Below are 57671 nucleotides of genomic sequence, written 5' to 3' on the forward strand. Positions count from 1 at the left end.
ATTTGCCCGAACCGTTCTTGTAATTGCCGGCGTACCAGTTGCTGCCCAACGTCGAATTGAGGATCGGATCGGCCGGATAGTCGGCCGAATTGGGGCTGATCGCCGACACGCCCGCGCCATAGGGATCGGCGTTCACGCGATACGCCTCGCGCCGGTATTCGACGCCCATCGCGACCGCGAGCGGACCCGCCCACAGGTCGATCGGCGTGCCCGAGATGCTGGCGGCGGCGGCATCCTGCGTCTGGCGGGTATGCTGGAACGGGCCGTTCTCGGGCACGATATAGGCGAGCGCCGCGGCGGAGGGTGCCGCGCCTCCGAAGATGTTGATCGGCTGGCAGCCGTTGGCCCGCGCGGTCGCATTGGCGCAGACGATCTGGCCGTTGAGCGTCGTCGCGTTGATCGCCTGATTGTACCGGCCGTTCAGGCTGATGTTGTCGACATTGATGTCGGTGATGTTGATGCCGTGCTCGTAATAGATGTCATAGGTCCAGTTGGACCCGAGCACATCGGCCTTGCCCTTCAGGCCGCCGACGAAGCGATACTGGCGGCGATCGGTATTGACCTTGATGTTCGGCAGGATGGCGTTGCTGAGGCCATAGCCGAAGGTGGTGACGCCGTTGGCGGCGCAGGCGGCGCTGACCGACGCGGGCAGATAGGGGTTCGAACACTGGATGGTCAGGCCGGTCTTCGAGGCACCGGGATTGGGCTGGTTGTTGGTCTTGACCTGCGCGATATTGGCGGTGACGTACAGCTCGGTATCCGGCGCGATGTCGTAGCCGACGCGGGTGTAGCCGTTGATCCGCTCCAGCGCCGATTGCAGCGACGTGCCCGAACCGACATGGCCCGACTGATCGCCGCCGACGCAGAAGCCGACGTAGCAGCCGATGACGTTGCCGCCCGCGGTCTTCGACGGCACGCCGTTCGATCCGTACTGGAACGGGAAGGGGTTGCCGTTGACGTCGAATGCCGTGCCCTGCAGCGGGCCGCTGCTGATCAGGCCGTACTTCGTATATTGATAGGCTTGCGCATGGTCACGGTAGAGGAATTGCGGCGTGCCGCCGGCGCGGTTGCCGGTGTCGACCAGCGTCGAGGCGCGATACCAGTCGCGGCTGCCGGCGAGGTCCTCACCATAGTTGCCGGGGCCGACGCCCTGATCCTTCGCATATTCGCCGCTGAGGATGACGTGCAGCTTGTCGCCCGCGAACGCCTTGCCGACCGCGAGCTGCGCCAGCACCTGACCGTCGTCGCCGTAAGTGGTGATGCCGGTTTGAAGGTTGCCCTTGACGCCGGTGAAGCGGGTATCGGTGATGAAGTTGACGACGCCGCCGACCGCATCCGAGCCGTAGGAGGCGGAGGCGCCGCCGGTGACGATGTCGACGCGCTTGATGAGCAATTGCGGGAACTGGCTGATGTCGGTCACGCCGGTGACGTTGGCGCCGATCACGCGCTGTCCGTCGAGCAAGGTCAGGGTGCGGATCGTCCCCAGACCGCGCAGCGACAGCGAGCTCAGCCCCTGCTGGCCGCTCGACGTGCTGAACGTGCCCGTCGTCGCACCGGTCGATCCTTGCAGCGAGGGCAATTGCACGACGGTGTTGAAGATGTTCGCCTGGGCATTCTGCTGGATCTGCTGTTCGCCGATCACCGTCGTCGGGGTCGGCGCGTTGAAGCCGTTGGCGGTGATGCGGGTGCCGGTGACGACGATGTCGCTCGCCGGGGCCTCCGCCTGCGGCGCATCGGCGGTGCCGTCGGTGGTGGTGGTCGGTTTGACGAGCTGGTCGGGCGCGGCGGGGTCTGCCGAGCGGGTCGAATCGGGCACCGCCGACTGATCCTGCTGCGGCAGCGGCCGCGCGAACGCCGGCACCGACACCAGCATCGCCGCAAGTGCCATCACGCTGGTAGCGCTACCCGAAATACCCGCAAGGCGTCGCCGATCGCGCAAGACCATCTTCATCATCCATCCCCTTGTCCGCAGGGTCCGCGCCGGGCTCGCCGGTCTGATCCCTGATCCTGCGGCCAGTCTACGCAAAGACGGTCGCCGCGGCATCTACGACCAAAGTCGATTCGTGCCGCAGCGGCAGGAGTTCAGGGGCGCGCGGTGTAGAGCGCGTGATGGGTCAGGATGAACAGCGTACCACCGTCTGCACCGCCGAACAGCAGTTGCAGCGGCCGGTCGGGCACGTCGATCCGGCCCTGTTCGCGGCCGTCGGCGGCGTAGACGAACACCTGCCCGTTGGCGACGTAGACGCGCCCGTCGGGACCCGCGACGACGCTCTCGCCGCCGCGTGGTGCGAACGGCTTGAGATCGGTCACCGCGCCGCCGGCGCCGACCAGACCGCTATAGGTGCGGTTCTCCGAGCCGTTGGCGAGATAGACGCGCCCGCCCGGTTTGGCGGTGATCAGGCCATACGTGTCGAGCGTATCCGAGAAGCGCCAGCCGCGGTGATCCGCCGGCCCCTGCTGCCAGACGCGGAAGGCGGGCAAGGCGAGGCTGCCGTCGGGCGAGACGTATTCGCGGGGCTTGGCGATCGCCATGTCGCGCGCGAACATCTCGGCAAGCGTGGTGAAGCGATCGGTTGCCGGATCATATTGGTCGCGGAATTCGCCGTTGTTCCACAGACTGCCGGGCAGGACGATCCGCGGATGCGCGGCGGCCGGCCTGGCCGCCAGCACGTCGACGGCGGCGGGACGCTTGGGATCGAGGCTGTAGACGGTCGCCGCGGCGCCGGCGGACGACAGCACCATCAGCCGGTCCGACGCATCGACCGCGAGATTGACCGCGTCGAGCGGCGCGTCGGACACCACCGACAGGCCCTCGCCGGCGCTCCAGCCGTGGATGCGCTGCATCGGGCGGTCGACGAAATAGAGCTTGCCGGCACGGTCGACCGCACCGCCGCCGAGCGCGTGGAAGCCGCCGGCGACGCGCGTCACCGGGATCGCGGTGGATGGCGCCGCGACCGGCGCGTCGGTGACGTCGAGTACCGCGAACTCGCGCTCGCGCACCTCGGCGCCGCGGGTGATGTCGCGGATCGCATTCTCGTACGGATATTTGCTCGCGCGCAGATAGGTGCCGCAGCCGGCGGCGTCGCAGGTCGAGAAGCCGCTCTCGGCATTCACATGCACGTTGCGAAAACGGATGCCGGTCGAGCCGGTCAGCGTGATCGCCGCCGGGGCGCCCTGCAGCGAGCGGGTGACGCGATAGGCGTGGAGGTTGGCGAACAGGATGTCGCGCGAGTTGCGGATCTCGAACGCCACCGTGTCGCGGCTCTCGCCGGCCTCCTCCTCGGTCTGCGGCGCGAGGAATTCCCAGTTGCGCACGCGGTCGAGCACGATTTCGGCGCGGCGATGATGCTCCGCGGACATTTGATAGACGTGCCCCGGCGTGTCGGTGTCGGAGACGAGCAGCCCGGCCGCGGCATAGGTGCTGGGCGTCCACAGGCCGTTGAACGTGCCGCCGCCGCCGTCGGTCACCCACAGGCTGGCATTTTGGCCGTCCCAGCGCTGCTTGGGATCGGCATCGCCGCTGTGGTCGGCGTTGTAGGGATCGAAGCGGCTGCCGTCGGCGCGGAAGGTGCCGTGGCCGCCCTGGAACTTGACGTCGTCGACCAGCGAGCGCTCGCCGGCGCGCCATAGCAAGGCGGTCGCGCGCGGGTTGCGGCCGCCGGTGGCGAGGCCGAGGCCGGAGACGATCGCGTCGCCGCCCCTGGCGCTGGCAAGCAGCGCGCGCGGGCCGCCGACGCCGCGGAAGGCGGAACTGTCGTCGGCGAGGACGATCTGGGTCAGGCTGGGGTGGAGGCCGATCAGCACGCTGTCGGGGCGCAATGTCAGCGTGTCGCTGACTCGGTAGAAGCCGGCGGGGAAATACAGCACGCGCCGGCTGGCGATCGCGCGTTGCAGCGCCGCGGTATCGTCGGTGGTGCCGTCGCCGGTGACGCCGAGGTCGCGGACGTTGGTCCAGGCGGCGACCGGCGGCAGCAGGCGGATCGCCGGGTCGCGGCGCTTGGGCGTGCCGGAGAGCGGCACCGCATCCATCCGGGTGGCATAGCTGCCCATTGCGCCGAGCGCGGGCACCGTGAGGCCATAGGTGAAGGCGCGGACGCGGTAGCGTGCGCCCGACCCGGCGACCGTCTTGCCGCTGTCGCGGAAGTGCGCGAACACCGGCGTGCCGACCGCGGTCGCATCCTCGAAGCCGATCTGCGTATAGGCATTGCCTTCGTTGCTGATGATGACGCCGGCCTTCGAGACATTCTCGAACCGCACCTGCTTGCCCCACAGCCAGTCGCCATAGCCGCGATCGATTTCGATCCCGACCGGCACGTTCCGGAACACGGTGTTGACCAGGGTCAGCCCCGCCTCATGCTCGCGGATCGCGGCGTCGCGCTGCCCTTCGAAGGTCGCATCGAGCAGCGTATACTGCCACGCGGGCGAGGGCTTTTCGGTCAGGATGCCATAGCGGCCGCCGAAGAAGCGCAGGTCCTGCCCGATATTGCCGACCTGATAGATGCCCGCGAGGCCCGAGCCGAGATGAAAGTCGATATGGCTGAGATAGGCGTGCTGCGCGGCGTGGAAGCGTACCGCGGTCGCCGCCGGATTGCCGTCGCCGATCTCGAAATCGACATTGGCCATCGCCGAATAGAAGGTGCCCGAATTGGCGTCGGCGATGCCGGGATCGAACGGGACGCTGGTCGGCGGCGGCACCGGCACCGGCGGGCGCGGCGGCTCGCCTGGGCGGACGGGCAAGGTGCCGGTGAAGAATACCATGCTGCCGACGCCGCGCTGGAAGCCGGGCGTCTGCGGGGCGAGCAGGATGACGGGGCGGCGCTTGCCGACACCGAACAGGCGCACGCCGGGCCGCATGAACAGCGTGCGGGTGATGCGGTAGCGGCCGGTCGGCAGGAAGACGAGCCCGCCGCCGCCTTGCGCCGCGACCGAATCGATCGCGCGCTGGATCGCAACGCTGTCGTCGGCCGCGCCGTCGCCCTTGCCCGCGACGGTGACCGCGCGCGGATCGGCCGGCGCGGTCGCGAAGGTGGAGACTGAAGGCATCGCCGCGAGCAGCGGCGTGGCGGTGCCGGCGAGCAGCAGCGCGGCAAGGGGGGGCAGGCGGTGCGCCGCCCGGAACGTGGCTGTCATCTCGGCGTTTTCCTTGCAGTGGGCGTGGGAGCGTCCCGTGATCGCTTCGGAGTAGGATCGCACGCGCGGGGCGACGATTGCGACAAAGGTCGTAATGGTCAGCCGGGCGCGGACGCGGGATAGCAAGAATATCGTCACGCCGGCAGCTCGGCCGGCCTCGAACGCAAGGGTAGCGCGTGCAGGGACAAGCAGGGACCGATCGCGCTTATGCCGTCGTCGTCATGGGCGTGAGCGGCAGCGGCAAGTCGACGCTGTCGACGCGGCTCGGCGCGGCGCTCGCCTGCCCGGTGCTGGAAGGCGACGCGTTCCATTCCCGCGCCAATGTCGCCAAGATGCAGGCGGGCCATCCGCTCACCGACGAGGATCGCTGGCCGTGGCTCGACCGGCTCGGTGCGGCGCTCGGCGAGGCGGCGCTGGCGGCGCCCGGCCATGTCGCGGTCGCCGCCTGTTCGGCGCTCAAGCGCAGCTATCGCGAGCGGCTGTCCGCCGCCTCGGCGGTGCCGCTGCTGTTCGTGCTGCTCGACACCGGCGCGGCCGAGATCGCGCGGCGGATGGAGACGCGCTCGGGCCATTACATGCCGCCCAGCCTGCTCGGCAGCCAGCTCGCCACCCTTGAGCGGCCCGCGCCCGACGAACCCGCGGTGACGCTCGACGCCGCGCGGCCGGTGGAGGTGTTGATCGCGGAGGCGCTGGCGTGGATCGACGCGCGGCAAGGCGCGGTCGCGGGTTCGGACCACCGGATAGCCCATCCTTCGCCCTGAGTCCGTCGCAGGGCGGTGAGGCTCGGGCCCTTCGACGGGCTGAGGGCGAACGGCGCAGATCGGGAAACGCTCGGCGATCGGGGGAGCCCGGCCCGACTCACGGCATCAGCCGCTTGCGCCCCTGCGACAGATGCCAGCGCATCGCCAGCGCCGCGCCGTCGGCATCGCGGGTGCGGATCGCATCGACGATCGCGTCATGCTCCGCCATCATCGCGCCGATCACCTCGGGCGGGCGGGAGCGCGAGATGTCGACGCCGGCGCGCAGGATGCGCATCACCTCGTCCTGCAGATGGTCGAACACCGGCACGAAGGCGGAATTGCCCGTCGCCTCGACGATCGCGCGGTGGAGCAGCCAGTCCTCGTCATGCGCCGGCGCGTTCGACAGCAAGGCGCTGCGCAACGCCGCGAGCGTATGTTCGATCTCGTCGAGCTGCTGCGGCGAGCGGCGCTGCGCCGCCAGCCGCGCCGCCTCCGATTCGAGCACGAAACGCACCTCGTAGGTGCCGAGCGTCTTGGCGAGCGCATCCATCGGCATGTGCGTGCTGAGCCGTTCGGACGGCCGCCGCTGCACGTAGGAGCCGGCGCCGCGCCGCGCCGCGGTGATCCCGTCCGAGGCGAGCCGCGCCAGCGCCTCGCGGACGATCGTCCGCGACACGCCGAACGAGGCGGCGAGCCGCGATTCGGAGGGCAAACGATCGCCGATCGCGAGCCCTTCGTCGTTGATGATGGCGACGATCGCGGTGTACGCGCGATCGACCAGCCGGACTTCACTCATGGCTGCCTCCCCCGCGTGTGTCAGACGACATAACTGAGCGCGACCACCAGCGCGAGCCCGACCACCGAAATCGTCGTCTCGAGCAGCGACCAGGTCTTGAACGTGTCCGCGGTGCTGGTGCCGACATAGCTTTTCACCAGCCAGAAGCCGGGATCGTTGACGTGGCTGAAGAACACCGAGCCCGCGCCGATCGCCAGCACCACCAGTTCGGGCGAGACGCCGGAGCCGGCGACGACGCCGGGCATGATGCCGACCGCGGTGATCGTCGCCACCGTCGCCGATCCTGCGGCGAGGCGGATGCCGACCGCGACCAGCCAGCCGAGCAGCAACGGCGACACCGCATACATCAACACGAGCCGCGCGAGCAGATCGGAGAGGCCGGCGCTGACCAGCACCTGTTTCAACGCACCGCCGGCGCCGATCGCGAGCAGGATCGCGCCGGCGGCGGCCATCGTCTCGTGCCACACCGCGTCCTGGATCTTCGCTTCGCGCAGCCGGCGACCGAACAGCAGCGGCAGAGCGAGCAAATTGGTGACGAGCAGCGCGATCACCGGGTTGCTCGCCGCGACGAGCCAGCCGGTGCCCTTCAGCCCCGGCGCCATCTGGCCGAGCTCGCCGGTGGCGATCAGCAGCACCGGCAGCAGCACGATCGCCAGCGACGCGAGCCGCCCCGGCGTGGCGAGATCGAGCCGGTGGTCGTGCAGCAGCGGCGGCGCGAGGCGGATGCCGGGGGTGACGAAGCGGGCGAGCACCGGCCCGGCGAGGATCGCGGTCGGAATCGCGATCAGGATGCCGTACAGCATCGTCTTGCCGAGATTGGCGCCGAGCGCCTCGACCGCGAGCAGCGGGCCGGGATGCGGCGGCACCAGCGCGTGGACCACGCCGAGCCCGGCGAGCGCGGGCATGATCAGCCGCAGCTTGGCAGCGTCGCGATCCGCGTCGTCCGCGCCGGCCATCGCCTCGGCGGCGGCGACGACGATCGGCAGCAGCAGGACGAGCCCGGTTTCGAAGAACAGCGGCAGGCCGATGACGATCGCGATGCCCAAGGTCGCCCAGGGTGCGGCGCGCGCGCCGGTCAGCCGCAACGCGCTCTGCGCCAGCGCCGCGGCGGCGCCCGACAGATGCAGCATCGCGCCTAGCGACAGGCCGAGCGCGACGACCAGTCCGGTGCCGCCGATGATGTCGCCGACGCCCTTCTGCACCGCTTTGGCGATATCGGGCAGCGGCAGGCCGGCGAACAGCCCGACCGCGAACGCGCCGCACAGCAGCCCGATGAAGGGATGCAGCCGGCCGCGCACGATCATCAGCACCGCGAGCAGGATGCCGGCCAGCGCCGCGACGACGAGGCGGATGTCCGCGCCGGTCATCGCGACACCGCCGGGGCAGGGGGGAGGTTCGGCTCAAGGCATGTCCCTATCCACCCCGTCACCGCGGACCGGTTGGAGACCTCCGCCAATCTCCAGTGCTCCTGCGAAAGCAGAAGCCCAGGGGTCCCGGACACCGCAAGGCGTTGTTCTGCTTGGCCCTGCGTTCCTGCGTTCGCAGGAACACTGCACAGCGGCAGTGGCCGGGTGGACTTTCGCAGCGGTCTCCAACACGCCCGACGTGACGACCCGCGCGGGGAGAGCGTCTGCGTACCATCAACCTGCTTCGGCGACATACGCGCCGCGGCGCCCGCCTGTCTGTGCCGCATCGACACCCTCCCTCCGCTTCGGCGACGCCTTCGTCTGCCGTTCCTTGCGGTATCTGTAGGACAGGTTTTTGCCTGTCGCCAAGAAAAAAGGCTTGATCCCCACAGGTTGTACGGATCATACAAGAAACCTGTCTAACCGAATCCGCCTTTTTGCCGGATCGGTCGACCAAGATGGAGCGCCCGACACGGGCGACCGCCGGCTTATGGCCACCAGAGGAGGATGACGATGGAAGGGACTTCCCAGATCGCCCGCCAGCCCGCGATCAACGCCGCTGCGGCGCCGGTCGCGGCCTGTGCGCTCGACCAATTGACGCCGACGCAGATGAAGGTGCTGCGCGGTGTCCACTCCGGCTTGCTCAACAAGCAGATTGCCTACGACCTCGGCATCGCCGAGGCGACGGTGAAGGCGCATATGACCGCGCTGATGCGCAAGCTCAACGTGCGCAACCGCACGCAGGTCGCGCTCGCCGCGCAGACGCTGGGCCGGCGCGCCTCCTGAGCCTTTCCCCGCCGGTCCGGTGGGCCGTGCGGCACGACCGATCCCCGGGAGACCTGTCTTGAAGCATATCTGGCTGCTCGCCTCCGCGGCGCTGCTCGCGCCTGCGCCCGCTCTGGCGGCGACGACCTCCGTCTACCTCACCGCGCCCAAGGACGCACGGGCGATCACCGTCCGCGGCGTCGGCGATGGCCGCGCCGACGACAGCGTCGCGATCCAGCAGGCGATCGACGCCGCGGCGCAGGGCGGCAAGGGCGGGATCGTGTTCCTGCCCTCGGGCCGCTACCGGATCAGCCGCACGATCTTCGTGCGTTCCGCGGTGCGCATCTTCGGCGTCGGCGCGACCCGGCCGGAGATCGTGCTCGGCGACAATAGCGAGGGCTTCGGCTCCGGCGTCGCGGCGATGCTCGCCTTCACCGGCGAGGATCAATATCGCGTCGGCAAGGCACCGGTGCCGCCGCGGACCAGCGTGCCATTCGATCCGGCCATCTTCGACGCCACGTCGAGCACCTTCTATTCCGCGCTCGCCAACGTCGATTTCCGCATCGGGGCGGGCAATGCGGGTGCGGTCGCGGTGCGCTTCCGCGTCGCGCAGCACGGCTATATCCGCCATGCCGACTTCCACATCGGCTCGGGCCTCGCCGGCGTCTATCAGGCGGGCAACGAGTTCGAGGATCTGCGCTTCTTCGGCGGCCGCTACGGCATCATGTCGGAGAAGACGTCGCCGGCGTGGCAGTTCACGCTGATCGATTCCGACTTCCAGGGCCAGCGCGACGCGGCGATCCGCGAGCATGAGGTCGACCTGACCTTGGTCAACGTCGCGATCCGCGACACGCCGGTCGGCATCGAGATCGACCGCGGCTATTCCGATTCGCTGTGGGGCAAGGACGTCCGCTTCGAGAACGTGTCGCAATCGGCGGTGCTGATCTCCGAGGAGAAGAGCGTCTTTACGCAGATCGGCTTCGACAATGCGATCGGCATCAACACGCCGACCTTCGCGCGTTTCCGTGAGAGCGGGACGACCGTCGCGGGCAAGGGCGCGCGCTACCGCGTCAGCGACTTCTCCTACGGCCTCAAGCTGGCGGGGCTGGGGACGATCGGGGATTATGCCACCGACGTGACGATGGCGCCGCTCGCTCGCGTACCGGCGCGACCGCGGCCGGCGATCGCCGCGCTGCCGCCGGTCAAGGCGTGGGCGAACGTCCACGACCTCGGCGTCAAGGGCGACGACACCACCGACGACACCGCCGCGCTGCAACGCGCGATCGACACGCATCGCGTGCTCTATCTGCCGATGGGCCGCTATCGCGTCACCGATACGCTCAAGCTGCGCCCCGACAGCGTGCTGATCGCGCTGCACCCCAGCCTCACCCACGTCTATCTGCCCGACGAGACCCCCGCCTATATGGGCGTCGGCGGCGCCAAGGCGCTGATCGAAAGCGCGAAGGGCGGCAACGCCATCGTCCACGGCCTCGGCCTGTGGACCGGCGGGGTCAATCCGCGCGCGACCGCCTTGCTGTGGAAGGCGGGCGAGGCGTCGATGGTCAACGACGTCAAGATCCAGGGCGGCGGCGGCACGCTGCTGACCAAGGGCAGTCCGATCGGCTTCGGCGATCCGCGCGCGCGCTTCGACGGCCAATATCCCAGCATCTGGGTGACCGACGGCGGCGGCGGCACCTTCTCCGCGCTCTGGTCCCCCAACACGCTGGCATCGGCGGGCTTCTACGTCTCCGACACCAAGACGCCGGGCCATGTCTACCAGCTGTCGGCGGAGCATCATTACCGCCACGAGATCGTCCTCGACCATGTCGAGAATTGGGAGTTCCTCGCGCCGCAGACCGAGCAGGAGGTGCGCGACGGCGTCAACGCGATCTCGACCGAATTCCGCAATTCGCGCAACATCCTGTTCGCCAATTACCATGCCTATCGCGTCACCCGCTCGATCAAGCCGATGGACACCGCGGTGCGGCTGTACGATTCGGGCGACATCCGATTCCGCAACGTCCATGTGAACGCCGAAAGCGGCTTCGCGAGCTGCGACGCCAAGGGCTGCGGCACCTATTTACGCGCGAGCAAATATCCGTTCGAGAATGCGATCAAGGACATGACCCGCCAGCAGGAGGTCCGCGAGCGCGAATTCGCGAAGCTCGATGTTCCCGCCGCGCCCGCCACCGCGGCGACCGCTTCGGCGGTGCCGGTCTCGGCCGGGGTGCGCAAGCTGGCCGACGGCTTCTATTCGATCGCCGGCGCGGCGACCGACAAGGCCGGCAAGCTCTATTTCATCGACCGCTTCTTCCAGCGTATCCACGGCTGGTCGCAGGCGGAGGGTCTGTCCACCGTCGCCGACGCGCCGCTCGACGCGGTCAACCTCGCGGTCGACAAATCAGGGTCGCTGCTGATCCAGTCCTCGGCAGGGCGCGACGGCAGCGTCTATAGCATCGATCCCGCCAGGCCCGCCGACGTCCGCGTCATCGCGCCGACGCCGGTGCGCGCCGGTCGCAAGGCGGCGACGCTGTTGCCGGTCAACGTGTGGGCGAACGGCGAATTCGCCGATCGCCTCGATCCCAAGACCTATAGCTATCCGACCATCGCCGACTTCTTCACCGGCAAGATGGGCGAGGCCAAGGCGCAGGAATATGTCTCGCCCGACGGCTCGCTCGCGTTGCCCGCGTTCCGCGTCTGGAACCAGGGGCCGGACGATCACCAGGGCTGGCGCTGGTCCGACACGCTCGATTCCTACGGTTTCGTCGCGGCGGCGCCGGGCAGCCGCGTGACGCTGACCAACGCTTCGGAGAACCGGACGTACAGCGGCCTCGTCGGCGAGGGCGGGCAGGTCACCGACCTCAAGGTCGTCGCCGACCGCGGCGGCGAGAGCGTCGCGCAGGATGCCGCCGGCAACCTCTATGTCGCGAACGGGCAGGTGTTCGTCTATGGCGCTGACGGCGCGCTGCAGCGCCGGATCGACGTGAACGAACGCCCGTTGCAACTGGTGATCGGTGGCGCCGACCGGAAGACGCTGTTCATCCTGACGCACCACGCGCTGTACGCGACGGGCCTCTGACCAACGGACGGGATGCGCGGCATGACTGTCGCGCACCCCGGCATGCCCGTCGGAGTTCGGCGAACGACATTCGCCGGTAGCGTAATTATCGATGTCGGGTGCTGCCGCTGGTGACCCCTACGAGAATCGAACTCGTGCTTTCGCCGTGAGAGGGCGACGTCCTAACCGCTAGACGAAGGGGCCGTATGCGGTGAGGGAGCGCCTCTAGGCCGCGGGGGCGGGGGCGTCAAGCGGCAATCGCCGACGCCCCCGTATTCACCGGCTTAGGCGGCGGCCTTGCGGCGTTCCGCCATTTCCTCGTTGAGCATCTCGGCGAGGAGGAAGGCGAGTTCGAGGCTCTGGCCGGCGTTGAGCCGCGGATCGCAATGCGTGTGGTAACGGTCGGCGAGGCTCTGTTCGGTCACGTCGATCGCGCCGCCGGTGCATTCGGTGACGTTCTGGCCGGTCATCTCGGCGTGGATGCCGCCGGCATGCGTGCCCTCGGCGCGATGCACCGCGAAGAAGCCGCGGACCTCGGCGAGGATGCGGTCGAACGGCCGCGTCTTGTATCCGGTCACCGCCTTGACGGTGTTGCCGTGCATCGGGTCGCAGCTCCACACCACCGGATGGCCTTCGCGCGTCACGGCGCGGACCAGCTTGGGCAGCGATGCCTCGATCTTGTCGTAACCATAGCGGGTGATCAGCGTCATCCGCCCCGGTACGCGGCCGGGATTGAGCGTGTCGAGCATACGCAGCAGCGCGTCAGGATCGAGGCTCGGCCCGCATTTGACGCCGATCGGATTGCCGATGCCGCGCAGGAATTCGACGTGCGCCGATCCTTCGAAGCGGGTGCGGTCGCCGATCCACAGGAAATGCGCGCTGGTGTCGTACCAGTCGCCGGTGAGCGAATCCTGCCGGGTCAGCGCCTCCTCGAACGGCAGCAGCAGCGCTTCGTGGCTGGTGTAGAAATGCGTCTGCGCGAGCTGCGGCACCGTCTCGGGATCGATGCCGCAGGCGGCCATGAACTCGAGCGCCTCGCCGATCCGATCGGCGGTCTCGGCATATTTCTTCGACCAGGGGCTGCGGCCCATGAAGTCGTGCGTCCAGCGATGCACCTGATGCAAATTGGCATAGCCGCCCTGCGCGAAGGCGCGCAGCAGGTTGAGCGTCGCCGCCGATTGCGAATATGCCCGGATCATCCGCTGCGGATCGGGAATGCGGCTTTCGGGCGTGAAGGCGATGTCGTTGACGTTGTCGCCGCGATAGCTCGGCAGCTCGACCCCATCGATCGTCTCGTTGGGAGCGGAGCGCGGCTTGGCGAACTGGCCCGCCATGCGGCCGAGCTTCACCACCGGCAGCTTCGACGCATAGGTCAGCACCACCGCCATCTGCAGGATGACGCGGAAGGTGTCGCGAATGTTGTTGGCGCTATGCTCGGCAAAGCTTTCGGCGCAATCGCCGCCCTGGAGCAGGAACGCCTTGCCGGCGGCGACGTCGGCAAGCTCGGCGGTCAGGTTGCGCGCCTCGCCCGCGAAGACGAGCGGCGGATAGGTCGCCAGCGTGTCGGTCGCGCGGGTCAGCGCCGCGGCGTCGGGATAGTCGGGAAGCTGGCGGGCCTCTGCCTTGGTCCAGCTGTCGGGGGCCCAGTTCGCGGCCATGATCTGTCGTCCTTCGGGTCTAAACGCGTCGCGACATGCGCCCAAAACGGCCCTGACGCAATGAAGGAAGGCTTTGGCGCCGCATGGCGGGGGCTTTGCCGGTGCCGCCGGCGGCCACGGATGCTGGCGGAATCGCCAGCCGGTCTGCTAGCAGGCTATTCGGGTGTGGGGCCACGGGGGACAGACGATGAAACGGGCGATGATGATCCTGGCGCTGGCGACCGCTGCGCCGATTGCCGCGCGCGATTTGCCGGTGCCGCCGGGCAAGAGCTGGCAACATGCGGAGACCGGATTGATTTTGCGGTCCCAGCTCGCCGGCCTGCCGCGCGGCGCGCTGACCGATGCCACGCAGAGCGAACACGATGTCGCCGCGCAATTCGAAGCGCCGGATGGCAGCGTCAGCGCGACGGTCTACCTCTTCCATCCGGCGGTGCCCGACGTCGCGCTGTGGTTCGACCGGTCGCGTACCGCGATCGAGAGCCGCGACCTGTTCCGCAATGCGGCGCCGGCGTCCGCCGATCCGATCGCCTTCGCCGCGCCGGGCGCGACCGCCGCATCGTCGTTGCGGCAGGTATATGCCAATGCCGGCAAGGGGTATCGCAGCACTGCGCTCGCGGTCGTGCCCGTGGGCGAATGGATCGTCAGTATCCGGATGAGCGCCAAGGCGCTGACCGCGGAGCAGCTCGATGCGCAATTGCAGCAGGCGATCGCGACGATCCACTGGCCACGGCCGGCCGGTCCCGCGGCACCGGCGGCGACGCCGATCAGGGCGTGCGCCACGCCGCTGGTGTTCACGCACGCCAAGCCGATCAAACCCGCGGGCGGCGACATGCTGATGGCGTTGCTCGCCGGTAGTATCGCGGCGAAGGCGAAGGCCGATCCCGCCACACCGCCCCAGCCGCGACCCATATGGTGCCGCGAGGGCGATACGCGCCTCGAATATGGCGTCTATCGAGCCGATGGGGCGGGGTATGAGATGGCGTTGTACGATGCCGGCCGGACGGTCAGCGTCTATCCCTCGCTGATGGGCCAAATCGACAAGAGCGGAACCTATACCGTGGCGCTGACCGACGTCGACGGCACGGTGTCGAGCTTCCCGTCCTTCGACGGATTGCCGACCCCCAAACAGGTGTGGGAGCTGGTCGCCAGCGGCAAGCGTACCGGCGTGTCGAAGGGCAATCAGGTGACCATCGATGCCAAGAGCGTTCGGTAGAGAAGGCGTATCGGAGGTTTCGCGGGCGAACGCGCTGCTCTAGGGCGGCGGGATGAACAAGGCTCTGCTGTGCATCGCGCCCGTATTGCTCGGGATCTGGAGCCCGTCGCCGGCCCGGGCGCAGGATAGCGCCGCGACCTTCACGGCATTGCGTGCGGTGGACGGGCGGATGGCGGGGATCGCCTATCGGCTGACCAGCGCCAATGCCGCGTTGTGCCGCGAGACGGCGCCGACGCCGGGCTGGGCGCTCCATGCGATCGACCAATATGACGCGCCGCTGCGCGACCAGGCACGCCGCAGCTTCGGGTTCGAGACGCCGATCGCGGTCGAGGCGGTGGTCCCAGGCTCACCCGCGGCCGCCGCGGCGGTGCGCGAGGGCGATTCGATCGTCGCGATCGACGGCAAGCGGGTCGATGGCGCAGTGCCGGGCAAGACCGCGACCAGCGCCGCGCGCGATGCGGTGATCGCGACGATCGCCGGCCTGCCCGCCGACAAGCCGCTGCGCGTCGACCTGCTGCGCGACGGCAAGGCGCGCAACGTCACCATCGCCGCGTCGCCGGGCTGCCGCAGCGCGTTCGAGGTGCTGCTCGGGCCGGGGATGGACGCATCGGCGGACGGGCGGATCGTGCAGATCGCGGTGCGCTTCTTCGAACGCTACACCGACGACGAGGTCGCGGTGGTCGTCGCGCACGAGCTGGCGCACAACATCCTCCATCATGCCGCGCGGCTCGACGCCGCCGGGGTGAAGCGCGGCCTGCTGTCGGAGGTAGGGCGCAACGGCCGGCTGTTCAGGCTGACCGAGGATCAGGCCGATCTGCTCGGCATGTATCTGTTGCGCAACGCCGGCTACGACCCGCAGATCGCGGTGCGCTTCTGGCGCGAACATGGCGGCGACGTCGACGGCGGCCTGTTCCGCAGCCGGACGCACCCGTCCTCGGCGGCGCGCGCCAAAGCGCTGGAGGCGGAGATCGCGCGCATCCCCGCGAACGCACCGAGGCCGTACGTGCCGCCGATCATCGCGACGGCGGATCAGCCGCTGCAATAGAGAGGCGCGACCGTCGCCGGTTACGGCGTTACCTTCCAGTCCCAACCGAGCGGATCGCCGTCCATCACCTCGACCCCCAGCGCGGTGAGTTCGTCGCGGATCGCGTCGGAGCGCGGGAAGTCCTTTGCCGCGCGCGCCTCGCGACGATCGGCGAGCCGCGCCGCGATCCCCGCTTCGTCGATGCCGGCGCTGGCCGGGCGGACGCGCAGGTCCTCGCGGGACAGCGCCGTCAGGCCGAGCCCGAGCACCGCGTCGAAATCGCCGAGCGCGGCGAGCCGGGCGGCGGGGCCGATCGTCTTGTCGGCGAGCAATTCGTCGAGCACCGGCAGCGCCTTGGGCGTATTGAGATCGTCGGACACCGCCGCATCGAGCCGCTCGATATAAGGCGCGGCGGAGGCGGCGCCTTTGCCTTCGCCGCGGGCACGGAGCGCCGCGACGGTCTGGACGTAGCGTTTCAGCCGCGTCTGTGCCGCAGCGAGATTCTCCCAGGAGAATTCCAGCTCGCTGCGATAATGCGCCTGCAGGCACATCAGGCGATAGGCGAGGGGGTGGAAACCGCGCTCGACCAGCGTCGGCAGGATGAGGAATTCGCCCGACGACTTGGACATCTTGCCGGTGCGGTCGACGAGGAAGTTGTTGTGCATCCATAGCGTCGCGCCGGTGTCGGCGGTGCCGCTGAACGCCTGATTCTGCGCGATCTCATTGGGATGGTGGATCTCGCGGTGGTCGATGCCGCCGGTGTGGATGTCGAAATGGGCGCCGAGATACTGGCGGCTCATCACCGAACATTCGAGATGCCAGCCGGGCGCGCCGCGGCCCCAGGGGCTGTCCCATTCCATCTGGCGATGCTCGCCCGGCGCACTGGTCCGCCAGATCGCGAAGTCGGCGGCGTGGCGCTTCCCCGCCACCGTCTCGATCCGGCCCTCGGCGGGACCGTCGTCCCGGGTGCCGGCGAGGCGGCCGTAATCGGGGACGGTCGAGGTGTCGAAATAGAGGCCGTCGGGAAGCTGATAGCAATGTTTCGCGGCGATCGCCTCGCCGAAGGCGATCATGCCCTCGACGTGGTCGGTGGCGAGCGGGAAGCGGGCGGGATCGCGGACGTTGAGATCCTTGAGGTTCGCCTTGAATGCCGCGGTGTAATGCGCGGCGACCGCCCAGATGTCGCGGCCGCTGGCGCGCGCCGCGGCCTCCATCTTGTCGTCGCCCGCGTCGGCGTCGCTGGTCAGATGGCCGACGTCGGTGATGTTGATGACATGGGTCAGGCCATAGCCCTTCCACGTCAGCACCCGGCCGAGCGTGTCGGTGAACAGATAGGCGCGCAGATTGCCGATATGCGCATAATGATAGACCGTCGGCCCGCATGAATAGATGCGGACGTCGGCGGGGTCGGCGGGCTGGAACAGCTCCGTCATGCGGGTCAGGCTGTTGTGGAGCGTCAGCGGCGTCATGCGGGCGCTCTAGCCCGGCGGAGGCGTCCGCGCCAAGGGGCGTGACGTCAGCGCCGCAGCGGCAGATCGTCGCGCAGATAGACGAGCAGATGCGCGTCCTCGCGCGGCACCGCCAACACCCGGCGATAGCGCGCGGCGAGCGCCTGCGTCATCGCCGCCTGGCTGTCGCGGTTCCACGGCGCCATCGGCGCGTCCATCGTCACGATCACCGGCGGCCGGCCGGCGAGGATGCGGCGCACCTCGGCGGCCTCGTCGATGCCGGTGGCGCCCTGTTCGGCTTCATAGGCGAGCGTCGATGGGAAGGCGTAGGCGGTGGGGATACAGGCAGAAGCGAGATGGTAGAGGATGGCGTCGCCGGCGAAGACATAGGGACAACCGCCGCGGTCGTTCGCCGCCATCACCCGCGCCACCGCGCGCGCCGATGCAGCCTCGGTCGGCACCAGCGCCACCCGCGCGACGAACAGCAGCAGGCCATAGCCGAGCAGCGCGACGGGTGCCGCCCGGTACCGGCCGAGCGCCACACCGGCGATCATCGCCAGCGGCACCATCAGCGGCAGCGCATAATGATCGAAGAAGGCGCCGATCATCGCGAAGGCGACCAGCGCCGCGGCGAGCCAGCCGAAGGCGATCGCCATCTCGGGCCGGCGCGGCCGCACCCGCCACGCGAGCGATACGCAGGCGATGAACGGCAGCAATTGCGCGGTGGTGCCGGCGAGCCGTGCGGCGATCTTGGCGGCCGGATAGCCCTTGCGCAGCGAGACCGAGGCGAAATTGGCGAACCAGAATGCGTCGAACACCGCCGGCCCCTGCCACCGGTAGAATAGCACGACCACCGCGGTCGGCAGGATGCCGAGCACCGCCCAGACCAGCCCCGAAACCCCGAGCCGCGCGAGCGAAGCGCCCGCGCGGCGGAGATACCAGAGGTGGACGAGCCCGAAGAACGCGCCTTCGACGACCGGCGTATATTTGGTCTGGATCGCGAGGCCCGCGAGCAGGCAGGCAGCGCAACCGTTGGCGACGATCGCACCGCTGGCGCCGCGCGCGGCGAGCTGCGGCAGGCGCAGCGTCAGCACTGCCGCGGCGGCGACGAACAGATTGTAGAAGACCGGCGACTGCCCGCCGCGCCCGCTGAGCAGCGACAACCACAGCACGTAAGCTAGGCCGGCGACCAGCGCCCCGCGCGGCGTCGCGCCGAGCCGCAGGCTGCCGCGCGTGACCAGCCAGGCGGTCGCCGCGGCGAACAGCGTCGCGACGAGCTGATAGGCGAGGATGCCGTCGCCGGGCAGCAACCGCATCGCCGCGAAGATCAGGAACAGTCCCAATGGCTTGCGATCCCACAGATCGACATAGGGCAGGGCGCCGTGGAGCAGGCGGTCGCCGACGAGCAGATAATATTGCTCGTCGACATGGATGATCGGATTGCCGAAGTCGCGGCCGCGGACCAGCAGCGCCCAGCCGAGCAGCAGCAGGAAGGTCGCCATGGCGCCGGGACGGCTGGCGGGGACGGTCGTCGCTGCGGCCGGGGAACGCGCCATAATGATCATGCCGCCCCCTTAAATCCGGCGATCCCCACCGTCATGCAGCATTTTTTTGTGCGGGCAGGTGTGGAACGTCCAATTCGGTATCGTCTGTCATTCGGGGCATCGCAGCGACTGACGCGCGGAGCCGACATGGCCCGCGGGGGGGTGGGCCATGTCGGCATGCGCAGCGGTCCGCGATGCCACCGAGACCGTCTGCCGGGGGCATCATGTTTCTGATCAACGACCACGATCCGTTGTCCCGCAGCGCGGCGGGGTCTTCGATCGCCGCGCGGCGGCTGGATCGCCGGCCGACGCCGCTGTGGACCGTGCTGATCCCGTTCTTCAACGAGCGTGATTATCTCGCCGCGACGATCGCCAGCCTCGCCGCGCAGAGCGTGCGCGCGATCATGATCCTGGTCGACAACGGCTCGACCGACGGCAGCGCCGAGGTGGCCCGCGCCGCGGTCCGCGCGCACGGGCTCGACGCGCTGGTCATCACCGAGACGACGCCGGGCAAGGTCGCGGCGCTGCGCGCCGGCCTCGGCTGGGTGCGGACGCGCTATGTCGCGACTTGCGACGCCGATACGCTGTATCCGCCGCACTATCTCGCCGAGGCGGAGCGGCTGTTGCAGCGCGACCGCTGCGTCGTCGCCGGCGCCTATTTCGTCGCCCCCGGCGCCGATCAGGCGGCGTTGGATGCCGAGGCGCGCAAGATCCTGTCGGCGGCCAAGCTGCTGCCGCGGCAATGCCATGCCGGCGGTGCCGGCCAGTGTTTCGACGTCGAGGCGTTGCGCGCGGTCGGCGGGTTCGACGCGGCGATCTGGGGCTATATCCTGGAGGATCACGAGGTCATCCACCGCACGATGACGCGGGGACGGATGCTCTATTCGCAGGACCTGTGGTGCATGCCCTCGCCGCGCGAGCGCGACCGCGAATCGATCCGCTGGACGCTGTTCGAACGGCTGGTCTATTCGGCGACCGCGCCCTGGGCGGGCAGCTGGTTCTTCTATCGCTTCCTCGCGCGCCGGCTGCAGCGTCGCAAATTGCTCAGCGTCCAGATGCGCGAGCGCGCGCATCAGCATGTGGAGGGCGCGGCCGTTGCGTAATCTGGTCCTGTGCGCCGACGATTTCGCCTATTCGCGCGGCGTCAGCGAGACGATCGCCGAGCTGGCGGCGAACGGCAAGCTCAACGCCACGAGCTGCATGGCGCTGATGCCGGGCTGGGCGGACGATGCGGCGCTGCTCCGCGATCTGCCCGCGCACGTATCGATCGGGCTGCACCTGACGCTGACGCAGGAACGGCCGCTGACCGACATGCCGCTGTTCGCCCCCGACGGCCGGCTGCCCGAGATCGATCCGCTCGCCGGCCGCGCCGCGCGCCGGCAATTGCCGCTGGAGGAGATCGCGGCCGAGATCGCCGCGCAATTCGACGCCTTCACCGCGGCGATGGGCCGCGCGCCCGATTTCGTCGATGGCCACCAGCATTCGCACGCCTTGCCGGGCATCCGCGACATCGTGCTGTTCGAAACCGCGAGCCGCGCGCCCGACGCCTGGGTGCGCGATTGCACCGATCGGGTCGACGCGATGCTGGCGCGGCCATTCGTGGGAAAGGCGATCGGCAGCGCCTTCCATTCGCGCGGATTGCGCCGGGCGGCGGCGCGCTATCGGTTGCGGTGCAACGACAGTTTCGCCGGCCATTATGATTTCTCGACGGATTACAAACGCTTGTTCCCGCGCTTCCTGCGGCGGGCGGCGGGCATGCATCTCGTCATGTGTCATCCGGGGGCGGGCAAGCGCGCCGGCGACGCGATCGCCGAGGCGCGGCCGCGCGAAGCGGACGTCTTGCGGAAATGGCCGATAGCGGACATGGCGGCGGCGGAAGGGCTGGCGTTTCCAGCCTGACGGGAGCGCGGACGCAGATTGGCCGACGGCGGACTTCGCGCCATCTTCCTCGAACAACGCGCGATGCTGTCGCGACTGTTGACGGCGCGGCTCGGGAACCGCGACGATGCGGAGGATGCGCTGCAGGACATGTGGTTGCGGATCGACCAGCTCGCCGATCAGCCGATCGCGCAGCCGGCCGCCTTCCTGTATCGCGTCGCCAGCAACCTCGCCACCGATCGCCGGATCGCCGCCGCACGGCGCGGCGCGCGCGAGGCGGCGTGGCTGGAGGACCAGCCGACCGCCGACGATGTGCCCGATGCGGAACGGACGCTGGTGGTACGCGACGAACTGCGCGTCATCGAGGCGGCGATCGCCGATATGCCCGAACGGATGGCCACCGCTTTGCGGCTCTATCGCGTTGAAAACAGGCCGCAACGCGCCATCGCCGAGCAATTGGGGATCAGCGTCAGCGGCGTCGAGAAGCTGTTGCAGCGCGCCTACCGGATTATTCATGCCCGCGCCGAACAGATTGGTGCGGATATGCCGGTGGCGCATCGTCATGATGATGGAAGGGGGCAGCGCCTGTGAGCCGTGACGCACCGAACATCATCGACCAGGCGATCGCCTGGCATCTGCGCCAGGATCACATGGCGGCGGAGGAGTGGGAGGGCTTTGTCGCCTGGCTCGAAACCCCCGCGCATGCCCGGGCCTATGACGCGGTGGCGATGCGCGACCGGCTGGTCGCCGAGGCGGCGTTCCCCGAAGCCATCGCCGTACCGGAAGCGGCGAACGACGACCAGCCCGCGACGCGCGGCCGGTGGCGGCTGGCGGCTGGCGGCGCGATGGCCGCGGCGCTCGCCGTCTGGCTGGTGCCGACGACGTTCGGCTCGCACCCCGCCGAAACCGTCTATGCGACCCGCGACGGCGAGCGGCGCGACGTCCGCCTGACCGACGGAACGCAGATCGCGCTCAACGGCGGCAGCCTGTTGCGGGTGAGCGGCGCCGATCCGCGCAGCGTCGCGCTCGATCGCGGCGAGGCGACGCTCCACGTCGTTCACGATGCCGCGCATCCGTTCGAGCTGCGCGCGGGCGATCAGGTGATCCGCGATCTCGGCACGACCTTCGACGTGCTGCACACCGACGAGCGCCTGTCCGTCGCGGTGGCGGAGGGATCGGTGCTGTTCCAGCCCGACGGCGCCGGGCTGCGGCTCGGTGCCGGCGAGGCGGTGACGATGGCGGCGGACCATCGCATCGTCCGCAGCATGGTGCCGGCGGCGGCGGTCGGCGGCTGGCGCAAGGGCGACCTCAGCTTCGAGGGGATACCGGTCGGCGAGGTCGCGGCGAGCCTGCGCCGGCGGCTCGGCGTCGACCTGCGCATCGTCGGCGACTTGTCGCGCCGCCCGTTTACCGGCATGATCCACGTCACAGGCGCTGCCGATCGCGATGTACCGCATCTGGCCGAACTGATCGGGGCGACATGGCGGCGTAATGGCGAAGGCTGGGTATTGGCGGATCGCGGTCCCGCGACGCCTTAGGCTTGTTTCCACCATATTCGCGGCCACCGCCTGCCTGCCGTCGGTCGCGTATGCGCGCGATGTCGTGATTACCCTTGCCATCCCCGCGACGACGCTCGACGCGGCGGTGCTGACGCTGGCGCAGAGCAGCGGCGTCGAGATCGTCAGCACCGAACCGGGCCTCCACGCGGTCCGCTGCCGCCCGTTGCGCGGTACGATGCCGGTCGCGCAGGCGCTCAAGAGGTTGCTTGCCGATACCGGCTATCGCGCGATCGCCGGGCCGGGCGGCATCTATCGCATCGTCGCCGCGCCGCGCCGCGTGCGCCCGCCACGGCCGACGCCGTCCCGTCCCGTCCCGCCGCCCGAGGTGCCCGCCGACATCGTCGTCACCGCGAGCAAGCAGCGCGTGCCCTTGCTGCGCTATCCCGGCAGCCTCACCCTGGTCGGCACGACGGCGCAGTACAATGGCGCGACCGGGGCGATCAGCGACCTGACCAATGCGGTGCCGGTGTTGCAGAGCACGCAGCTCGGGCCGGGGCGCAACAAGGTCTTCATCCGCGGCATCGCCGACAGCAGCTTCAACGGCACCACCCAGTCGACCGCCAGCGTCTATCTCGACGATGTCCAGCTCAACGCCTCCGGTCCCGATCCCGGCCTGCGCCTCTACGACATGCAGGCGGTCGAGGTGATGGAGGGGCCGCAGGGCACGCTGTACGGCGCCGGCGCGATCGGCGGCGTGCTGCGGCTGACCTCGAACGCGCCGATGCTCGACCGGATCGCCGCAGCGATGAGCGGCGGGGTCGTCGCCACGCACGGCGGCGCGGCGGGCTACGACCTGTCGGCGATGGTCAACCTGCCCCTGCTCGACGAGCGGCTGGCGCTTCGCAGCGTCGCCTATGTCGTGCGCGACGGCGGCTATATCGACGATCCCGCGCGCGGGCGCGACGTCAACCGCGTCGGTACCGTCGGCGCCCGCGTCGCGCTGCGCGCCGAGCCCGGCGGCGGCTGGCGGATCGACACCAGCGGCGTCGTCCAGAGGATCCGCGCCGCGGACGGCCAATATGCCGAGAGGAGCGACGGCAGCTACCGGCGCAGCAGCCGGATCGCGCAGCCGTTCGCGGACCATTTCCTGTTCGGCCGCGTCGTCGTCGCCAAGGATTGGGACAGCGGCCTGCACCTCGTCTCGGCGACCGGGGTGGCTGATTATCACACCAGCGAGGTGTTCGACGCGACGCCGCGCGGCGTCGGGCGGCCGCTGGCCTATAGCGTCGACACCGCCAAATTGCTGCTGTCGCACGAGATGCGGCTGTCGCGTTCGACCTCGGCGGGCAATTCCTGGCTCGCCGGCTTCACCCTGGTCAGCGACCGGTCGGCGCTGTCGCGCGCGCTCGGCCTGACCGGCAACCAGATGGATATCGTCGGCGTCACCAACGTCACCCGCGCCGCCTCGGCGTTCGGCGAAATGACGCTGGCGGTGACCCCGAACCTGTCGGTGACGCTCGGCGGGCGCTTCACCAGCGCGCGGATCGACGGCGAACCGTCGGCGACGCGGCGGCCGGGCGCCTATATCCGGGGTCGCTCGACGCAGCGCGCCGATCCGACGCTCGCCTTGTCCTACCGCCTCGCGCCCGACCTCGCGCTGTTCGCGCGCTATCAGACGGGTTTCCGCACCGGCGGGCTGGCGGTCGCGCAGGGGATCGGCCGCGTCGCCAATTACCAGGCCGATTCGATCGCGGTCGGCGAAATCGGCATGCGCCGGCTGCGGCGCGGCACGACCGGGCTCGGCCTGTCGGTGAGCGCATCGACCGCGCGGTGGCGCGGCATCCAGGCCGATCTGCTCAACCGGCGCGGACAGCCGTTCACCACCAACCTCGGCAACGCCAATATCCAGACGCTGGAGGCCTCGCTCGACTGGGTGCCGGTCGCCGGGCTGTGCCTCGATGCCGCGGCGCTCTACACCTACAATCGGGTGCGCGGGCCGGTCGCCGACCAGTCGCGCGAGGACAATCGCCGGCTGCCCGAGACGCCGCCGTTCGCGGGCCATGCCGCGCTGAGTTACGCCTGGGGACAGGGGCGGAGCATCGCGCCGCGGGTGGCGGCGACGCTCGATTATGTCGGGCGCTCGGTGCTCGGCACCGGCGATCTGCTCGACGTCAGCCAGGGCGATTTTACCACCTTCGGCGTCTCGGCGGGGCTGCGCTGGCGCAATCTCGACCTGACGCTCGGGCTCGACAATCTCACCGATGCGGCGGCCAACCGCTTCTCGTTCGGCAATCCCTTCGGCCTCGCCGCGCGCAACCAGGTGACGCCGCTGCGACCGCGCAACGTGCGCGTCGGCGTGTCGGCCGCGTGGTAATGTTTATGGCTGCGGGTCGGCGCGGTCGACCAGCCGCTGCGCCTGTTTGCGATGCGGCGCATCGACCATCCGGCCGTCGATCTGCAACGCGCCCGCGTCCGGCGCCGCGGCGAAGGCGGCGAGGATGCGCCGCGCCGCCTCGACCTGTTCGGCGTCGGGGGTGAAGGCGGCGTTGATCGCCGCGACCTGCGCCGGGTGGATCGCCATCATGCCGGTGAAGCCGTCGCGCGCCGCGCGCCGCGCATAGGCGGCGAGGCCGTCGAGGTCGCGGAACGCGGGGTAGACGGTGTCGATCGCCGCCACCCCCGCGGCATGTGCCGCGAACAGCGTCAGCGACCGCGCCATCTCATAGGGCGGCGTGTAGCGGCCATCGTCCTCGCGGCTGGTCGTCGCGCCGATCGCCGCGGGCAGATCCTCCGCCCCCCACGTGATCCCGGCGAGCGCCACGCCCGCCGCCGCATAGCTGCCGAGGGCGAAGATCGCCGCCGGCGTTTCGGTGGCGATCGGCAGGATCGGCGCGGCGATCCCCGCCGCCGAAAGCCGCTGGGCAAGCTCGCGGACGCTGGCCGCGCCCTCCGCCTTGGGCAGCACGATTGCATCGGGGGACAGGCCTTGAAGCGCGGCGATATCCTCGGCGCACAGCGCGGTATCGAGCGGATTGATGCGCACGAACAGCCGCACCGCGCCCCGCGTCTCACGCAGCCGCACCGCCACCGCGCCCCGCGCCGCGGGCTTGGCGGCGGTGGTCACCGCATCCTCCAGATCGAGGATCAGCGCATCGGCGCCGCTCGCCGCCGCCTTGTCGAACCGCTCCGGCCGGTCGCCCGGCACGAACAACAGCGACCGCAGCCTCATGCCGCCGACCGCTTGAGCAAGGCGGTACGCAGGCACTGGCAGACGATCTCGTCGCGCTGGTTGAGCATCCGGTGCGCGAAGGTGACGATGCCCGCATCGGGCCGCGAGCGGCTGTCCTTCAGGTCGACCACCTCGGTCTCGGCGCGCAACGTGTCGCCGAGGAACACCGGCTTGGGCATCACGAGCTTGTCGTAGCCGAGATTGGCGACGAGCGTGCCGAGCGTCGTGTCGCCGACCGACAGGCCGACCATCAGCGCGAAGGTGAAGGTGCCGTTGACGAGGATCTGGCCGAATTCGCTCGCGCGCGCCGCCTCGGCATCGAGGTGGAGCGGTTGCGGATTGTGCGTCATCGTCGAGAACAGCAGATTGTCCGTCTCGGTCACCGTGCGGCGGATGTCGTGGACGATGCGGTCGCCGACCTGCCATGCATCGAAGCTGCGTCCTGCCATCAAACCTCCTCCACTGCGATCCGCGCGAGCAATGTGCCTTCGGGCACCTGCGCGCCCTCGGCCACCTTGAGCTCCGCCACCACGCCGTCGAACGGCGCGACCAGCGCTTGTTCCATCTTCATCGCTTCCAGCACCAGCAGCCGCTCGCCGCGCGCGACGGTCTGTCCCGCGGCTACGAGCACCGCGATGACGCGACCCGGCATCGGCGACAGGATCGCGCCATCGCCTTCGCCGCCGCCGGCGATCGCATCGGCGCGCGGGGCGCCGAACGGCCATGCCTCGCCGTCGAGGAACAGCACGCCGTCGGCGACGATCCCGCCGGCGGCGGGATGCTCGACGCGATAGGTCTTGCCCCCGACCTCGACATCGACCGCGGTCGCGGCGTCTCGATTGGCGCGGAAGCCGCGCAGCGCCACCCACGGATCGGCACCCTCCGGCAGCAACGCCGCCGCCGCCGCGCCGAGCACCGCGGGGGAGGGCTCCGCCGCCGGGATCAGATCGGCGGCATGACGTTCGATGAAGCCGGTATCGACGCGCCCGGCGACGAAGTCGGGATGCGCCGCCGCCCGCGCGAGGAAGGCGGCGTTGGTCTTCACCGGCCACACCTGCGTGCCGCGCGCCGCCGCGGCAAGCTTCGCCGCCGCCTCGCGCCTTGCGCCGCCATGGACGATCAGCTTGGCGATCATCGGGTCGTAGAAGGGCGTTACCGCGCCGCCTTCCTCGACACCGCTGTCGACGCGGACGTCGGCAGGGAAGCGCAGCCGGTCGAGCGGCCCGGTCGAGGGCAGGAAGCCGCTCGCCGGATTCTCGGCATAGAGCCGCGCCTCCATCGCCCAGCCATGGATCGACAATTCGTCCTGCCGGCACGGCAGCGGTTCGCCCGAGGCGACGCGGAGCTGCCATTCGACCAGATCCTGCCCGGTGATCGCCTCGGTGACGGGATGCTCGACCTGCAACCGCGTGTTCATCTCCATGAACCAGATGCGATCGGCGCGCAGCCCATCGGAGCCGTCCGCGATGAACTCGATCGTGCCGGCCCCGACATAGTCGACCGCCCGCGCGGCCTTCACCGCCGCGTCGCAAACCGCGGTACGCGTCGCTTCGTCCATGCCGGGGGCAGGGGCCTCCTCGATCACCTTCTGGTGGCGGCGCTGGAGCGAGCAATCGCGTTCGAACAGATGGACGACCTGCCCGTGCGTATCGCCGAACACCTGCACCTCGATATGGCGCGGCGAGAGGATGTATTTCTCGATCAGCACCTGCGTGTTGCCGAACGAGGCCGCCGCCTCGCGCTGGCAACTGGCGAGCAGTTCGGCGAAATCTTCGCGTGCATCGACCTTGCGCATGCCCTTGCCGCCGCCGCCGGCGACCGCCTTGATGAGCACCGGATAGCCGATCGCGTCGGCCTCCGCCTGCAGGCGTTCGGGGGACTGGTCGGCGCCGAGATAGCCCGGCGTCACCGGCACGCCGGCGGCGATCATCCGTTCCTTGGCGGCATCCTTGAGGCCCATCGCGCGGATGCTGGCGGGCGGCGCGCCGACCCAGACCAGGCCGGCGGCGACCACCGCCTCGGCGAACTCCGCGTTTTCGGACAGGAAGCCATAGCCGGGGTGGATCGCCGCCGCGTGTGTCTCGCGGGCGGCGGCGAGGATGCGATCCTGCCGCAGATAGCTGTCGGCGGCGAGCGCGGTACCGATGCACACCGCCGCATCCGCCTCGCGGACGAAGGGCATGGCGGCATCGACGTCGGAATGGACCGCGATCGTGCGGATGCCGAGCCGCCGCGCGGTGCGGATGATGCGGCGGGCGATTTCGCCGCGATTGGCGATGAGCAGGCTCTCGATCATGGCCATCACATCCGGAACACGCCGAAGGACGGCGACTGGGGAATGGGCGCGTTGAGCGCCGCGGAAAAGGCGAGGCCGAGCACGTCACGGGTCTGGACGGGATCGATGATGCCGTCGTCCCACAAACGCGCGGTGGCGTAATAGGGGTTGCCCTCGTCCTCGTATTTCTGACGGATCGGCGCCTTGAACGCCTCGGCCTGCTCCGGCGTCCAGCTCTCGGCGTCGCGATGCACCGTGGCGAGCACGCTCGCCGCCTGTTCGCCGCCCATCACCGATATGCGCGCATTGGGCCAGCTGAACAGGAAGCGCGGGGAATAAGCGCGCCCGCACATGCCGTAATTGCCCGCGCCGAAGCTGCCGCCGATCAGCACGGTGATCTTGGGCACCGAGGCGGTGGCGACCGCGGTCACCAGCTTGGCGCCGTTCTTCGCAATGCCTTCCGCCTCATACTTCCCACCGACCATGAAGCCCGAGATGTTCTGGAGGAACAGCAGCGGCACGCGCCGCTGACAGGCGAGCTCGATAAAATGCGCGCCCTTCAAGGCGCTTTCCGAGAACAACACGCCGTTGTTGGCGAGGATCGCCACCGGCATGCCCCAGATGCGCGCGAAGCCGCAGACCAACGTCGTGCCGTACAGCGGCTTGAATTCGTGGAAGTCCGAACCGTCGACGATCCGCCCGATCACCTCATGCACGTCATAGGGTGCGCGCACGTCCTGCGGCACGATGCCGTACAGCTCCTGCGGGTCGAGCTTGGGCGCGCGCGGCGTGGCGATCTCGATATCGACCGCCTTGGGCCGGTTGAGCGTCGCGACGATGTCGCGGACGATCAGCAGTGCATGCTCGTCATTCTCGGCGACGTGATCGACAACGCCCGATTTGCGCGCATGCGTATCGGCGCCGCCCAGTTCCTCCGCCGAGATGACCTCGCCGGTCGCCGCCTTCACCAGCGGCGGGCCGGCGAGGAAGATCGTCCCCTGATTGCGGACGATCACCGTCTCGTCGGACATGGCGGGGACATAGGCGCCCCCCGCGGTGCAACTGCCCATCACGCACGCGATCTGCGCGATCCCCTCCGCCGACATCTGCGCCTGGTTGAAGAAGATGCGGCCGAAATGCTCGCGATCCGGGAACACCTCGGCCTGATGCGGCAGGTTGGCGCCGCCCGAATCGACCAGATAGATGCAGGGCAGCCGGTTCTCGCGTGCGATCTCCTGCGCGCGCAGATGCTTCTTCACCGTCATCGGGAAATAGGCGCCGCCCTTCACCGTCGGATCGTTGGCGATGATGAGGCATTCGCGACCCGAGACGCGACCGATGCCGGCGATCATGCCTGCACCGGGGGCCCCGTCGCGACCATCGGCGCCGCCATACATGCCGTTCGCCGCCAGCGCGCCCACTTCGAGGAACGGCGAGCCCGGATCGAGCAGCCGCTCGACGCGATCGCGGGGCAGCAGCTTGCCGCGCGCGACATGACGGGCGCGATGCTGCTCCGAGCCGCCTAGCGCGCTGGTCGCCACCGTCTCGCGCAGCGTCGCGGCGAGCGCGCGGTTGTGCGCAGCATTGGCGGCGAAGTCGGCGGAGGCCGCATCGATCGCGGTACGCAGCATTGTCATTGCGCGCGCGGCGCGTCATGGCCTATCAGCTCGCGGCCGATCAGCATGCGGCGCACCTCGTTGGTGCCGGCGCCGATGTCGAGCAATTTGGCGTCGCGCCAATAGCGTTCGACCGGCCAGTCCTTGGTATAGCCCGCGCCGCCCAGCGCCTGGATCGCCTCCCCGGCGACCTTCACCGCGCTCTCCGAGGCGAGCAGGATGCAGCCCGCCGCGTCGAACCGCGTCGTCTGGCCCGCGTCGCACGCCTTGGCGACCGCATAGACATAGGCCCGCGCCGAGTTGAGCGCGACATACATGTCGGCGACCTTGCCCTGCATGAGCTGGAACTCGCCGATCGGCCGGCCGAACTGCTTGCGCTCGCGGACATAGGGCAGGACGACGTCGAGGCACGCCTGCATGATGCCGAGCTGGATGCCCGACAGCACGACGCGCTCGTAATCAAGCCCCGACATCAGCACCTTCACGCCGCCGTTGAGCGGCCCCATCACCTGCTCGTCGGGCACAAAGCAATCGTCGAACACCAGTTCGGCGGTCGGCGAGCCGCGCATGCCCAGCTTGTCGATCTTCTGCCCGATCGAGAAACCGGCGAAACCCTTTTCGATCAGGAAGGCGGTGATCCCCTTCGATCCGGCATCGGGGATCGTCTTGGCATAGACGACCAGCGTGTCCGCATAAGCGGCGTTGGTGATCCAGAATTTGGTGCCGTTGAGCCGCCAGCCGCCGTCGACCTTGTCGGCGCGCAGCTTCATCGAGACGACGTCCGATCCCGCGCCCGCCTCCGACATCGCGAGGCTGCCGACATGCTCGCCCGAGATCAGCTTGGGAAGATATCTCGCCTTCTGCTCGGGGCTCGCCCAGCGGCGGATCTGGTTGATGCACAGGTTGGAATGCGCGCCGTAGCTGAGGCCGATCGCGGCGGAGGAGCGGCTGATCTCCTCGCAGGCGATGAGATGCTCGATATAGCCGAGGCCGAGCCCGCCATCGTCCTCCTCGACGGTGATGCCGTGCAGCCCGAGGGCACCCATTTCGGGCCACAGCTCGCGCGCGAACCGGTCCTCGGCATCGACCGCGGCGGCGATCGGCTCGATCCGGTCAAGCGCGAAACGCCGCGTCGTCTCGCGGATCGTGTCGGCCATCTCGCCGAGCGCGAAGTTGAGTTCAGCCATCATTCTCTCCAACCGTCTTTTGCGGCCTTGTACCCGCTCGCTCGCCACATGGAAAATTGAAAGACGGGCAAGAACATCATAGAAAACGTCTATGATCGATCGCTATCATCTCCGCTATTTCCTGTCGGTGGTCGACACCGGCAATTTCTCGCGCGCGGCGGCGGCGTGCAACGTCTCGCAGCCGACCCTGTCCGTCGGCATCGCCAAGCTGGAGAAGGCGCTCGGCCGCAGCCTGTTCGACCGCACCAACCGCCGCGTCGCGCTGACCGACGCCGGCGCGCGGCTGGTCGCCTCGGCACGGTCGATCGAGGCGGGGTTCGCCGAGGCGGAGCGGGCGGTGGCGGAGACCGCGCCGGTGCGCACGCTGCGCCTCGGCGTGCTGGTGACGACGCCGCGGCGCTGGATCGAACGCCTGCTCGCCGACCAGCGCAGCGCCCCCGGCGGCGACCGGCTCGAGATCGTCGAGGGCAAGGAGCGCGATCTGCGCGAACGGCTCGCGCGCGGCCGCATCGACCTCGCCCTCACGCTGCTGCGCGACGGCGATCCGCCCGAGGCTAGGCTGAAGTTGCTCAGCGAGGGCTATGCACTCGCGCTCGGCCAGGCGCATCCGCTCGCCCGCGTGCCGGTGATCCGCGCGGAACAGCTCGTCAACGATCCGATGATCGTCCGCCGCCATTGCGAATTGCTGGCCGAAACCAGCCGATTCTTCACCACCCGCGGCGTCCGCCCGGTGTTCGCCGCACGCACGACCAGCGACGACAAGGCGGTGAGCTACGTCCGCGCCGGGCTCGGCGTCACCGTCATGCCGGAGGGGTTCCGCGAAGCCGGCGTGGTGCTCGCGCATCTCGACGGCTTCGATTTCAGCCGCGACATCGGGTTGGTGTTCGCCGCGCATGCCGACGCCGAGGCGCTGCGCCACGGCTGGCTGGCGACGTCGCTGGCGCGGGCGGTAGAGCCACCCGCGCCGGACTGACGTTCAATACATCGGCATGCCGCCGGTCACCGGCACGATCGCCCCGGTGATGTAGCTGCCCTCGTCGGAGGCGAGCAGCACATAGGCCGGCGCGAGTTCGCCCGGCTGTCCCGCGCGGCCGAGCGGGGTCGATTCGCCCAGCGTCTCCAGCTCGTCGCTCGGCTTGGCGATCGGCTGGATCGGCGTCCACACCGGCCCCGGCGCGACCGCGTTGACGCGGATGCCCTTGGGCGCGAACAGGTTGGACAGGCCGATCGTCAGGCTGCTGATCGCGCCCTTGGTGGTCGCATAGACGATCATGTTCTCGGTCGCGGTCTTCGCCTGGATGCTCGTCGTGTTGACGATCGCCGAGCCCGGCTTGAGGTGCGGCGCCGCCGCCTTGGCGAGGCGAATCATCGCGAAGACGTTGGCGGCGAAGGCGCCCTCCATCTCGGCATCGTCGATGCTGTCGATATCCTCGTTGATCGTCTGCGCGGCGGCATTGTTGACGAGGATGTCGAGCTTGCCGAGCCCGGCGACCGTCTGGTCGACCAGGGCGGCGCATTGCGCGACGCTGCGGATATCGCCGGGCAGCAGCAGGCAGCGCTTGCCCGCCTTCTCGACCCAGGCCTTGGTATCGTCGGCGTCGACCTGTTCGGCGGCGAGATAGGAGATGGCGACATCGGCGCCTTCGCGCGCGTAGGCGATCGCCACCGCCTTGCCGATGCCCGAATCGCCGCCGGTGATCAGCGCCACCTTGCCGTCGAGCAGCCCCTTGCCGCGATAGCTGTCCTCGCCGTGGTCGGGACGGTTGCGCATCTTCGCCTCGACGCCGGGGGCGGGCTGCTGCGGCTCGTCGGGGAAGCGGGTCGGGGCGCTGGTGCGGGGATCGTTGGTCATCGCGAATATCCTGTCTACGGTGTCGCAGCAGGAACGAGGCAAGCCGCGGTTCTTTCCGTCCGGCGTGCGATCACCCCTGCCAGCCGCCGCCCAGCGCGAGGAACAGCTGGACCTGATCGGCGGCGAGCCGGCTTTCCGCCGCGGCGAGCGTCTGTTCGGCGCCGATCGCGGTGCGCTGCGCGTCGAGCACCGGCAGGAAGCCGGTCCGTCCGGCGCGGAACAGCGTCTCGGCGTCGCGCGCTGCCTTGCCCGCCTGGCGGCTCGCATCGCGCAGCGCCGCCACCCGGTCGAGATCGCGGGCGTAGACGGTGAGGCCGCTTTCGGTCTCGCGCAGCGCGGTCAGCACCGCGCCGTCGAACCGGGCATAAGCGGCGTCGCTCTCCGCCTGCGCCGCAGCGATGCGCGCGCGCACCCGCGCCCGGTTGGGGAATTGCCAGCTGATCAGCGGCCCGAGCGAGAATTTGAACGTGTCGCTGCCCAATGCCCGCTCGGCAAGGCCGACCGAGCCGACCGAGGCACCGAGTGCGATGCGCGGATAGAGATCGGCGGTGGCGACGCCGATCCGCGCGGTAGCGGCGCGCAGCTCCCATTCGGCGCGGCGCACGTCGGGGCGGCGACGCAGCAGCGCGGCACCGTCGCCGATCGGGATCGGCCGGTCGAGATGCGGCTCGCCGGTACAGGCGGCGACCGCGCGGTCGAATTCGGCGGGCGGGCGGCCGGTCAGCGTCGCCAGCCGGTACAGCGCCAGCCGCTGCGCCGCCTGCAACGCCGGCATCGTCGCGCGGACCTGCGCCTCCTGCGCCGTCGAGCGCGTCGCATCGAGCGAGCCGCTGCGCCCGGCGCGGACCAGCCGCTCGGTCAGCCGCGTCGTCCGGCTCTGCAGGTCGAGCGCGCGTTGCGCGACGCCGATCTCGCGCGCCGACGAACAGGCGTCGAGATAGGCGCGGGTGGTGTCCGCCGCGACGGTGATGCGGACGCTGTCATAGGCGGCGCGGGTCGCGGCGACATCGGCGTCCGCCGCCTCGATCGCGCGGCGCGCCTGCCCGGCGAGGTCGAGCTGGTAGGAGATGCCCGCGCTCGCCGCATAGACGAACGAACTGGGCAGGGCGGCGCCGGGCCGCAATTCCTCCTCCGCCGAGCGCTGCGCATAACCGGGCGACGCCTGCACCTGCGTCTGGATGCGCCGGCCGTCCTCGGCGACGTCGAGCGACGCCTGCGCGCGCGCGATATTCGCCGTCGCGACGCGCAGGTCGGTGTTGGCGGCGAGCGCCTGTTCGACCAGCCGGTCGAGCAGCGGATCGCGATAGAGCTGCCACCACCGGTCGGGCACCGGCGCCAGCGCCGCGAACGCCGCCTCGTCGCCGCCGACGAACGGTGCGGTGGCGCTCGGCCGTGCGATGACCGCGGCGTCGGGCCGGTGGTAATCGGGTCCGGCGGTCGTGCAGCCGGCGAGCAGCGCGGCGGCGAGCAGCGCGAGGCGGCGCATCATGCCCGCGCCCCCGCCGCGACCGGCCTCGCGCGCGGCAGCACCTCGACCGTCGCGGTCCGACCGACCACCAGCATCTCGCCGCGCGGCAGCCGGTCGATCGCCACCCGCACGGGGATGCGTTGCGCCAGCCGCACCCAGCTGAAGGTCGGGTTGACGTTGGCGAGCAGATTGGCGCCGGCGCTGCGGTCGCGATCCTCGATGCCGCCGGCGATGCTCTGCACATGGCCGGCGATGACCTGATCGTCGCCCATCAGCCGGACGCGCACGGGGTCGCCGACATGGACGCGCGGCAGCTTGGTCTCCTCGAAATAACCGATGATGTGCAGCGATCCGCGGTCGATGATCGCGAATTCGGGATGGCCGGCGGTGGCATAGTCGCCGGGCCGCAGATCGAGGTTGCTGACCGTGCCGGCGACGCTCGCGCGCACTTCGGTGCGGGCGAGGTTGAGCTGTGCGGTCTGCAGCGCGATCTGCGCCTGCGACAGCGCGGTGGCGAGCTGCGCCACTTTGGCGTCGCCCTGTTCGCGTACCTCGCCCGCGACGAGGTCGCCGAGCGTGCGGTTGCGCTGCGCCTCGCGCCGCGCCTGCGCCAGTTGCACCCGCTGCGCCGCCACCGCCGCCGCCGCCTGCGCCACCGCCAGCCGGTAGCGCGGCCGATCGACGCGGAACAGCGGCGTCCCCACTGCGACCGGCTGGTTGTCGTGGACCAGCACTTCGGTGACGAGGCCGGACACGTCCGGCGCGACCTGAACGATATCGGCGCGGACGCGGCCGTCGCGCGTCCACGGATCAGTCTCGTAATGCGCCCACAGGCGGCGGCCGGCGACCAAAGCGAGCAGCACGACCGCGAGCGTGATGCCGATCCGCAGGACGACGCGCAGGGAAGGATGTGGAGTCATGGGCTTTCTAGCTGAAAAAGGCCGCGGCGGGATCGCCGCCGGTGATCAGGCCGGCGATCCCGGCCCATAGGACGATGGTCAGCGCGACATCGAACAGGCCGCGATGCCAGACGAAACGATACAGCCGCGCCCGCGCCAGCGCCCAGCCGATCGCCTCCGCCAGCACGAAGGCGAGGATCGCGGCGAGCAGCAGCGGGTGGACGAACACGCCGCCGATATCCAGGTCGGCGGTCATGCCGCCGCCCTCGCGTCTTGCCAGTCGGGCGCGGCGGGAAAGACGTTGCGGCGCAATCCGACGAGATTGACCAACTGGCCGCGGCGCTCTTCGGGATCGGCGATCGTGCGGCCGGCGGCGATCGCGCCGTCGATCCGGTCGAGCAGCTCGGCCGGTGGCGCGACATCGTCGCCGCTGGCCAGCGTGCGGAAGTGGCGGGCCAGCGCGGCGCGCAGCGCGGCATGGTCGGCGACGGGCGCGATCTGCGCGATGCTCAGTCCCATGCGCAATTCGCGCAGCGTCGCGGCGGCGGCGTCGCGCTCCTCGTCCTCCACCTCGCCGATGCGGCTGGCGAGCAGGCCGACGCGGTCGAGCATGCGGCTGCGCCACGCCGCGATCTGCACCGCCGCCGCGTCCGCCGGTCGTTCGGCAAGCGCGGCGAGGTCGCGCCAGCCGGCGCGGCGCAGCCGGCGGATCGCGGTGCCGGCGCCGATGCTGCGGATCAGCCGCGTCATCACCATCGCCGCGGCGATGCCGATGATCTGCGCGACATTGGCGTTGAAGAAGCTCGCGGCGTCGACGGTGAAGCTGTTGGTCAGCGCCAGCCCGCCGGCGAAGCCGAGCATCATCGGCACCATTCGCCCGTACCAGCTCGGGTTCGCCATCACCGCGCCCATCGCCAGCAGCGGCGGCGCCATCGCCAGCGTCAGCATCGCAAAGCCGTCGATCGCTGGCAGGATCGCGAACAGATAGAGCGCGGCGAGCGGCAGCGACGCGATCGTCCACAGCAGGAAGCCGCGCTGCGCCGGCACCGGATCGTCGAGCGTCGCGAAGAAACAGCAGACCACCGCCGCGATCATCGCCGCCACCGCGCCCTCCGGCCAGCCGGTGACGATCCAGAACAGGCAACAGCCGAGCACGGTCAGCAGCGTCGCGGTCGCCGACAGCAGCGCCAGCCCGTAATCGCGATGCAGCGGCCGCGCCGCGACGGCGCCGACCATAAGCGGCGGACTGCCCGCGGGGTCGGCGACCGCCGCCACCAGCGTCCGCGCCTCCGCCAGCGCGTGCACCAGCTCCTCCAGCCGGGCGAGCAGGTTGAGCGCGAGCAGGGCGCGCCAGCCGTCCGCCTCCACCGCGTCGCGCGCGGTCCGGAGCGTGGCGATCACCGGCGCGGCGGGCAGGGCGGGGGTGGTCACCCAGTCGCGCACCGTCGCGACGGCGCCGGCGAGCGGGGCGAGCGGGGCGGGCAGCGGCCCGGCGGCGATCAGGCTGCGCCAGCGGTCCTCGACCGCGGAGACCAGCGGGATCAGCAGCACCAGCCGGTCCTGCATCCCGGTCAGCAGCGCGCGCGTCGGGCGGATGCGCGCGGTATCGAACGGGATATGCGTCGCGGTGACGTGCAGGTCGGTGATGTCGCCGGCGAGCTTGCGCCGCTCGCGCCCGGTGCTCGCCACCGGCGCGGCGGCGAGCACGTCGGCGATCCACGTCTCCGCCTCCGCCAGCACCCCGGCGACGCGGCGGCCGAACACCTGGCTGACGCTGCGCGGCCATACGATGGCGTGGATGAACGCGGCGCAGAGCACGCCGATGCCGATCTCCTGCACGCGCAGCACCGCGGTGTCGAAGATCGCCTCGGGATGCGTCACCGAGGGAAAGCCGATCAGCGCCGCGGTATAGCCCGCCAGCATGAACAGATAGGACCGCGGCGTCCGGTCGAGCAGCGAGACGAACTGGCACAGCGCCACCCACAGCGCGAGCGCCAGCGACAGCAGCACCGGCGCGTTGACCAGCGCCGGCACCAGCAGCACGGTGACGATTCCGCCGACCGCGGTCCCGGCGAGGCGGAACACCGCCTTCGACCGCACCGCACCGCTCAGCGGCTGGCTGGTGATATAGACCGTCGCCATCGCCCAGAACGGCCGCTCCAGCCCGAGCGAGAAGGACACGAACAACGCCAGCATCGCCGCCGCGAAGCAATTGATCGAGAACACCGTCTCGCGCAGCCCGATCCGCATCACCGCCGCTCAACCCTGTTCGTCGATGCGCGCCATCGTCGCATGGAGCTGGTCGAGCACCCGCGTCGCGATGACCAGCTCGTCCGCCTCGATACACGCGAGTAACGTCTGGCGGATCTCCGCCGTCCGCGCCTCGACCTGCGCGGCGAGCGTCGTGCCCGCGGCGGTGAGGTGGATCAGGCGCGCGCGCTTGTCGGTGCTGTCGACGCGCCGCTCGACGAGGCCGCTGCGTTCGAGCTGGTCGATCAGCGGCACCACCGAAGGCGCCTCGACGCCGAGCTGGTCGGCGAGCGCACCCTGGCGCAGGCCGTCCGCGGCGCGGCCGATCAGCATCACCGCCAGCGCCGGCGTATGCGACAGCGACAGGCCGGCGAGACCATTGTCGAGCGCGCGGCGATACCGGCGGCCGAGCGGCACGAGGTGCGCCGAAAAGGCGCGCATCTGGGCAGGGGTAGGACGAGTCACCCGGCTCAGATAGATAGGTAGCTAACTAACGGCAAGACCCATGTTGCACTGCCGCAGGCGTCGCGCACGTTTCACATTCGCGTTGCATGGCGGCCGCACAGACTTCGGAGCACCATCATGATTCTCGATCGCCGCATGCTGATGAAGACCGCCATGATCGGGATGGGCGCCACCGCGCTGCCCGGTGGCGCGTTCGCGCTCCAGGCGCTGGGCAACGCCCGCGGCTTCACCCATGCGGTGGCGAGCGGCGAGCCCGCCGCCGATTCGGTGCTGCTGTGGACCCGCTACGTCCCCGCCGATGGCGGCCCCGTGGAGCTGCGCGTTGAGGTTGCGGAGACGCCCGACTTCGCCCGCACCGTCACCGGCGGAGCGCAGATCACCGGCCCGTGGCGCGATCATACCGCCAAGATCACCGTCGATGGCCTCCAGCCCGGCCGCAGCTATCATTATCGCTTCGTCGCGCCCGACGGCAGCCGTTCGCCGGTCGGCCGCACCGCGACGCTGCCCGAAGACGGCATGAAGACCTGGCGCGCCGCGATCTTCTCCTGCTCGAACATCGGCTTCGGCTGGTTCAACGCCTATGCGCACGCGGTCGCGCAGGGCGGCTTCGACTGTGCGATCCACCTCGGCGACTATCTCTACGAATATGCGCCGGCGCATTATCCGCTGCCCGCCGACGCCGTCCCCGGCCGCATCCCCGCACCGCAGAGCGAGATCATCCATCTCGCCGATTACCGGCTGCGCTACGGCAGCTATCGCGCCGATCCCGATCTGCAGGCGCTGCATCTCGCCATGCCGATGATCGTGCAATGGGACGACCACGAAAGCGCCAACGACAGTTGGGAAGGCGGCGCGGAGAACCACACGCCGGCGACCGAAGGCGACTGGAATGCCCGCCGCGCCGCCTCGATCCAGGCCTATCGCGAATGGATGCCGGTGTCGGACGAGCCGTGGAAGGCCTATGACATCGGCGGCCTCGCCACGCTGTTCCGCACCGAGACGCGGCTGCTCGCGCGCACCCGCCAGCCCGACGTCGCGCCGCTGTTCCGCGCTGCCGACCCCGTCGCCGCGCTCAAGGCGTTCCGCGACGGTCCGTGGCAGGACCCGGCGGTGACGATGATGGGCAGCCAGCAGGAGGTGTGGCTGAGCCACGCGATGCGCGCCTCGGTACGCAGCGGCCGGCCGTGGCAGATCGTCGGCTTCGGCACGATCATGGGCGCCACGGTGATGCCGCCCGAGACGCAGGGCTGGCTCGCCGCGTTCAAGCCGGAGGCGCGGGGCTATGTGACGGCCGGCGTCGCCGCCGGGGCGCTGGGCCTGCCGTTCAATTACGACAATTGGGGCGGCTATCCCGCCGCCCGCGCGCGCTTCCTCAAATCGGTGCAGCAGATCGGCGGCAACACCGTGCTGATCTCCGGCGACAGCCACAATGCCTGGGCCTACGACCTCGCGCAGGACGGCCGCCCCGCCGCGGTCGAGTTCGCCGGCCACAGCGTCACCTCGCCCGGGTTCGAAAGCAGCCTCAGCACCGATCCCGCGCAGGTCGCCGCCGCGCTCGTCCGCGCCAATCCCGAGCTGAAATGGTGCGACACGTCGCGCCGCGGCTATATGGCGATGACCGTCGCCGCCGATCGCGTCACCAACGAATGGATCATGGTCGACGGCATCAAGGCGCGTACCCCCCGCGGCACGATCGGCCACCGCGCGACGGTGTTGCGCGACCGCCACACCATGACGTGATCCCAACGCTTCGTCGCAAACGTTTGCGAGAAACTTGGTAACGCAACCGAAACGACGCCGAAGCGTCACATCCTGCCCCTAGCCGCACGGTCGACCGCGGTCGTGCGGTCGCATTGGGGAAAGTCATGTCATTGCCGTTCATCGCCGCGCGCCGTCGCCGCGGCGCGTTGTTGCTCGCCGTCTCCATCGCCGCGCTCGGCCAGGCCTCCGTCGCCGCCGCCCAGATGGCTCCGGCCCCGGCGACGGTGCCGGACGCGGCCGCACCGGTCGCGACGGCGCAGGGCGACGATCGGGACGGCGTGGTCGTCGTCACCGCCGCGCGTACCACGCGCTCGGCGGTGACGATCGACGGCGCCGAGATGCAGAAGGTGCTGCCCGGCGTGAACCCGGTCAAGGCGATCCAGACGCTGCCCGGCGTCCAGTTCGAAACCGCCGATCCCTGGGGCAACAACGAACAGAACATCTCGCTGATCGTCCACGGCTTCAACCAGAACCAGCTCGGCTTCACCCTCGACGGCGTGCCGCTCGGCGACCAGTCCTACGGCAATTACAACGGCCTCTCGCCGCAGCGCGCGGTGATCAGCGAGGATGTCGGCTCGGTCCGCCTGACCGCGGGCGCCGCCGATCTCGCCACCGCCTCGGCGAGTAACCTCGGCGGCGGGCTGGAGACCTATACCAGCCAGCCGACCGCGCGCGGCGGCCTGCGCTTCGCGCAGACGCTCGGCAGCTATGACGCGCAGCGCACCTATCTGCGCATCGACAGCGGCGACGCCGAGGCGTTCGGCGGCACCAACAGCGGCTATCTTTCGATCGTCCGTCAAAAGGCGCGCGCCTGGGAATTCCCCGCCAGACAGGGCGGCTGGCAGGCCAATGCCAAATTCGTCCACAAGGGCGAACACGGCACGCTCACCGGCTATGCCGCTCTGTCCGACAAGGCCGAACCCAATCAGGATTCGGTCGCGCACAATGCCGGCGGGCTGGAGCCTTATTACCGCTCGTTGCTCTATCCGGACTGGCAGGCGGCGCTGCGCTACGTCGACGCCAACGGCAAGCCGCCGGCGGACAACCCCAACAATTACGCCAATTACTACGGCGACGCGCAGCGCACCGATTATCTGTTCTACGTGAAGTACGACTATCGCTTCAGCGATGCCGTCACCTTCAGCAACCAGGTCTACGGCCATCACGACGAAGGGCAGGGGCAGATCGTCGGGCCGGTGTCGGCGGCGGGGCTGCCGGGGCTGTTCTCGGTCTATTTCCCCCGGCAGAACCTGAAGTCGGTCTTCGGCAATTCGGGCTATGCGCTGCGCACCACCGAATATGGTATCGACCGCAGGGGCGTGCTGTCGTCGCTGGCGATCACCGCGGGCGATCACGAGATCGGCCTCGGCGGCTGGTACGAGCACAATCGCAACACGATCTTCCGCAACTGGTATGCGGTGCCGGTCGATGCGCCGCCGCCGTCGCCCTATGAATGGGCGGACCCGGCGCTGCTCAAGCTGACGCAATATGCCAGCGTCGTGAGCTACGACGTCGTTCAGCTCCATCTGCAGGACCGCTGGCACGTCACGCCGACGCTGACGATCGAGGGCGGCTTCAAGTCGAGCCTGCAATTCGCCGATGGCCGCGTGCTCGTCCAGCCCCTGCCCAACGCGATGCCGCTGCCCGGCGGCACCTCGACCCGCTATCCCGAAGGGCGGCTCGACACGCGCAAATGGTTCCTGCCGGCGATCGGCGCGGTGTGGGACGTGACGCCCGACGATCAGCTCTTCGGCCACATCCAGCAGAACGTCCGCCAGTTCCAGGCATCGATCGCGGGCGGCCTGTCGCCCTATAACGTCGGCAGCCAGGACCTGTTCGAGGCGATCAGGAAGAACACCCAGCCGGAGAGTTCGTGGACCTACGAAGCCGGCGTGCGCACCCGGCACCACGTCGATGCCGGCCCGCTGACCGCGATCGAGGGACAGATCAGCGCCTATCACGTCGATTTCAGCAACCGGCTGTTGCAGATCAGCTCGACGCAGGTGATCGGCTCGGTGCTGGGCGGCGCGAGCATCCTCCAGAACGTCGGCGCGGTCCGCACCAACGGCATCGATGCGGCGGCGACGTTGCGCTTCGGCACGTCGGTGTCGCTCTACAACGCGCTGTCGTACAACCGCTCGCGCTACGCCGACGATTACAAGAGCGGCAGCAGCGTGATCGCGACCGCCGGCAAGGACGTTCCCAACGTCGCGCGCTGGCTGAACAAGACCGTGCTCACGCTCAACTCGGGCCCGTTCGAGACGCAGGTGATCGGCGATTACGTCGGCCCGCGCTTTGCGACCTATACCAACGACCAGTCGGTGCCGGGGCGGTTCCTGCTCAACCTGCAAGCGTCCTACACGCTGCCGCAGGATGTCGTCGCGGGGCTCCACAACCTGCGGTTCGCGGTCAACATCACCAACCTGACCGCCCGCCGCGGCATCTACGAGATCGCCGGCGTCGGCGTCGTCAAGACCTACAACACCTACGCCCAGCCACCGCGGATGGCGTTCTTCACCCTCTCCGGCGGCTTCTGACGATGCGGGTGCCCGGGACCACCGGGCACCCGCGGCATTCCACCGTTCTTCTACACATTGGGGGGTCAATGTCCGTTCGTCACATCCTGCTGGCGCGTCTGCTCGCGTCCGCGTCGCTGCTCGTCGCAGCGCAGCCCGTCGGTGCGCAGGCCGCCGACGCCGGCCAGGCCGAAGCGGCCGCCGCGCCCGAGGAGAAGGCGCCGGGCGACATCGTCGTCACCGGCATCCGCCGCGCCAATGCCGCGGCGATCGAGAGCAAGCGCAACGCCACCAACATCGTCGACGTGGTCAGCGCCACCGACGTGCGCGCGCTCCCCGACAATACGATCGTCGAGGCGCTGCGCCGGGTCCCCGGCCTGTCGGTGCTGCCCGCGACCGACAACGAACATCCCCGCGACGAGGCGGCGACGCCGGTGCTGCGCGGGCTCGGGCCGAGCTACAACAACGTCACGATCGACGGGCTGACCATCGCCTCGCCGGGCACGCCCAACGGCACGCTCGGCTCGATCACCCGCGGCGTCCGGCTCGACATCCTGCCGTCCTCGATGGTCAGCGAGATCCAGGTGGTGAAGAGCTTCACCGCCGATCTCGATCCCAACGCCACCGGCGGCGCGATCAACCTCAAGACGCGATCGGCGTTCGAGAATCACGGCAAGCCGTTCTTCACCGCCGAGGCGTCGCTCGGCCATGCCAACGACACCGGCAAGCCGCGCGACCAGAGCGATCCCGGCTTCCGCCTGATCGCCACCGGCAGCACCACCTTCGGCGCGCGGCATCAGTTCGGCGCGACGCTCTCGGCCAATTACCAGAAGCTGTCGAGCTACACCGAAACCCACATGACCACCGACACGGTGCATTACAGCTTCTACGACAATGCCGGCGCGCTGCAGAACGGCACCAGTCTCGGCAACGGCTATGCCGTGCCCCAGCAGGACAAATATTGGTACGTGATGGACGCGCGCGATCGCTACGGCATCACCGGCAAGCTCGAGGCGCGGCTGACCGACACGTTCGATGCCTTCGTCACCGGCGGCTATTATCTGTTCCGCGACGATATGCAGCGCAACGAGATCATCATCGATCCGCGCAACCGCAATACGGTGTTCGCCCAGACCCCCACGTCGGGCGTCTATCCCGGCGGCGATGTCGAGGTCGGCTACGCCAACCAGGTCACCACGACGCGCACCCGCGTCGGCCAGATCGGCTTCAACTGGCATCCGGCGCCCAATCAGGTCCTCAGCGGTCGCGCCTCGGTGTCGAAGGCGACCTATGACGAGCCGATCTTCATGGTCAAATACGCCACCAACGTCACCCGCTCGGCGGCGGCGCCCACCACCACCACCGGCAAGGCTGCGACGATCGTCGCCACGCCCGAATATGGCTTCACCTACGATACGTCGGGGTTCGACCAGCGCTTCCCGATCGCCGCCGCCGCGTACAACGACCTCGGCAAATACAGCCTGCTCTACTGGCGGCCGGCGAGCGACTATCGGCGGCAGGCGGCGAACCGCCTCGCCACCGGCCGGCTCGATTACGGCATCAACCAGGGTCTCGACGATCAGGGCCTCGGCGCGGCATTCGGCGTGGTCTACACCGACGATCGCCCGCGTTTCAGCATCGCCCGCACCGAATACCAGCCCAACACCACCGCGCCGGCGCTCGGGATGGCGGACGTCCTCGGGCCGTCGAACGCGATCATGCCCTATCTCGGCCTGAACCTGTTCGCGCTCGATCCCGCCAAGGCACGCGCGCAGGTCGAGGCGGCGCCGCGCAGCGCCTATAACGCCACCGACCAGTATAGCTTCAGCAACCAGGACAATTTTACCCACCGCGAGCAGGTGTTCGGCGCCTATGCGCTCGTCTCGCATCGCGGCGATCGGCTCAACCTGCAGGTCGGCCTGCGCTACGACGATACCAGACAATCCACCGTCGGCCGCCAGCGCCAGCTCGACAAGGCCAGCGGCACGTACGTCTATGTGGATAAGCAGACCGGCGCGTCCTACCGCTATCTGCTGCCCTCGACGGTGCTCACCGTCCACGCGACGCCGCTGCTCGACCTGCGCGCCGCGGCGAGCCGCACGCTCGGCCGCCCGCCCTATGACGCTTATGCCGCGCGCACCGCGATCAACTTCGTCAATCCGGCCGATCAGGGCAATCCCGCCGCGACCAACGTTACCGTCACGATCGGCGCGCCGGACATTCGGCCGCGCGTGTCGGACAATCTCGATCTCGCCGCCGACCTGCGCATCGTTCCGTTCGGCGGCATGTTGTCGCTCGCCCTGTTCAACAAACAGATCCACGACGAAATCTTCACGCTGACCAACGTCGGGCCGTTCACCTTCGACGGTACCACCTACGCCAATGCCTCGATCAGCACGCCCGCCAATGCCGCTTCGGCGCGCATCCGCGGCGTCGAGGGCTCGCTGATCGTCAACACGCTGCGGCCGGTCGCGCCCTTGCTCGCCGGCTTCGGCTTTTCCGCCAATCTGGCGCTGCTCGACGGGCGGATCGTCGTGCCCTATTCGACCGGCACCGCCACGGCCAGCCGGTCGATCGACCGGCTCGTCGGCCAGCCTGGCTATACCGCCAATGCGATGCTCTTCTACAACGCCGGCGGGCTCGAACTGCGCGCCGCCTACAACCGGCAGGGCAAGGCGTTGCGCACCATCATCGGCAACATCGCCTGGCAGGACCTCTATTGGGCGCCGCGCGAGCAGGTCGATCTGTCGGCGACCTATGCGGTCGATCCGGCGATCAGCCTGATCGGCCAAATCGGCAACGTCACCCATCGCCGCATCACCAGCGTCACCGGCCCCGGGCAGGATCTGCTCAAGGACAGCTATTCGGTGCCGACCACCTTCTGGCTCGGCCTGCGCATCACGCCCACTTTCTGACGGAGCGATCGACGATGATGAAGACGATTTTCGCACTCGCGCTCGGCCTTGCCGCCACGCCGCCGGTGGGCGCGGGTGCCGCGCCCACCGGCGGCGTCGCGGCGATCCAGGCGCGGCTCGCCGATCCCAACGGCGGGCTGGTCGTGGTCGCGCATCGCGGCTGCCACAACCCGGCGCCGCGCCATGGCCTGCCGCAGTCGGTACCGGAGAATTCGCGCGCCGGCCTCGAACGCTGCGTTGTGCTCGGCGTCGACCTGATGGAAACCGACGTGCGTCGCTCCGCCGACGGCGTGCTGGTGATGATCCACGACGCCACGCTCGACCGCACCACCGACGGCAGCGGCGCGGTCGACCAGCAGCTCTGGGCGGACCTCGCCAAGCTCCGCCTGCGCGACGACGAGGGCGGCGCGAAAGCGGCGCTGACCGACGAACATATGCTGACGCTCGACCAGATGCTGGCGCTCGCCAAGGGGCGGATCATGCTCAACCTCGACGTCAAGGCGAGCATCTATGCCGAGGTCGCGGCGGCCGTCTTGCGCGCCGGCATGGAAAAACAGATCGTCATCAAGTCCGAAGTCGGCCCCGACACGCCGCCGATGGCCGCACAACCCCCATTCGACCGGCTGCTTTACATGCCGATCCTCCTCAACCCACGCGGGGCCGCCGATCTCACCGCGATCGCCATCCGCCAGATGACCGGCGCGCATCCCGCCGGCATCGAACTGCCGCGGCTCGACGAGGCGCAGCTCGCCCCGCTCGCCGCCGCGGCGCGGGCGCACGGCGTCCGCTTGTGGATCAACAGCCTTTGGGAGGGCTTCGTGCCCGGCTATGGCGACGTCCAGGCGCTGCGCGATCCCGACGCGGTCTGGGGCCGCCTGTACCGCGAAGGCGTCACCATCATCCAGACCGACGAACCCGAAGCGCTACTCCGCTACCGCGCGACGCTGCACTGAGGGGAGGGCGTCACTCTAGGGCACCCAGTGTCATCGCATATGACCGACTGGGTTGTCGTAACAGCACGTATATCCCCCGTCATGCCGGACTCGATCCGGCATCCCGCTTCTTCGAACCGTCCGAACAAGCGGGACCCCGGCGCAAGGCCGGGGTGACGGCGTGAGAAACGCGTCCAGATCGCTCGGACGTTGAAATGTGGCCCCCTACCGCGCCCGCCGCAGCCGCCCGCGGAACAGGCCGCGGTGCGTCACCGCCTCGAACATCTCGCCCGGCCCTTCGGGGTCGAGCACCTCATTGTCCGCCAGCCATTTCTCGACGCCGTCCAGATCGGGCACCGCATAGGGCCGCAGCGAGCGTCCCGGCCCGCGCAGCCGCTCGATCGTCTCGATCAGCGACCCCGTCTGCTCGATCAACTGGCCGACGCGCTCCGCCGGCACGTCGAGATGCTCGGCGATCAGGTCGTTGCGCACCGCGACGATCTTCGCCTCCAGCCCCTCGTCGGGATGCCGCGCCGCATCGAGCACCACGTCGCATTCGGTGTCGAGCCGCAGCGAACGGTTGTTGATGTTGGCCGAACCGACGCGCAGCTGCCGGTCGTCGACGATAGTGATCTTGGCGTGGCAATAGATCGCCGTGCCGCCGCGGGTGAACGGATGGTACAGCCGCAGCCGCCCGTGCGTATCGCGCCGCCGCAGCGTCTCGACCAGCCGGGCGCGCGCGGTATCCATCGCCAGCGGTTCGAGCCAGCCCTGCGCGGTCAGCGGGTTGACGATGACGATCTCCGGCCCGTCCGCCTCGTCGAGCCGCGCCGCGATCGCCTCGGCGATCCGGCGCGAGGCGAAATACTGGCTCTCGCAATAGATGTGGCGGCGCGCGCTGCGGATCTGGTCGAGGAACAGCGCCTCGATCTCGGTCACCGGCGTCTCGTCCGGCATCTCCGGCTGGCTGCGCGCGATGCCCAGGTCGACGCCTTCGAAGGTCGGTTCGAGCGACGCCGGCCAGCACCCGCTCTCGCCCTCGACCGGCGGCAGCTTCACGCCCGTCGCCAATCGCCAGCGCTGCCGGCAGAGGTCGCCCAGCGCCGCCGCCGCCGGGCCGGTGATCGCGGTGGTCGCATCGTGCCACGGCTTGTACGGCTTGCCGCCGGGCAGCTTGCGGCCGGGATCGTCGTCGCGATGCGCGCGCGTGTCCCAGCGTTCCGCGGTCATGTCGATGCCGCCGCAGAAGGCGAGGCAATCGTCGATCGAGACCAGTTTCTGGTGATGCGACGAGGCGGTCGGGTGATGGTGGTCGAGCTTGACGTGGATGCGCGGATGGCGCGCCCATTTCAGCACGGTGAACATCGTCTTGCCGCGCAGCACCGACTTCATCGCGCCGACGTCCCAGCGCAGCAGGTACAGCTCCAGCTTCGGATTGCGCTCGACCAGCCAGTAGAGGAAATCGCCGACCGTCTCCGGCCCCTCGGTGGTGCCGGTGCTGCCGACCAGCCGGATGCGAGCGTCGAAGTCCCAGCCGACCAGCATGATCCGCTGCTTCGCCTGCGCGAACGCCTCGCGCGCAACGCCGAAATAGCGATCGGCGTCGACGATCACCGACAGCCGCTCGGCGCGGGCCACCCGCCACACGTTGCGGCCGGGCTCGAACAACCCTGTTTCAACCATGTGCGTGCGCTCTGTCCTTCCTATCGGCCATAGATGCGGTCGAGCACCTCGGCGCTGCGCGCGAACAGCGCCGCGGCAGGATCGAATGCGGGCGAGGCAGCGAGCTGCTCCGCCCAAACGGCAGCCGACCGCGCACCCCAGGCATCGGGTGGCGCGGTCAGCGTGGCCGCGTGCGTACCGGTGAAATGCTGCGCCGTGAAGTCATAGAAGGAACCGGACACGTTGCGCAGCGCCGCGCCTCCCTTGGTGCCGTAGAAGGCCGCCTCAATCACCGCGTCGCGCCCGGCATGCAGGTTCCACGAACAGGCGAGCCGCACCGTCGCGCCGCCGGCGTCGAAGCGCGCGGTGGCATAATCCTCGACCTCGCCGGGGCGCAGCGGCCGCCCGCCGGCGAGCAGCACCGCCTCGACCGCGCCGACCTCCGGGAAGCCGAGCGTCCACAAGGCGAGATCGACGAGATGCACGCCGAGATCGATCACGCAGCCGCCGCCCGACTGCGCCGGATCGAAGAACCACGGCTTGCCCGGGCCATAAGCGTTGTGGAAGGTCAGATCGACCGCGAAGATCTCGCCGAGCGCGCCGTCGCCGACCAGCGCGGCGATCGCCCGCATCGCTTCGGTATGGCGATAGGACAGATCGACGCCGAGCAGCCGGTCGGCGGCGCGCGCCGCCGCGATCACGCCTTGCGTCTCCGGCGCCGACCGCCCGAGCGGCTTCTGGCAGAACACCGCCGCACCGGCGCGCAGCGCCGCGATCGCCTGATCGGCATGCAGCGCCGACGGCGTCGCGATCACCACCCCGTCGACCCCCAGCGCCAGCATGGCATCGAGCGACGGCACGATCGTCGCCGCCGGCGCGAGGGCGGCGGCGTCGCGCACGCAATCGTCGGACGGATCGCAGATCGCGGCGACCTCGATCGCCCCGGTCGCGACCATCGCCTCCATCCGATGCCGGCCGATCCATCCGGTCCCGAGAAATCCCACGCGCGGTCTAATCATCGAACCTCACCCCAGCTCCACCAGCGCCTTCACGAACCCCGCCGGCTTGTCGCGCGTCGCATCCAGCGCCTCGCCCAGCCGCTCCAGCGGGAAGCGGTGCGTGTACAGCCGCGCCGGATCAAGCCGCCCGCTCGCCACCGCGTCGATCGCCTCGTGCAGGCCCTGCATCTGCACCGCGGGGTCGCGCTCGTGCGCGTTGATCACGTCGATGCCCTTCCAGTTCCACTCCTGCATGTTGACCTGCCGCGGCCCGTCCTGATGATAGCCCGCCACCACCAGCCGGCCGCCGAACCCGACCAGCGCGGTCGCGAGGTCGAGCGGCCATTGCTTGCCGACCGCCTCGATCACCCGCTCGCACATCGCCTCGCCGGTCAGCGCCTTGACCTGCTCGATGATCTGCCAATGGTCGTGCATCGGGATCGTCTCGGCGGCGCCGTAATGCGTCGCGAGGTCGAGGCTCTCCTGCCGCCGCGAGATCGCGATCACCCGCGCGCCGGCATCGCTGGCGAGCTTGGTCAGCACCGCGCCGAGGAAGCCGATGCCGATGATCGCCACCGTCTGCCCGGCGCGGATGTCGCTGCGCCGGAAGATGTTGAACGCGCAGCCCAGCGGCTCGCCAGGAAACGGCTGGCCGTCAAGCGCCGCGGGCAATTTGGCGACCCGGTCGGCCGCCGCGACGTCGTAATCGGCGAACGAGCGATAGGAGAGGGCGGCGACGCGATCGCCCACCGCCAGCGTCGCGACGCCCTCGCCGACCGCATCGACCCGCCCCCAGCCTTCATGACCAAGCCCGCCCGCCTCGCCCGGATAGGTCAGCCACGGCAGCCCCGCCCAGGGTTCGAGGTTCGACGCGCACACGCCGCACCCCTCCAGCCTCAACCGCACCTCGCCTGGCTGCGGCTGGGGCAGCGGGGCGCCGGTGACCTCGATCCGTCCCGGCGCAGCGAGGATCGCCGCCCGCATCGTCCCTGCAACCAACTGATCTTCCATCATTTATGACCTTCATGATCGACGCCATCGCCGCTTTCGCGAGCCGCCAGCGCGGCAGCCGGGCTCATGCCACGGCGGTCTGCGGCGCCACCACCGCGGCGGGGGCATAACGGTCGATCATCCACGCGCAGAAGTCGGCGAATTGCTGCGGATCGCGTGCCGCGCTGCTGTGATGCGGCTGCACGCCGAGATGCTCGGGGGTGAAGCAGAAGGTCACCGTCACCTCGAAATCGGCAAGCGCCGCCATCTGCCGGTCGAACCAGTCGATCGCATCGGGCCGGAAACTGTCCGCCCAGCTGAGCCCGGTGCGCAGCCGCTTGGTGCCGAGCCGCTTCATCCACGCCACCGCCTCGTCCAGCCGCGGGTCCTGGTAATGGAACCATTGCATCAGCCCCATCCGGTCGGCGACGGCGGCGTAATCGTCGAGGCTCGGCTTGGCCGTGCCGTCCTCGCGGATCAGCCCCATGTAGAAATGCCGGTAATAGCTCGACCCCTCCGCCTCGCGATGCCGCGTCGTCGCGCCCCAGCTTTGCGGCAGGTCGTAGAGCGAATACCAGAACACCCGCGGCACCCGGTCGAGCAGCAATTCGGCGGTCCGGCGCACGCCGAACTGCTGCACCTCCTCGGCGCCGAAGCTGCCGACGCCGACCTCGGTCGCCCAGATCGGCTTGTCGGGCACCACCGCCTCGATCTCGGCGATCTTGTCGGGCCAGGCGTGGATCGGCCACAGGTTCCAGTCGAGCGGAAAGCCGTGCACCGCGACCACGTCGACCGCGTCGAGCGCGCCATGCCCGCGCATCCGCTTGACCCATTCGGGATCGATCGGGCTCATCCCCCCGAGCACCCGGGTCACCGCCGGATTGACCGCTTGGATCGCCTTGCCGGCGCGGATCACCGTATCGGCGAAGATCGACCAGTCGGGATCGACCTCCGGGTCCCAGTGCGATTTGTTGTTGGGCTCGTTCCAGATCATCGCCGCTTCGATCATGCGTCATTCCCCCTGCTCGGATAGACCGCTGCCGGCCCGTATTCGCCATAAGGCACCGGCGCGACCCTACAGAGATAGACCTCGCTTTCCGGCTGCTCCAGGATCGCGAAGCCCGCAGCGCGCAGCATCGCCGCGCTCGCCGCGGCATTGGGCGCCCACCAATTGGTCCAGTCGTGCGCGAATTCGCGCTCGATGAAGTGCAATTTGGGATAGCCCGGCTCGTCGAAGAACGGCGGCGGAACGTGCGTGTCGGGCATGTGGAAGGGATGATCCTCGGGCACCGGATAGACCGCGCGGCTGCCCTGCTGCATCGTCTGGAACAGCATCAGGTCGCCCGCGACATGCTCGCGGATCAGGTCGAGCGCCAGCAGCGGATGGCGCAGGTGGTACAGCACCCCCATGAAGATCACGAGGTCGAACCGCTCGCCGAGCGCACCCACGTCGTAGACGGAGAGGTTGCGGAACTCGATGCCATGCTGTCCCAGCGCCTCGGCGGCGAGCCGCGCCTGCGCCAGATAGCGGTCGTCGCTGTCGATCCCCAGCACCCGGTCGGCGCCGCGCCGCTTCATCTCGACCGAATAGAAACCGGCGTTGCAGCCGATGTCGAGCACCGACTTGCCGGTGAGGTCGGCGGGCAGCGCGTCGGCGAAACGCGCGAACTTGAAGCGCGGATAGTCGCCGAGGAAATGGTCGGGCGCGGTCTGGATGCCGTGGCCGAGATCGATGTTGTGGAACCACGGCGCGAGCCGCGCCACTTCGGCACGCAGGGTCTCGGGGGTCATGCTGCCAGTCTTTCGTTGAGGCTGAGGAGCCGCGCGCCCCAATCGCCGACCACGATCCGGCTGACCGAGGCAGGGCCGATGTCGAAGCGCAGCAGATGGTCGAGCGGCAGGCCGAGCGCGAAGGCGACCGCGCCGCGGATCATGTCGGAATGGCTGACCAGCGCGATGCGAGCCCCGTCCTGCGCGGCGGCGGTCTGCGTCAGCCAGCCGACGATCCGCGCCTGCGCCTCCGCCATCGTCTCGCCGCCGGGAATGCGCGCGGTGCCGCGCTCGGCGTTCCACGCGTCCCACGCCGGCCCGTGCAGGTCCTCGAACGCGACGCCGGTCCAGTCGCCCATGTCGATCTCGACCAGCGCGTCGACCGGCTCGGGGGCGGGCAGGTGGCAGGCGGCGGCGATCGCCGCGGCGGTCTCGCGCGTGCGCTCCAGCGGGCTGCACACGATCCGGTCGATCGGTTCGTCGGTGATGCGCGCCGCCAATGCCCGGGCCAGCGCCTCTGCCTGCGTGCGGCCCGCGTCGCTCAGCGGCACGCCGTCCATCCGCCCGGACAGGCGGCGGTCGAGATGGATATGGGCGGCATGCCGGATCAAAAGGAACGTCGCCGTCACTGCCATGCTGTCGCTTGTCTACCCCGCCTCGCTGCCGTCAGCGCCCCGGCTCGTCTTGATATCGATCAAGAAGAATGTCGGCTAACCCCTTAGGAACAAAGAAGAAGAAGCTTCGTTCCATCTCTCCAGCGATTGTTCAGCGATTAGGGGCGGGCGACGGATGCCACGAACAGACACGATCACCCCCGGCATGTCGTTGATCCGGATCAATATAGCGTGAGCGAGACCGTCCTGATCACCGGCGGTGCCGGTTTCATCGGTCGCTTCGTCGGCGACGAATTGCTCCGCCGCGGCAATCGCGTCCGCGTCCTCGACAGCCTGATCCCGCAGGTCCACGGCGACGTCGATCGGCCGCCGCTGCTCAACGACGAGGTCGAACTGATCCGCGCCGACATCCGCGACGGCGATGCGGTCGCCCGCGCGCTCGCCGGCGTCGACAGCGTCATCCACCTCGCCGCCGAGGTCGGCGTCGGCCAGTCGATGTACGAGGTCGAACGCTACACATCGACCAACGACGTCGGCACCGCGGTGCTGTTCGAGAAGCTGATCGACCAGCCGGTCCGCCGCGTCGTCACCGCCTCGTCGATGTCGATCTACGGCGAGGGGCTGTATCGCGACGAAGACGGCAGGGATGTCGAGAATGCCGAACGCGGCGCGGTCCGCGACGGCATGGCGAATTGGGACCCGCTCGACGCGCAGGGTCGCCCGCTCACCCCGGTGGCGACACCCGAATGGAAGCGGCCCAGCCTCGCCTCGATCTACGCGCTCAACAAATACGTGCAGGAGCGCACCACCCATATCATGGCCAAGCCTTATGGGATCGAAGGCGTCTGCCTGCGCCTGTTCAACGTCTATGGTCCCGGCCAGGCCCTCTCCAATCCCTATACCGGCGTGCTCGCGATCTTCGCCTCGCGCCTGCTCAACGGCCAGCAGCCGATGATCTTCGAGGATGGCGAGCAGCGCCGCGACTTCGTCCACGTCAGCGACGTCGCGCGCGCCTTCGCCGACGCGCTGGTGCTGCCCGAGGCGGTCGACCAGACCTTCAACATCGGCTCGGGCCACGACCGGTCGGTGACGCAGGTCGCCGAGGCTTTGGCCAAAGCGATGAACAAGAACGACATCCGGCCTGAGATCGTCGGCAAGGCGCGGATCGGCGACATCCGCCATTGCTTCTGCGACACCAGCCTCGCCGAACGACGCCTCGGCTTCACCGCGCGCCAGGACTTTATCGAAGGACTTGCCGAACTCGCCGAATGGGTCGGCGAACAAAGCGCCGAAGACAATGTTGCCAAGGCGCGCGCCGAACTCGAAAAGCGGGGACTGGTCGCATGACCCCGTCTCCGCAGCAGCGTCCTCCGCGCGACGGCGGCGCGCCGATCCTCGTCACTGGCGGCGCCGGGTTCATCGGCTCGAACATCGCCGACCGGCTCGCGCGCGACGGTCACGACGTGCTCGTCTACGATACGCTCAGCCGACCCGGGGTCGAGCGCAACCTGCGCTGGCTGCAGGACCGTCACGGCGCGCGCATCACCGCGATCCGCGCCGACGTCCGCGACGCCGACGAAATCGGCCGCGCGGTGGCTGAGGTGCAGGCGGTGTTCCACATGGCCGCGCAGGTCGCGGTCACCACCAGCATGGACGACCCGCGCGACGATCTCGAGATCAACATCCTCGGCACGTTCAACCTGCTCGAGGCGCTGCGCCGCAAGCCCGGCACGCCGCTCGTCTTCGCCTCGACCAACAAGGTCTATGGCGACCTCGGCGATCTCGCCTTCGCGCGCGTCGGCGACGCTTATGTGCCGATCGACGAACAGGTGCGCAGCCACGGCATCGGCGAGCGCCGCCCGCTCGATTTCCACACGCCTTATGGCGTGTCGAAGGGCGCCGCCGACCAATATGTCCTCGATTACGCGCGCAGCTACGGCGTCCCCGCCGCGGTGCTGCGGATGAGCTGCATCTACGGTCAGCGCCAGATGGGCACCGAGGATCAGGGCTGGGTGGCGCATTTCCTGATCCGCGCGCTCGAAGGCCAGCCGATCACTTTGTACGGTGACGGCTATCAGGTCCGCGACATCCTCGACGTCTCCAATGCGGTCGACGCCTATGTCCGCGCCTGGCAGCGGATCGATCGGGTCAGCGGCAAGGCGTTCAATCTCGGCGGCGGTCCCGCCAATGCCGTCTCGCTGCGCGTCCTGCTCGCGCATATCGGCAGACTGATCGGCCGCGAGGTCGCGGTCCACGCCTCCGACTGGCGCGCCGGCGACCAGCGTTATTTCGTCGCCGACACCCGCGCCGCCGATGCCGCGCTCGATCTGTCCGCCAAGGTGCCGTGGCGCGACGGCGTCGCCGAACTCGCCCGCTGGCTCGCCACCGAACGCGGCTTCGACGTCGCCATTGCCGAAGCGATGCCCGTGGCGGCCGAATGAAGCTGCTGCTCACCACCGATGCGGTCGGCGGCGTCTGGCACTATACCGCCGAACTGGCGAGCGCGCTCGCGGCGCGCGGCGTCGAATGCATCGTCGCCGTCCTCGGCCCCTCGCCGACCGCCGACCAGCGCGCGATGCTGTCCGCCCCAGCCACATCAAGCCGTACCCCGGCGGAGGCCGGGGCCCAGTTGGGTGAACTTGGCAATACGAGCGCAACGTCCTCCAACTGGGCCCCGGCCTCCGCCGGGGTACGGCAGGAAGGGGAGGGACGGGGAAGGGTATCTTACGGCGACACGCAACAACCCGCCCCGACCACCCCAGCCCCGATCACCCTCATCGTCACCGACCTGCCGCTCGACTGGACCTGTACCGACGCCGCGCCCGTCCGCGCCGCCGGCCACGCCATCGCCGCGCTCGCCGCCGACCATCGCGTCGACCTCGTCCACTACAACATGCCGACGCTCGCCGCCGCCGCGCCGCTGCCGATCCCCGCGATCGCGGTCGCGCACGGCTGCGTCTCGACCTGGTGGGAGGCGGCGCGCGCTACGCCGCTCGCCGACGCCTTTCTCTGGCACCGCGCGCTCACCGGCGACGGCCTGCGCGCGGTCGACCGCGTCGTCGCGCCCACCGCCGCTTATGCCGCGATCGTCGCGCGCCATTATCACCTGACGCAGTCGGTGCTCGCCATCCACAACGGCCGCACGCCCGCGCGCGCGGTCGATCCCGCCGCGCCCGTCGCCGATCTCGCGCTGACCGTCGGCCGGCTGTGGGACGGGGTGAAAAACGCCGCGTTGCTCGATCGCGCCGCCGCGCGCCTGCCGATCCCGTTCCTCGCCGCAGGCGCGGCGCGCGGGCCGCATGGCGAGACGATCCGCCTCCAGCATCTGCGCGAACTCGGCCAGCTCTCGGGCGATCAGCTCGCCGCGCATCTTGCCCGGCGGCCGATCTTCGTCTCCGCCGCCAGCTTCGAACCCTTCGGCCTCGCCGTGCTCGAAGCCGCGCAGGCCGGCTGCGCGCTCGTCCTCGCCGACATCCCCACCTTCCGCGAATTGTGGGACGGCGCGGCGCAATTCGTCGCACTCGACGGCGATGACTGGTGCCGCGCCATCGAAGCACTCGTCCACGACCGCGCCGGCCGCGCCGCACTCGGCGAATCCGCGCGCCAGCGTGCCGCCCGCTACACCCCAGACGCGACCGCCGATAGGATGCTTGCGCTCTATCGCGCGACGATCGCCGCGTACCCGAATGCCCGGAAAGCCGCCGCATGAAGATCGTCTACTTCACCCACAGCCTCGCCTCCTGCTGGAACCACGGCAACGCCCATTTCCTGCGCGGCGTGCTCAGCGAGCTGATCGCGCGAGATCATGACGTACGCGTCTATGCGCCCGAAAATGCGTGGAGCCTCACCAACCTCGTCGCCGATCACGGCCCGCAGGGGCTCGACGCCTATCGCAGCGCCTATCCCGAGCTTGGTTCGGTCAGCTATCCCACCGGCGTCGATGTCGCCGAGATGGTCGACGGCGCCGATCTCGTCCTTGTCCACGAATGGAACGACCATGCGCTGGTCGCGGAGATCGGTCGCCTCCGCAAGGGCGGCGCGCCCTGGACGTTGCTGTTCCACGACACCCACCATCGCGCGGTCAGCGAGCCCGATCAGATGCGCGCCTATGACCTGTCTGGCTATGACGGCGTGCTCGCCTTCGGCGAGACGCTGAGCGAGGTCTATCGCGGCTGGGGCTGGGGCGGGCGCGTCTGGACGTGGCACGAGGCCGCGGACATCCGCCGCTTCCATCCGCCCGCGGTCGAGGGGCCGCGCGACGGCCTCGTATGGATCGGCAATTGGGGCGACGGCGAACGGACCGAGGAACTCGAAACCTATCTGTTCGAACCGAGCCGCGCGGCGGAAATCGCGCTCGACATCTACGGCGTCCGCTATCCGCAGGCGGCGCATGACATGCTCACCCGCTACGCCATCCCCTATCACGGCTGGGCGCCCAACGCCGCCGCGCCGGCGCTGTTCGCCAGCGCATTGGCGACCGTGCATGTGCCCCGCCGCTATTATGCGACGATCCTGCCCGGCATCCCGACGATCCGGGTGTTCGAGGCGCTCGCCTGCGGCATTCCCCTGGTCTCCGCCCCCTGGCAGGATACCGAAGGATTATTCCGTAAGAACACGGACTTCCTCATGGTGGACTCGGGCGATGCGATGACCGGCGCCCTGCGTGATATACGCGAGGATAGTGAACTTAGGGCCGCGCTCGTCGCCGCCGGCCGCGAGACGATCCTCGCCCGCCACACCTGCGCCCACCGCGTCGACGAACTGCTCGCCATCGTCGCCCAGCTCGCCACCTCCGCCCGCAAGGACGCAGCATGAAGATCGCCTTCTACGGCTCCAGCCTCGTCTCCAGCTATTGGAACGGCGCCGCCACTTACTATCGCGGCATCCTCAAGGCGCTTCACGCGCGCGGCTATGCCATCACCTTTTACGAACCCGACGCCTTCGACCGCCAGCAGCACCGCGACATCGATCCGCCGCCCTACGCCAAATCGGTCGTCTACCCCGCGACGATCGACGCGATGAACGCCGTCCTCGCCGAGGCCGCCGACGCCGACATCGTCGTCAAGGCCAATGGCGTCGGCGTCTTCGACGCCGAGCTGCTCGCCGGCATCCTCCGTCACGCCCGCCCAGACGCGCTCAAGATCTTCTGGGACGTCGATGCCGCCGCGACGCTCGACGAGATGCGCGCCGACGCCTCGCACCCCGTGCTGCAGGCGCTGCCCGCGCTCGACATGGTGTTGACCTATGGCGGCGGCCCGCCGGTGATCGACGCCTATACCGGCTTCGGCGCGGCACGCTGCATTCCGGTCTACAATGCGCTCGACCCCGACACGCATCACCCGGTGCCGCGCGACACGCGCTTCGCCTGCGACCTCGCCTTCCTCGGCAACCGCCTGCCCGACCGTGAGGCGCGGGTCGAGGAGTTCTTCCTCCGCCCCGCCGCGCACCTGCCCGACCAGAGCTTCCTGATCGGCGGCAACGGCTGGGAGAGCAAGGCGATGCCCGCCAACGTCCGCCACCGCGGCCACGTCTACACCGCCGAACACAACGCCTTCAACTGCACCCCGCGCGCCGTGCTCAACGTCGCCCGCGACAGCATGGCGCACATCGGCTTCTCGCCCGCCACCCGCGTGTTCGAGGCGGCGGGCGCCGCCGCCTGCCTGATCACCGACGCCTGGGAGGGGATCGAGCAGTTCCTCGTCCCCGACCGCGAGGTGCTCGTCGCCCGCGACGGGCAGGATGTCGCCGACCATCTCGCCGCGCTCACCCCCGCACGTGCCGAAGCGATCGGCGCCGCCGCCCGCGCCCGCGTCCTCGCCGAACATACCTACGACCTGCGCGCCGAACAGGTCGACGCGCTCTTCCAGGCGCATCGCGCAAAGCAGCCGGCATGAGGCTCGTCGTCCTCGGCCTCAGCCTCGGGTCGTCCTGGGGCAACGGTCACGCCACCACCTTCCGCGCTTTGCTCAAGGCCTATGGGGCCCGCGGGCACGACATCCTGTTCCTCGAGCGCGAAGTCCCCTGGTACGCCGGCGACCACCGCGACCTGATCGACCCCGACTTCTGCACCCTCGCTTATTACCGCGATCTCGATGATCTCGCCCGCTGGCAGC

At 69.5% G+C, this 57671-nt stretch carries 45 protein-coding genes and 1 tRNA gene (2 of these 46 only partly in view); 21 read left to right on the forward strand and 25 right to left on the reverse strand.

From position 1 onward, the window contains the following. Positions 1–1951: the 5' portion of a TonB-dependent receptor plug domain-containing protein gene (locus SFC76_RS01515; RefSeq protein WP_416222376.1), read on the reverse strand. The gene continues 1130 nt to the left of window position 1, outside the view; the window shows 1951 of its 3081 coding nt (coding positions 1–1951); its start codon is at positions 1949–1951; the stop codon falls past the left edge of the window. A 131-nt stretch (positions 1952–2082) separates the two neighbouring features. Beyond that, positions 2083–5130 (reverse strand): glycosyl hydrolase family 28-related protein, encoded by a 3048-nt coding sequence (locus SFC76_RS01520; RefSeq protein ID WP_416222368.1) that lies wholly within the window; start codon positions 5128–5130, stop codon positions 2083–2085. 176 nt (positions 5131–5306) lie between these two features. On the opposite strand from SFC76_RS01520, the gene SFC76_RS01525 reads away from it, so the two are divergent. After that, complete coding sequence (locus tag SFC76_RS01525) at positions 5307–5891, forward strand: gluconokinase (RefSeq protein WP_416222369.1); 585 nt, start codon at positions 5307–5309, stop codon at positions 5889–5891. Positions 5892–5988: 97 nt separating this feature from the next. On the opposite strand, the gene SFC76_RS01530 is transcribed toward SFC76_RS01525, so the two are convergent. Both SFC76_RS01530 and SFC76_RS01535 read right to left on the reverse strand, forming a co-directional pair. Further along, complete coding sequence (locus SFC76_RS01530) at positions 5989–6666, reverse strand: FadR/GntR family transcriptional regulator (protein WP_322847727.1); 678 nt, start codon at positions 6664–6666, stop codon at positions 5989–5991. 20 nt (positions 6667–6686) lie between these two features. Further along, complete coding sequence (locus tag SFC76_RS01535; protein ID WP_322847728.1) at positions 6687–8033, reverse strand: gluconate:H+ symporter; 1347 nt, start codon at positions 8031–8033, stop codon at positions 6687–6689. A 552-nt stretch (positions 8034–8585) separates the two neighbouring features. On the opposite strand from SFC76_RS01535, the gene SFC76_RS01540 reads away from it, so the two are divergent. Both SFC76_RS01540 and SFC76_RS01545 read left to right on the forward strand, forming a co-directional pair. After that, the gene (locus SFC76_RS01540; protein ID WP_322847729.1) at positions 8586–8858 is read left to right on the forward strand and encodes a response regulator transcription factor; all 273 of its coding nucleotides are present in this window, start codon (positions 8586–8588) and stop codon (positions 8856–8858) included. 58 nt (positions 8859–8916) lie between these two features. After that, positions 8917–11916: a glycosyl hydrolase family 28-related protein gene (locus tag SFC76_RS01545; RefSeq protein ID WP_322847730.1), complete on the forward strand. Its 3000-nt coding sequence runs from the start codon at positions 8917–8919 to the stop codon at positions 11914–11916. Positions 11917–12024: 108 nt separating this feature from the next. Here the strand turns inward: SFC76_RS01545 and SFC76_RS01550 are convergent. Together SFC76_RS01550 and SFC76_RS01555 are read right to left on the reverse strand one after the other, a co-directional pair. Then, a tRNA-Glu gene (locus tag SFC76_RS01550) sits at positions 12025–12099 on the reverse strand. Positions 12100–12179: 80 nt separating this feature from the next. Beyond that, the gene (locus tag SFC76_RS01555) at positions 12180–13553 is read right to left on the reverse strand and encodes a class II 3-deoxy-7-phosphoheptulonate synthase (protein ID WP_322847731.1); all 1374 of its coding nucleotides are present in this window, start codon (positions 13551–13553) and stop codon (positions 12180–12182) included. Between the two features lie 187 nt (positions 13554–13740). On the opposite strand from SFC76_RS01555, the gene SFC76_RS01560 reads away from it, so the two are divergent. Further along, on the forward strand, positions 13741–14766 hold the full coding sequence (locus tag SFC76_RS01560; RefSeq protein WP_322847732.1) for a hypothetical protein: 1026 nt from the start codon (positions 13741–13743) through the stop codon (positions 14764–14766). Positions 14767–14818: 52 nt separating this feature from the next. After that, positions 14819–15811 (forward strand): M48 family metalloprotease, encoded by a 993-nt coding sequence (locus SFC76_RS01565; RefSeq protein ID WP_322847733.1) that lies wholly within the window; start codon positions 14819–14821, stop codon positions 15809–15811. A 20-nt stretch (positions 15812–15831) separates the two neighbouring features. Here the strand turns inward: SFC76_RS01565 and cysS are convergent, their stop codons facing one another. Together cysS and SFC76_RS01575 are read right to left on the reverse strand one after the other, a co-directional pair. After that, positions 15832–17259 (reverse strand): cysteine--tRNA ligase, encoded by a 1428-nt coding sequence (cysS, locus tag SFC76_RS01570; protein WP_322847734.1) that lies wholly within the window; start codon positions 17257–17259, stop codon positions 15832–15834. A gap of 47 nt (positions 17260–17306) precedes the next feature. Continuing rightward, complete coding sequence (locus tag SFC76_RS01575; RefSeq protein WP_322847735.1) at positions 17307–18794, reverse strand: hypothetical protein; 1488 nt, start codon at positions 18792–18794, stop codon at positions 17307–17309. Between the two features lie 212 nt (positions 18795–19006). Here SFC76_RS01575 and SFC76_RS01580 point away from each other — a divergent pair, with 212 nt between their 5' ends. The 5 genes from SFC76_RS01580 to SFC76_RS01600 all read left to right on the forward strand — a co-directional run bounded on the left by SFC76_RS01580 (position 19007) and on the right by SFC76_RS01600 (position 24533). Beyond that, entirely contained in the window at positions 19007–19885 is an 879-nt protein-coding gene (locus SFC76_RS01580; protein ID WP_322847736.1) for a glycosyltransferase family A protein, read from the forward strand. Next, positions 19878–20681 carry a ChbG/HpnK family deacetylase gene (locus SFC76_RS01585; RefSeq protein ID WP_322847737.1) on the forward strand — a complete coding sequence of 268 codons (804 nt, stop codon included), beginning with the start codon at positions 19878–19880 and terminating at the stop codon, positions 20679–20681. Before SFC76_RS01580 ends, SFC76_RS01585 begins: the two co-directional genes overlap by 8 nt. A 63-nt stretch (positions 20682–20744) precedes the next feature. Beyond that, positions 20745–21251 (forward strand): RNA polymerase sigma factor, encoded by a 507-nt coding sequence (locus SFC76_RS01590; RefSeq protein ID WP_322848054.1) that lies wholly within the window; start codon positions 20745–20747, stop codon positions 21249–21251. Continuing rightward, positions 21248–22198 (forward strand): FecR family protein, encoded by a 951-nt coding sequence (locus tag SFC76_RS01595; RefSeq protein ID WP_322847738.1) that lies wholly within the window; start codon positions 21248–21250, stop codon positions 22196–22198. The genes SFC76_RS01590 and SFC76_RS01595 overlap by 4 nt, the downstream gene beginning before the upstream one ends. A 64-nt stretch (positions 22199–22262) precedes the next feature. Continuing rightward, the gene (locus SFC76_RS01600) at positions 22263–24533 is read left to right on the forward strand and encodes a TonB-dependent receptor (RefSeq protein ID WP_322847739.1); all 2271 of its coding nucleotides are present in this window, start codon (positions 22263–22265) and stop codon (positions 24531–24533) included. Between the two features lie 3 nt (positions 24534–24536). On the opposite strand, the gene SFC76_RS01605 is transcribed toward SFC76_RS01600, so the two are convergent. The 5 genes from SFC76_RS01605 to SFC76_RS01625 are packed head-to-tail and all read right to left on the reverse strand — an operon-like array spanning position 24537 to position 30466. Beyond that, positions 24537–25388: a CoA ester lyase gene (locus SFC76_RS01605; protein ID WP_322847740.1), complete on the reverse strand. Its 852-nt coding sequence runs from the start codon at positions 25386–25388 to the stop codon at positions 24537–24539. Continuing rightward, complete coding sequence (locus tag SFC76_RS01610) at positions 25385–25837, reverse strand: MaoC family dehydratase (protein WP_179508442.1); 453 nt, start codon at positions 25835–25837, stop codon at positions 25385–25387. The genes SFC76_RS01605 and SFC76_RS01610 overlap by 4 nt, the downstream gene beginning before the upstream one ends. After that, complete coding sequence (locus SFC76_RS01615) at positions 25837–27684, reverse strand: acetyl/propionyl/methylcrotonyl-CoA carboxylase subunit alpha (protein ID WP_322847741.1); 1848 nt, start codon at positions 27682–27684, stop codon at positions 25837–25839. The genes SFC76_RS01610 and SFC76_RS01615 overlap by 1 nt, the downstream gene beginning before the upstream one ends. Before the next feature lie 5 nt (positions 27685–27689). After that, positions 27690–29300, reverse strand: a complete 1611-nt coding sequence (locus SFC76_RS01620) for a carboxyl transferase domain-containing protein (protein WP_322847742.1) — start codon at positions 29298–29300, stop codon at positions 27690–27692. Continuing rightward, positions 29297–30466 (reverse strand): isovaleryl-CoA dehydrogenase, encoded by a 1170-nt coding sequence (locus SFC76_RS01625; RefSeq protein WP_322847743.1) that lies wholly within the window; start codon positions 30464–30466, stop codon positions 29297–29299. Before SFC76_RS01625 ends, SFC76_RS01620 begins: the two co-directional genes overlap by 4 nt. A gap of 91 nt (positions 30467–30557) precedes the next feature. Here SFC76_RS01625 and SFC76_RS01630 point away from each other — a divergent pair, with 91 nt between their 5' ends. Further along, on the forward strand, positions 30558–31439 hold the full coding sequence (locus SFC76_RS01630; protein WP_322847744.1) for a LysR family transcriptional regulator: 882 nt from the start codon (positions 30558–30560) through the stop codon (positions 31437–31439). A gap of 3 nt (positions 31440–31442) precedes the next feature. On the opposite strand, the gene SFC76_RS01635 is transcribed toward SFC76_RS01630, so the two are convergent. The 6 genes from SFC76_RS01635 to SFC76_RS01660 form a co-directional block, all read right to left on the reverse strand. Then, positions 31443–32318, reverse strand: a complete 876-nt coding sequence (locus SFC76_RS01635) for an SDR family oxidoreductase (protein ID WP_322847745.1) — start codon at positions 32316–32318, stop codon at positions 31443–31445. Positions 32319–32388: 70 nt separating this feature from the next. Beyond that, positions 32389–33807, reverse strand: a complete 1419-nt coding sequence (locus SFC76_RS01640) for an efflux transporter outer membrane subunit (RefSeq protein ID WP_322847746.1) — start codon at positions 33805–33807, stop codon at positions 32389–32391. Further along, the gene (locus tag SFC76_RS01645) at positions 33804–34706 is read right to left on the reverse strand and encodes an HlyD family secretion protein (protein WP_322847747.1); all 903 of its coding nucleotides are present in this window, start codon (positions 34704–34706) and stop codon (positions 33804–33806) included. Before SFC76_RS01645 ends, SFC76_RS01640 begins: the two co-directional genes overlap by 4 nt. 7 nt (positions 34707–34713) lie before the next feature. Continuing rightward, entirely contained in the window at positions 34714–34941 is a 228-nt protein-coding gene (locus SFC76_RS01650; protein ID WP_137896946.1) for a DUF1656 domain-containing protein, read from the reverse strand. Continuing rightward, positions 34938–36935, reverse strand: coding sequence for an FUSC family protein (locus SFC76_RS01655; RefSeq protein WP_322847748.1), 1998 nt, complete (start codon positions 36933–36935; stop codon positions 34938–34940). Before SFC76_RS01655 ends, SFC76_RS01650 begins: the two co-directional genes overlap by 4 nt. Positions 36936–36944: 9 nt before the next feature. Then, positions 36945–37400 (reverse strand): MarR family winged helix-turn-helix transcriptional regulator, encoded by a 456-nt coding sequence (locus SFC76_RS01660; RefSeq protein WP_322847749.1) that lies wholly within the window; start codon positions 37398–37400, stop codon positions 36945–36947. Between the two features lie 117 nt (positions 37401–37517). On the opposite strand from SFC76_RS01660, the gene SFC76_RS01665 reads away from it, so the two are divergent. The 4 genes from SFC76_RS01665 (at position 37518) to SFC76_RS01680 (ending at position 45545) form a co-directional block, all read left to right on the forward strand. Continuing rightward, on the forward strand, positions 37518–39140 hold the full coding sequence (locus SFC76_RS01665) for an alkaline phosphatase D family protein (RefSeq protein ID WP_322847750.1): 1623 nt from the start codon (positions 37518–37520) through the stop codon (positions 39138–39140). Positions 39141–39265: 125 nt separating this feature from the next. Beyond that, positions 39266–41698: a TonB-dependent receptor gene (locus SFC76_RS01670; RefSeq protein WP_322847751.1), complete on the forward strand. Its 2433-nt coding sequence runs from the start codon at positions 39266–39268 to the stop codon at positions 41696–41698. 68 nt (positions 41699–41766) lie between these two features. Next, positions 41767–44592, forward strand: coding sequence for a TonB-dependent receptor (locus SFC76_RS01675; RefSeq protein WP_322847752.1), 2826 nt, complete (start codon positions 41767–41769; stop codon positions 44590–44592). Positions 44593–44606: 14 nt separating this feature from the next. Continuing rightward, a complete protein-coding gene (locus tag SFC76_RS01680) occupies positions 44607–45545 on the forward strand; it encodes a glycerophosphodiester phosphodiesterase family protein (protein ID WP_322847753.1) in 939 nt (312 codons plus the stop codon). Positions 45546–45749: 204 nt separating this feature from the next. Here the strand turns inward: SFC76_RS01680 and SFC76_RS01685 are convergent, their stop codons facing one another. The 6 genes from SFC76_RS01685 to SFC76_RS01710 all read right to left on the reverse strand — a co-directional run bounded on the left by SFC76_RS01685 (position 45750) and on the right by SFC76_RS01710 (position 51573). Then, a complete protein-coding gene (locus SFC76_RS01685) occupies positions 45750–47207 on the reverse strand; it encodes a phospholipase D-like domain-containing protein (protein WP_322847754.1) in 1458 nt (485 codons plus the stop codon). 20 nt (positions 47208–47227) lie between these two features. Continuing rightward, the gene (locus tag SFC76_RS01690) at positions 47228–48205 is read right to left on the reverse strand and encodes a Gfo/Idh/MocA family oxidoreductase (protein WP_322847755.1); all 978 of its coding nucleotides are present in this window, start codon (positions 48203–48205) and stop codon (positions 47228–47230) included. A gap of 6 nt (positions 48206–48211) precedes the next feature. Further along, entirely contained in the window at positions 48212–49198 is a 987-nt protein-coding gene (locus SFC76_RS01695; RefSeq protein ID WP_322847756.1) for an MDR/zinc-dependent alcohol dehydrogenase-like family protein, read from the reverse strand. Between the two features lie 61 nt (positions 49199–49259). Beyond that, the gene (locus SFC76_RS01700; RefSeq protein WP_322847757.1) at positions 49260–50183 is read right to left on the reverse strand and encodes a glycosyl hydrolase; all 924 of its coding nucleotides are present in this window, start codon (positions 50181–50183) and stop codon (positions 49260–49262) included. Continuing rightward, a complete protein-coding gene (locus tag SFC76_RS01705) occupies positions 50180–50965 on the reverse strand; it encodes a TIGR04290 family methyltransferase (RefSeq protein WP_322847758.1) in 786 nt (261 codons plus the stop codon). Before SFC76_RS01705 ends, SFC76_RS01700 begins: the two co-directional genes overlap by 4 nt. Beyond that, positions 50962–51573 (reverse strand): histidine phosphatase family protein, encoded by a 612-nt coding sequence (locus SFC76_RS01710; RefSeq protein ID WP_322847759.1) that lies wholly within the window; start codon positions 51571–51573, stop codon positions 50962–50964. Before SFC76_RS01710 ends, SFC76_RS01705 begins: the two co-directional genes overlap by 4 nt. A gap of 216 nt (positions 51574–51789) precedes the next feature. On the opposite strand from SFC76_RS01710, the gene SFC76_RS01715 reads away from it, so the two are divergent. The 6 genes in view from SFC76_RS01715 to SFC76_RS01740 are tightly spaced (each overlapping or abutting the next) and all read left to right on the forward strand, a layout consistent with a single transcriptional unit that may run on beyond the window. Beyond that, a complete protein-coding gene (locus SFC76_RS01715; RefSeq protein WP_322847760.1) occupies positions 51790–52905 on the forward strand; it encodes an NAD-dependent epimerase/dehydratase family protein in 1116 nt (371 codons plus the stop codon). Then, the gene (locus SFC76_RS01720) at positions 52902–53999 is read left to right on the forward strand and encodes an SDR family NAD(P)-dependent oxidoreductase (protein WP_322847761.1); all 1098 of its coding nucleotides are present in this window, start codon (positions 52902–52904) and stop codon (positions 53997–53999) included. Before SFC76_RS01715 ends, SFC76_RS01720 begins: the two co-directional genes overlap by 4 nt. Beyond that, positions 53996–55267, forward strand: coding sequence for a glycosyltransferase family 4 protein (locus tag SFC76_RS01725; RefSeq protein ID WP_322847762.1), 1272 nt, complete (start codon positions 53996–53998; stop codon positions 55265–55267). Before SFC76_RS01720 ends, SFC76_RS01725 begins: the two co-directional genes overlap by 4 nt. Beyond that, entirely contained in the window at positions 55264–56373 is a 1110-nt protein-coding gene (locus SFC76_RS01730) for a CgeB family protein (protein WP_322847763.1), read from the forward strand. The genes SFC76_RS01725 and SFC76_RS01730 overlap by 4 nt, the downstream gene beginning before the upstream one ends. Then, positions 56370–57452 (forward strand): CgeB family protein, encoded by a 1083-nt coding sequence (locus tag SFC76_RS01735; protein ID WP_322847764.1) that lies wholly within the window; start codon positions 56370–56372, stop codon positions 57450–57452. The genes SFC76_RS01730 and SFC76_RS01735 overlap by 4 nt, the downstream gene beginning before the upstream one ends. Then, positions 57449–57671: the 5' end (the start) of a CgeB family protein gene (locus SFC76_RS01740; RefSeq protein WP_322847765.1), read on the forward strand. 857 nt of this gene lie beyond the right edge of the window; 223 of the gene's 1080 nt are visible here — the first part of the coding sequence; the start codon lies at positions 57449–57451; its stop codon lies off the right edge, out of view. Before SFC76_RS01735 ends, SFC76_RS01740 begins: the two co-directional genes overlap by 4 nt.

Source organism: Sphingomonas sp. CD22 (assembly GCF_034556155.1).
In the GTDB taxonomy this organism is placed as follows: Bacteria; Pseudomonadota; Alphaproteobacteria; order Sphingomonadales; family Sphingomonadaceae; genus Sphingomonas.

What these genes read in the sequence shown, in the direction of transcription:
- SFC76_RS01690 (WP_322847755.1), bottom strand. Translation starts at nt 48,205, where the DNA reads ATGATTAGACCGCGCGTGGGATTTCTCGGGACCGGATGGATCGGCCGG.
- SFC76_RS01685 (WP_322847754.1), bottom strand. Translation starts at nt 47,207, where the DNA reads ATGGTTGAAACAGGGTTGTTCGAGCCCGGCCGCAACGTGTGGCGGGTG.
- SFC76_RS01695 (WP_322847756.1), bottom strand. Translation starts at nt 49,198, where the DNA reads ATGATGGAAGATCAGTTGGTTGCAGGGACGATGCGGGCGGCGATCCTC.
- SFC76_RS01675 (WP_322847752.1), top strand. Translation starts at nt 41,767, where the DNA reads ATGTCCGTTCGTCACATCCTGCTGGCGCGTCTGCTCGCGTCCGCGTCG.
- SFC76_RS01580 (WP_322847736.1), top strand. Translation starts at nt 19,007, where the DNA reads ATGTTTCTGATCAACGACCACGATCCGTTGTCCCGCAGCGCGGCGGGG.
- SFC76_RS01560 (WP_322847732.1), top strand. Translation starts at nt 13,741, where the DNA reads ATGAAACGGGCGATGATGATCCTGGCGCTGGCGACCGCTGCGCCGATT.
- SFC76_RS01555 (WP_322847731.1), bottom strand. Translation starts at nt 13,553, where the DNA reads ATGGCCGCGAACTGGGCCCCCGACAGCTGGACCAAGGCAGAGGCCCGC.
- SFC76_RS01640 (WP_322847746.1), bottom strand. Translation starts at nt 33,807, where the DNA reads ATGATGCGCCGCCTCGCGCTGCTCGCCGCCGCGCTGCTCGCCGGCTGC.
- SFC76_RS01590 (WP_322848054.1), top strand. Translation starts at nt 20,745, where the DNA reads ATGCTGTCGCGACTGTTGACGGCGCGGCTCGGGAACCGCGACGATGCG.
- SFC76_RS01635 (WP_322847745.1), bottom strand. Translation starts at nt 32,318, where the DNA reads ATGACCAACGATCCCCGCACCAGCGCCCCGACCCGCTTCCCCGACGAG.
- SFC76_RS01700 (WP_322847757.1), bottom strand. Translation starts at nt 50,183, where the DNA reads ATGATCGAAGCGGCGATGATCTGGAACGAGCCCAACAACAAATCGCAC.
- SFC76_RS01720 (WP_322847761.1), top strand. Translation starts at nt 52,902, where the DNA reads ATGACCCCGTCTCCGCAGCAGCGTCCTCCGCGCGACGGCGGCGCGCCG.
- SFC76_RS01735 (WP_322847764.1), top strand. Translation starts at nt 56,370, where the DNA reads ATGAAGATCGCCTTCTACGGCTCCAGCCTCGTCTCCAGCTATTGGAAC.
- SFC76_RS01530 (WP_322847727.1), bottom strand. Translation starts at nt 6,666, where the DNA reads ATGAGTGAAGTCCGGCTGGTCGATCGCGCGTACACCGCGATCGTCGCC.
- SFC76_RS01670 (WP_322847751.1), top strand. Translation starts at nt 39,266, where the DNA reads ATGTCATTGCCGTTCATCGCCGCGCGCCGTCGCCGCGGCGCGTTGTTG.
- SFC76_RS01645 (WP_322847747.1), bottom strand. Translation starts at nt 34,706, where the DNA reads ATGACTCCACATCCTTCCCTGCGCGTCGTCCTGCGGATCGGCATCACG.
- SFC76_RS01575 (WP_322847735.1), bottom strand. Translation starts at nt 18,794, where the DNA reads ATGGCGCGTTCCCCGGCCGCAGCGACGACCGTCCCCGCCAGCCGTCCC.
- SFC76_RS01665 (WP_322847750.1), top strand. Translation starts at nt 37,518, where the DNA reads ATGATTCTCGATCGCCGCATGCTGATGAAGACCGCCATGATCGGGATG.
- SFC76_RS01520 (WP_416222368.1), bottom strand. Translation starts at nt 5,130, where the DNA reads ATGACAGCCACGTTCCGGGCGGCGCACCGCCTGCCCCCCCTTGCCGCG.
- SFC76_RS01625 (WP_322847743.1), bottom strand. Translation starts at nt 30,466, where the DNA reads ATGGCTGAACTCAACTTCGCGCTCGGCGAGATGGCCGACACGATCCGC.
- SFC76_RS01535 (WP_322847728.1), bottom strand. Translation starts at nt 8,033, where the DNA reads ATGACCGGCGCGGACATCCGCCTCGTCGTCGCGGCGCTGGCCGGCATC.
- SFC76_RS01650 (WP_137896946.1), bottom strand. Translation starts at nt 34,941, where the DNA reads ATGACCGCCGACCTGGATATCGGCGGCGTGTTCGTCCACCCGCTGCTG.
- SFC76_RS01630 (WP_322847744.1), top strand. Translation starts at nt 30,558, where the DNA reads ATGATCGATCGCTATCATCTCCGCTATTTCCTGTCGGTGGTCGACACC.
- SFC76_RS01725 (WP_322847762.1), top strand. Translation starts at nt 53,996, where the DNA reads ATGAAGCTGCTGCTCACCACCGATGCGGTCGGCGGCGTCTGGCACTAT.
- SFC76_RS01680 (WP_322847753.1), top strand. Translation starts at nt 44,607, where the DNA reads ATGATGAAGACGATTTTCGCACTCGCGCTCGGCCTTGCCGCCACGCCG.
- SFC76_RS01605 (WP_322847740.1), bottom strand. Translation starts at nt 25,388, where the DNA reads ATGAGGCTGCGGTCGCTGTTGTTCGTGCCGGGCGACCGGCCGGAGCGG.
- SFC76_RS01615 (WP_322847741.1), bottom strand. Translation starts at nt 27,684, where the DNA reads ATGATCGAGAGCCTGCTCATCGCCAATCGCGGCGAAATCGCCCGCCGC.
- SFC76_RS01620 (WP_322847742.1), bottom strand. Translation starts at nt 29,300, where the DNA reads ATGACAATGCTGCGTACCGCGATCGATGCGGCCTCCGCCGACTTCGCC.
- SFC76_RS01610 (WP_179508442.1), bottom strand. Translation starts at nt 25,837, where the DNA reads ATGGCAGGACGCAGCTTCGATGCATGGCAGGTCGGCGACCGCATCGTC.
- SFC76_RS01655 (WP_322847748.1), bottom strand. Translation starts at nt 36,935, where the DNA reads ATGCGGATCGGGCTGCGCGAGACGGTGTTCTCGATCAATTGCTTCGCG.
- SFC76_RS01730 (WP_322847763.1), top strand. Translation starts at nt 55,264, where the DNA reads ATGAAGATCGTCTACTTCACCCACAGCCTCGCCTCCTGCTGGAACCAC.
- cysS (WP_322847734.1), bottom strand. Translation starts at nt 17,259, where the DNA reads ATGACGCCGCTGACGCTCCACAACAGCCTGACCCGCATGACGGAGCTG.
- SFC76_RS01565 (WP_322847733.1), top strand. Translation starts at nt 14,819, where the DNA reads ATGAACAAGGCTCTGCTGTGCATCGCGCCCGTATTGCTCGGGATCTGG.
- SFC76_RS01540 (WP_322847729.1), top strand. Translation starts at nt 8,586, where the DNA reads ATGGAAGGGACTTCCCAGATCGCCCGCCAGCCCGCGATCAACGCCGCT.
- SFC76_RS01705 (WP_322847758.1), bottom strand. Translation starts at nt 50,965, where the DNA reads ATGACCCCCGAGACCCTGCGTGCCGAAGTGGCGCGGCTCGCGCCGTGG.